This window comes from Marinobacterium lacunae, assembly GCF_000705555.1.
Classification (GTDB): Bacteria; Pseudomonadota; Gammaproteobacteria; order Pseudomonadales; family Balneatricaceae; genus Marinobacterium_D; species Marinobacterium_D lacunae.
Genome location: NZ_JMQN01000015.1, coordinates 1 through 53896 on the forward strand (window position 1 = coordinate 1; position 53896 = coordinate 53896).

The following is a 53896-nucleotide window of genomic DNA, read 5'->3' on the forward strand; positions in this document are numbered from 1 at the left end:
TCAACCCGATCGCGATGGAAGAAGGTCTGCGCTTCGCTATCCGTGAAGGTGGTCGTACCGTTGGTGCGGGCGTTGTTTCCAAAATCATCGCCTAATCACTGATCATATGATCTGAAAAGGCCCTCTTCGGAGGGCCTTTTTCGTGTCTGCGCGTAAATCTCTAATTAAGCTTCTGCTGTTAGGGCGTAATTGGTTAAAATTTGTACCTTTCTGGTTGACGCTATCCTGTCCGCTGAGTAAAATTTGCGTCCCCTTTTATCCAAGGGGAGGTCGGCTTTTGCCGTAATGCAACTTACAGGAAATGCGTGATCAGAATGCAGAACCAAAAAATCAGAATTCGTCTGAAGGCTTTTGATCATCGCCTGATCGACTCATCCGCTCAGGAAATCGTTGAGACTGCCAAGCGGACAGGTGCTCAGGTGTGTGGTCCGATCCCACTTCCTACCCGCAAAGAGCGTTACACCGTCCTGATCTCTCCGCACGTCAACAAAGACGCGCGTGATCAGTACGAAATTCGCACGCACAAGCGTGTCCTGGACATCGTTGAGCCGACTGAAAAAACAGTCGACGCACTGATGAAGCTGGATCTCGCTGCGGGTGTCGAAGTGCAGATCAGCCTCGGCTAATCAGCACCGCGCGAAATTATTAACTTAATGAAGCGCTATTTGTGGAATGCGCCTGAAAAGGGCAGCCATAGTGGGTGACAGCCCCGTACACAACTGGCAAGAGGTAACAAAATGTCTGTAGGACTTATCGGACGTAAAGCGGGTATGACTCGCATCTTCACAGATGAGGGCGTGTCCGTGCCAGTCACCGTCATCGAGGTGGAACCGAACCGTGTAACCAGCGTAAAGACCGTTGAAACTGACGGCTACGCTGCTGTGCAGGTGACTACCGGTGGGAAGAAGGCTAATCGCCTGTCCAAGCCGGAAGCTGGTCACTTTGCCAAGGCTGGTGTTGAAGCCGGTCGCGGTTTGTGGGAGTTCCGCGTGAATGGTGATGAGGGAATCAACGTCGGCGATGCGCTGACTGTTGAGCGCTTCGAAGCAGGTCAGAAGGTTGACGTAACAGGTCAGTCTAAAGGTAAGGGTTTCCAGGGTGGCGTTAAGCGCTGGAACTTCCGTACTCAGGATATGACTCACGGTAACTCGCTTTCTCACCGTGCTCCGGGTTCCATTGGTCAGTGCCAAACCCCGGGTCGTGTATTCAAAGGTAAAAAGATGGCCGGTCACATGGGTGCCGAGCGCTGCACAGTCCAGACTCTGGAAATCGTGCGCATCGACGCCGAGCGTAATCTGCTGATCGTCAAGGGTGCCGTTCCTGGCGCTATGGGCGGCGATGTCATCGTTAAACCTGCTGTTAAAGCACGCGCCTAAGGGAGGTCTCCATGAATCTGAATCTGACTGGAGCCAACGGTTCGGTTGAAGTATCCGAACTGGCTTTTGGTAAAGAGTTCAATGAGGCGCTGGTACACCAGGTTGTAACTGCTTATATGGCAGCCGGCCGTCAGGGTACCAAAGCGCAGAAAAGCCGCTCCGACGTTTCCGGTGGCGGTGCTAAACCCTTTCGTCAGAAGGGTACCGGTCGTGCTCGTCAGGGTACTACCCGTTCGCCGATCTGGCGCACCGGTGGTGTGACCTTCGCTGCACAGCCGCGTGACTATGCTCAGAAAGTGAACAAGAAGATGTACCGCGCTGCTATGCGCTGCATTCTGTCTGAGCTGGTACGTCAGGATCGTCTCGTAGTGGTTGAGCAGTTCGCCCTTGAGACCCCCAAGACCAAGCAGTTTGTTGCCAAGCTCAAAGAACTGAGCCTGGACAACGCGTTGCTGATTACCGAAGACGTAGAGCAGAACCTGTACCTGGCTGCGCGCAACGTTCCGCACATCGGTGTGCGTGATGCGGCAGGTATCGATCCGGTCTCCCTGATCGGTTACGAGAAGGTGCTGATTACTGTTCCTGCTCTGAAGAAGATCGAGGAGGTGTACGCATGAACCCGGAACGCATCTACAAAGTGCTGCTCGGGCCGCACATCTCCGAGAAGGCCACTATCGTTGCTGAAGGTACCCAGCAGGTAGTGTTCCGCGTAGCTTCAGACGCAACCAAGCCGGAAATCAAGAAGGCTGTCGAAGAGCTGTTCAACGTTAAAGTTGAAGGCGTTAACGTTCTGAACATCAAGGGCAAGACCAAGCGCACTGCACGTGGCTTGGGTAAGCGCAGTGATGTTCGCAAGGCGTATGTTCGACTGGCCGATGGTTCCGAGATCGATTTCCTGGCTGGCGAATAAGAGAGGTTTAAATAATGGCACTTGTTAAGACTAAGCCGACCTCTGCTGGACGTCGTCACCTCGTCAAGGTAGTCAACGCTGACCTGCACAAGGGTAAGCCTTTCGCTGCACTGGTCGAGAAGAAATCGAAGTCTGGTGGTCGCAACAACAACGGTCGTATCACGACTCGTCACATCGGTGGCGGTCACAAGCAGAATTACCGCGTAATCGATTTCCGTCGTAACAAAGACGGTATCAATGCGGTTGTTGAGCGCGTTGAATACGATCCTAATCGTTCTGCTCACATTGCACTGCTGAAGTACGCTGACGGCGAGCGTCGCTACATCATCGCTCCTAAAGGAGTGCTGGCTGGCGCATCTGTTCAGTCTGGTGAAGTGGTTGATATTAAGCCGGGCAACACTATGCCGCTGCGCAATATCCCGCTGGGTAGCAACATTCACTGCATCGAGCTGAAGCCGGGTAAAGGCGCTCAGCTGGCACGTTCTGCCGGCGCTTCTGCGCAGCTGGTAGCACGTGAAGGCGCGTACGCGACTCTGCGTCTGCGTTCGGGCGAGATGCGTAAAGTCCTGGCCGAGTGTCGTGCGACTCTGGGTGAAGTTAGCAACTCCGAGCACAGCCTGCGTCAGCTGGGTAAAGCTGGTGCTAAGCGCTGGCGTGGTGTTCGTCCGACCGTTCGTGGTGTGGTAATGAACCCGGTTGATCACCCGCACGGTGGTGGTGAAGGTCGTACCTCTGGTGGTCGTCACCCGGTTACTCCGTGGGGCATCCCGACCAAGGGTTACAAGACTCGCTCGAACAAGCGTACCGATAAACTGATCGTACGCCGTCGTCAGGCTAAATAAGAGGAATCAGCTGTGCCACGTTCACTGAAGAAAGGTCCATTTATTGACCTTCACCTGCTGAAAAAGGTAGAGGCTGCAATCGAAGCTAACGAACGTCGTCCGATCAAAACTTGGTCGCGTCGTTCTACTGTCTTCCCGAACTTTGTCGGGCTGACGATTGCAGTACATAACGGCCGTCAGCATGTCCCGGTGTTCATCACCGAAGACATGGTCGGTCACAAACTAGGTGAGTTCGCTGCAACACGTACATTCCGCGGTCATGCAGCCGACAAGAAGGCCAAGAAGAAGTAAGGGGTAGATGATGGAAGTTATCGCCAAGCATAAAGGCGCCCGCATCTCCGCTCAGAAGGCCCGTCTGGTCGCAGATCAGATCCGTGGTAAGTCTGTGGGCGAAGCTCTGAATATCCTGGCGTTCAGCAACAAGAAAGGTGCTGATCTCGTCAAGAAGGTGCTGGAGTCTGCTATTGCAAACGCAGAGCATAACGAAGGTGCTGATGTTGATGAGCTGCGTGTTTCTGCGGTGTTCGTCGATGAAGGTATGACTATGAAGCGTATCATGCCGCGTGCCAAAGGCCGCGCTGATCGCATCCTGAAGCGTACCTCACACATCACCGTCAAGGTCGCTGACTAAGAGCTGAGTGCTAGGAGAGTTTGATATGGGTCAGAAAGTAAACCCGACCGGCATCCGGCTTGGTGTTATCAAGGATCACACGTCTGTGTGGTACGCCGATAAAGCCGACTATGCCAACAAGCTGCTGAACGACCTCAAGGTACGTAGCTACCTGGAAGATCAGCTGAAGAATGCGTCTGTTAGCCGTATCGAGATCGAACGTCCGGCTCAGAACGCTAAGATCACCATCTATACTGCCCGTCCCGGTATCGTTATCGGTAAGAAGGGTGAGGATGTTGAAAAGCTGCGTGCTGCTGTTTCCGAGATGATGGGTGTGCCTGTTCACATCAACATCGAAGAAGTACGTAAGCCGGATCTGGATGCCAAGCTGGTCGCCCAGGGCGTAGCCAGTCAGCTCGAGCGCCGTGTGATGTTCCGTCGCGCCATGAAGCGTGCGGTACAGAACGCTATGCGTATCGGTGCCAAGGGTATCAAGATTCAGGTAAGTGGTCGTCTCGGCGGTGCCGAGATCGCGCGTACCGAATGGTACCGTGAAGGTCGCGTGCCGCTGCACACTCTGCGTGCCGACATCGACTACGCTACGCACGAAGCGCACACCACCTACGGTGTGATCGGCGTCAAAGTATGGATCTTCAAGGGCGAGATCCTCGGTGGCCTGGAACAGGTTCGTGCCGAGAAGAAAGCGCCCGCGAAGAAAGCTAAGTGAGGTAGACGTCAATGCTGCAACCGAAACGTCTTAAATTCCGCAAGGTCATGAAAGGTCGTAACCGCGGCCTGGCTCAGCGCGGCAGCAAGGTCAGCTTCGGCGAATTCGCACTGAAAGCGACCGAACGCGGTCGTATCACTGCGCGTCAGATCGAAGCGGCTCGTCGTACCATGACTCGTCATGTCAAGCGTGGTGGCAAGATCTGGATCCGTGTATTCCCGGACAAGCCTATCACTACCAAGCCGCTTGAAGTTCGTATGGGTAAAGGTAAGGGTAACGTTGAGTACTGGATCGCTCAGATCCAGCCGGGCAAGGTGCTGTTCGAAATGAGCGGTGTTCCGGAAGAGCTCGCGGCTGAAGCCTTTGCGCTGGCAGCGGCCAAGCTGCCGGTTCCTACCACTATTGTTAAGCGGACGGTGATGTGATGAAAGCACAAGAACTGCGTGGCAAGTCCGTAGAAGAGCTCCAGCAGTCGCTGCTGGGCCTTCTGAAGGATCAGTTCAACCTGCGTATGCAGAAGGCCACTGGCCAGCTGGCACAGACCCATCTGCTGGGTCAGGTTCGTCGCGACATTGCTCGCGTTAAGACAGTACTCAACGAAAAGCAGGTGACTAAATGAGCGCGGAAAAACGTACTCGTACTGTGACCGGCAAGGTCGTCAGTGACAAGATGGATAAAACCATCACAGTTCTGGTTGAGCGTAAAGAGAAGCATCCGATCTACGGTAAGTACATCAAGCGCTCTACCAAACTGCACGCTCACGATGAGAAAAATGAGTGTCAGATGGGTGATCTGGTGACCATCGCCGAGACCCGCCCTCTGTCCAAGACCAAAACTTGGTCTCTGATTCGCATTGAAGAGCGCGCAGCTAAGGTGTAATATAATGCGCCTTTGCTGCTCCAGTTGCCGGTTCGCCTGCTAGAGAGGCAGGCGAGAAGGATTTAAAGTTTTGGAGTAGACCATGATTCAGACTGAAACGATGCTTGATGTGGCTGATAACAGCGGCGCCAAGCGCGTGATGTGTATTAAGGTCCTGGGTGGTTCTCACCGCCGCTATGCTTCTGTTGGTGACGTAATCAAAGTCACCGTAAAAGAAGCGATTCCGCGCGGTAAGGTGAAAAAAGGTCAGGTTCTTAAGGCTGTCGTAGTGCGTACCCGTAAAGGTGTTCGTCGTCCTGATGGTTCGCTGATCCGCTTTGATACAAACTCTGCGGTTCTGCTGAACAACAACGACGCGCCGATCGGTACTCGTATTTTCGGGCCAGTGACGCGTGAACTTCGCTCTGAGAAGTTCATGAAAATCATTTCCCTGGCGCCTGAAGTGCTATAAGACCCCTGCTTTTTGAGAGGGTTCTTGCGAAAACGCCAATCCCGCGAGGGCTTGGCGTTTTTGAGCATGAGGAAGGTAGCAGGAAAAGATAAGGTAATTTAAATGCGTAAGATTCGTCGCGACGATGAAGTCATCGTGATCGCAGGAAAAGACAAGGGTAAGCGCGGCAAGGTTATGCGCGTGCTCGAAAACGATCGTCTGATCGTGTCTGGCATCAACATGATCAAGAAGCACCAGAAGCCGAACCCGATGCTGCAGCAGCAGGGTGGTATCGTTGAGAAGGAAGCAGCGATTGCGACCTCCAACGTTGCTATCTTCAACGCTCAGACCGGCAAGGGCGATCGTGTTGGCTTCAAGCTGCTTGAAGACGGCACCAAAGTACGTTTCTTCAAGTCCACCGGCGAGCTCATCGCCGGAGATAAGTAAGAGGGGTTGGTGCACATGTCCAGATTGAAAGCGCTTTACGAAAACGAAGTTAAGCAGCAGCTGAAAGAGGAGCTTCAGTCTCCTAACGTTATGGCGGTTCCCCGCATCACCAAGATCACCCTGAATATGGGTGTTGGTGAAGCACTGGGTGACAAGAAGCAGCTTGAAAATGCGATGGCTGACATGACTGCAATCGCAGGTCAGAAGCCGATCGTGACCAAGGCGCGCAAGTCAATTGCGGGCTTCAAGGTGCGTGAAGGTTGGCCGATCGGCTGCAAAGTAACGCTGCGTGGCGAGCGTATGTGGGAATTCCTCGACCGTCTGGTCGATATTTCCATTCCGCGTATCCGCGACTTCCGTGGTCTCAATGCCAAGTCTTTCGACGGCCGCGGTAACTACAGCATGGGTGTGAAAGAGCAGATCATCTTCCCGGAAATCGACTACGACAAAGTCGATAAATTGCGTGGTCTCGACATCACTATTACCACTACGGCGAAGACCAACGACGAAGGTCGTGCTCTTCTGGCTGCGCTGCAGTTCCCGTTCAAGAAATAAGACAGGGATTGAACCATGGCTAAAGTTTCTATGATCAATCGTGAGCTCAAGCGTGAGAAGCTGGCGGACAAATACGCTGCTAAACGCGCTGCGCTCAAAGCAATTGTTGTAAGCCCGAACAGCTCTGAAGATGAAGTTTGGGATGCACAGATCGCGCTGCAGAAATTGCCGCGTGACGCCAGCCCGGTACGCAAGCAGCGTCGCTGTCAGGTTACCGGCCGTCCGCACGGTGTATACCGTAAGTTTGGACTGTGCCGTAACAAACTGCGCGAAGCTGCAATGCGTGGCGATGTCCCGGGCCTGAAGAAGGCGAGCTGGTAACAGCACGCCAAACGGTAAGCACGGCGGTCAGGGCGAAGCCTGAGAAGGCTTCGCTACCGCGTCGCGCTGCACTAAGAGGATGTTAAAAGCATGAGTATGCAAGACACGCTCGCGGATATGTTTACCCGTATCCGTAACGGGCACATGGCTGAAAAACAGGCTGTGTCCCTGCCGTCCTCCAAGCAGAAGCTGGCAGTTGCCAAGGTTCTGAAAGAGGAAGGTTACATTGCCGACTACAGCGTAGAGGGTGATGTTAAGCCGGTACTGACCATCGAACTGAAGTATTTCGAAGGTAAGCCGGTTATTGAAGAGATTAAGCGCGTAAGTCGCCCCAGTCTGCGTATCTACAAGAACGCTGGCGAGCTGCCGAAGGTTGCTGATGGCCTGGGTATCGCGATCATCTCTACCAGTAAAGGTGTCATGACTGACCGCGCCGCTCGCCAAGCGGGTGTCGGTGGTGAAGTAGTCTGCACGGTATTCTAAGAGGATTTCTCATGTCACGAGTTGCTAAGAAACCCGTAGTAGTACCGTCAGGTGTTGAAGTCAAGCTTGATGGCCAGGGTCTCGCTGTTAAAGGCAAGAACGGTCAGCTGAGCCTGGATGTTCACCCGTCTGTTGCTGTAGAGCAGGCTGACGGTCAGTTGAAATTTGCACCGCGCGACGGTTCCAAGCAGGCAAATGCCCTGGCTGGTACTACCCGTGCGCTGGTCGGCAATATGGTGGTCGGTGTAAGCGAAGGCTTCAGCAAGACCCTGAATCTTCAGGGTGTTGGTTACCGCGCAGCAGCCAAGGGTAAGGTTCTGAACCTGACGCTGGGCTTCTCTCATCCGATCGATTACGAACTGCCTGAAGGTGTTTCTGCTGAAACGCCGAACCCGACAACTATCGTGCTCAGCGGTGCTGACAAGCAGGTAGTAGGTCAGGTGGCTGCAGAAGTTCGTGCGTTCCGTCCGCCAGAGCCTTACAAGGGCAAGGGTGTTCGTTACGCCGACGAGTATGTACGCCGCAAAGAGGCTAAGAAGAAGTAAGGCAGGGTCATGAACGTTAAGAAAGAAGCTCGTATCCGTCGTGCGCGCCGCTCTCGCGCGAAAATGCGCGAACTGGGTAGCGTACGTCTCTGCGTTAACCGCACCCCGCGCCATATCTACGCTCAGGTCATTTCTGCCGATGGCAGCACCGTACTGGCTAGCGCCTCTACTGTGGAAAAGGATCTGCGTGAAGGCGCAACCGGTAACGTTGAAGCGGCCAAGAAGGTCGGTTCTCTGATCGCAGCGCGTGCTAAAGAAGCAGGCGTTACAGAAGTCGCATTTGACCGTTCCGGTTTCAAATACCACGGTCGCGTAGCGGCTCTCGCTGATGCTGCTCGCGAAGGCGGCCTGGAATTCTAAAGGTTTCGAATATGGCAAATCACGAACAGAAAGACGGTGAACTGCAAGAGAAGCTGGTTCAGGTAAACCGCGTCGCCAAAGTGGTTAAAGGTGGTCGTATCTTCGGCTTTACCGCGCTGACAGTTGTCGGTGACGGTAACGGTCGTGTCGGTTTCGGACGTGGCAAGGCGCGTGAAGTGCCGGTCGCTATCCAGAAAGCGATGGAGCAGGCCCGCCGCAACATGGTGAACGTACACCTGAACGGCCACACTCTGCAGTACCCGGTCAAGGCAAACCACGGCTCTGCCAAGGTTTACATGCAGCCGGCTTCCGAAGGTACCGGTGTTATCGCCGGTGGTGCTATGCGTGCCGTTCTCGAACTGGCAGGTGTTCACAACGTACTGGCCAAGTGCTATGGCTCAACCAACCCGGTTAACGTCGTTCGCGCGACTGTTAAAGGTCTGGCTTCCATGCATGCACCGGAAGACATTGCTGCCAAGCGCGGCAAGTCTGTAGACGAGATCCTGGGGAGCTAACAATGGCTGACAAGATCAAGGTAACTCTGGTTCGCAGCCCGATCGGCAAACTGCCGAAGCACAAAGAGTGCGTCAAAGGTCTGGGCCTGCGCCGTATCGGTCACGTCGTTGAAGTGGAAGACACTCCAGCGGTTCGTGGCATGATCAACAAGGTCTACTACATGGTTAAGGTAGTAGGCGAGTAAGAGGAGTGACCCAATGCGTTTGAATTCTCTGCGCCCGGGCGCCGGCTCTAAACAGGCACCGAAGCGTGTCGGTCGTGGTATCGGCTCCGGTCTGGGTAAAACTTGTGGCCGTGGTCACAAGGGTTTGAAATCCCGCTCTGGCGGTAGTGTAAACCCGGGTTTTGAAGGCGGTCAGATGCCGATTCAGCGTCGTCTGCCGAAATTTGGCTTCAACTCCCGTAAAGCGCGTTACGTTGCTGAGATCCGTCTGAGCGAGCTGGTTGCAGCTGGCGTCGACGTGGTCGATCTGGATGCGCTGAAACAGGCAGATATCATCAAGCAGGAGATCAAGTCTGCTCGCGTGATTCTGTCTGGCGAGATCAACAAGGCAGTCACCGTTAAAGGTCTTAAAGTGACCAAGGGTGCTCAGGCTGCGATCGAAGCTGCTGGCGGTAAAGTCGAGGCGTAAATGGCTAAGAAAGGACAAATACCAGCGGGTATGCAGAGTGGCTTGGGCGAGCTTTGGTCTCGCCTGCGCTTCGTGCTGATCGCGGTCATCGTTTACCGTATCGGGGCTCATATCCCGGTTCCCGGTATCAACCCCGACCGTCTCGCTGCGCTGTTTGATCAGAATCAGGGCACAATCCTGAGCCTGTTCAACATGTTCTCGGGTGGTGCGTTGGAACGCATGTCGATTCTGGCGCTGGGTATCATGCCGTACATCTCTGCATCGATTATCATGCAGTTGATGACGATTGTGAGTCCGACTCTCGAGCAGTTGAAAAAAGAGGGTGAGGCGGGGCGCCGCAAGATCAACCAATATACCCGTTACGGGACGGTGGTTCTGGCTACTGTTCAGTCATTTGGTATGGCGGTTGGTCTGGCTAACCAGGGTGTCGCGTTCGTCGCCGATATCAGCTTTTACTTTGTCGCTGTAGTAACCCTCGTTTCAGGTGCAGTCTTCCTGATGTGGCTGGGCGAACAGGTGACCGAGAAGGGTATTGGTAACGGTATCTCGATTCTGATCTTCGCAGGTATTGTGGCCGGTCTGCCCAGTGCAATCGGCCAGTCCTTTGAAGCTGCGCGTCAGGGTGACTTGAACATCCTCGCGTTGCTGGCTATCGCCGTGATGGCGGTGGCAACTGTTGGCTTTGTCGTGTTTATGGAACGTGGTCAGCGCCGCATTACCATCAACTACGCAAAGCGTCAGCAGGGCCGCCGCGTTTACGCTGCCCAGTCCAGCCACCTGCCGCTGAAAGTGAACATGGCCGGCGTTATCCCGCCGATCTTCGCTTCCAGCATTCTGCTGTTCCCGGCATCTGTCGGTCAGTGGTTCGGTCAGGGTGAAGGTATGGGCTGGCTGCAGGATGTGGCTCTGGCTCTTGGGCCGGGACAGCCGCTGTACATTCTGCTGTTTGCTATTGCGATCGTGTTCTTCTGCTACTTCTATACCGCGATTGTCTTCAATCCGCGTGATGTCGCAGACAACCTGAAAAAATCGGGTGCCTTTATCCCGGGGATCCGTCCTGGTGAACAGTCCGCTCGCTATATCGATACTGTGCTAAGCCGCCTGACTCTGTTCGGCGCGCTCTATATCACAGCCGTATCGCTGATGCCGCAGTTCCTTGTCGTCGCGTGGAACGTACCCTTCTATTTCGGAGGTACGTCACTGTTGATCGTCGTGGTGGTGGTAATGGACTTTATGGCTCAGGTGCAGTCGCATCTGATGTCTCATCAGTACGAGTCGCTGATGAAGAAATCGAATCTTAAGGGCGGCGCGGGTCTCCTGCGCTAAGCCTAATGAGGTGGATCATGAAAGTACGCGCATCTGTTAAAAAGATTTGCCGCAACTGCAAGATCGTACGTCGCAACGGTTCCGTGCGCGTGATCTGCAAAGTGGAACCCCGGCACAAGCAGCGCCAGGGCTAATCCACAAAGGCTGGTTGTTGGGAGGTCAGCGCTGCTTGCCTTGATTTAATTTTGATCAAGGTGTAGTATTGCGCGCCTTCCACGAACTATTTGATTAAACGGTTCCCGTATCAGTCATTCGGGAACAGAAATATGGAGTACATTGAATGGCCCGTATAGCTGGCGTCAATATTCCTGACAATAAGCATGCGGTAATTTCTCTGACTTACATTTACGGTATTGGCCGCACGACTGCTCAGCAGATCTGCGCAGCCACCGGCATCGAGCCGAGCACCAAAGTTGGTGATCTGTCTGAAGAGCAGCTCGATAATGTTCGTGGTGAAATTGCCAAGTTGACTGTTGAAGGCGACCTGCGTCGTGAAGTCAACATGAACATTAAGCGTCTTATGGACTTGGGTTGCTTCCGTGGCCTGCGTCATCGTCGCAACCTGCCGGTTCGCGGTCAGCGCAGCAAGACCAATGCTCGCACCCGCAAGGGCCCGCGCAAGCCGATCCGTAAGTAAGCGATAGGAATTTCCGAATATGGCAAAGCCAGGTAATCGCACACGTAAAAAGGTTAAAAAGCAGGTAGCGGATGGCCTCGCGCACATCCACGCCTCTTTTAACAACACCATTATCACCATCACCGATCGCCAGGGTAACGCACTGTCTTGGGCTACCTCCGGTGGTTCAGGTTTCCGTGGTTCTCGTAAGAGCACTCCGTTCGCTGCGCAGGTTGCTGCAGAGCGCGCCGGTAATGCTGCTCTGGAGTACGGACTGAAAAACCTGGACGTGTTTGTGAAGGGCCCGGGACCGGGTCGTGAATCTGCAGTTCGCGCGCTGAATGCGTGTGGCTACAAGATCACAAACATCACGGACGTAACCCCGATTCCGCACAACGGCTGTCGTCCGCCGAAGAAGCGTCGCGTTTAATCTGGAGACGGTAATATGGCTCGTTATCTTGGACCTAAGTGCAAGCTGTCCCGTCGCGAAGGCACCGATCTCTTCCTGAAGAGCGGTGTGCGCGCACTCGACAGCAAGTGCAAAGCTGAAACAGTACCGGGTGTACACGGTGCCCGTCGCGGACGTCTGTCCGACTACGGTCTTCAGCTGCGTGAAAAACAGAAAGTACGTCGTACCTACGGTGTTCTGGAACGCCAGTTCCGTAGCTACTACAAAGAAGCGGCTCGTCAGAAGGGTGCTACAGGTGAAGTCCTGCTGCAGCTTCTCGAAAGCCGTCTGGACAACGTCGTTTACCGCATGGGTTACGGTTCTACCCGCGCGGAAGCTCGTCAGATCGTCTCTCACCGTCAGATCACCGTTAACGGTCAGTCTGTGAATGTACCCTCTTACCAGGTGCAGGAAGGTGATGTGGTCGCTGTACGTGAAAAAGCCAAGAACCAGCTGCGTATCAAACACGCTCTGGAACTTGCTGCACAGCGTGCACCGGTCGAGTGGATCGAGGTAGATGCTGCCAAGATGGAAGGTGTTTTCAAAGCACGTCCGGAACGTAGCGATCTGTCTGCCGATATCAACGAGCACCTGATCGTTGAGCTCTACTCGAAGTAATTCTTGAACTCTTGACTGGTGGAACTATGCAGCGTTCAGTAAACGAGTTTCTTAGCCCACGTCATATTGACGTACAGGAGATCAGCAAGACACGCGCCAAGGTTACTCTTGAGCCCCTGGAGCGTGGATTCGGTCATACCCTGGGCAACGCGCTGCGCCGTATTCTGCTCTCTTCCATGCCTGGCTGCGCCATCACGGAAGTAGAGATCGATGGTGTGCTGCACGAATACAGCAGCATCGAAGGGGTACAGGAGGATGTCATTGAGATCCTGCTGAACCTCAAGGGTGTTGCTATCGCGCTGCACACTTCCGATGAAGCGGTGCTGACGCTTAGCAAGTCTGAGCCCGGTCCTGTTACAGCTGGTGATATCCAACTGAATCAGGATGTTGAAATTGCCAATCCCGATCACGTGATTGCGCATCTCAACAGTGGCGCAAACCTGAATATGCACCTGACGGTTACGCGCGGTCGCGGCTATGTGCCTGCAGATGCCCGTATCAGCGAGGATGATGAAACTCGTGCTATTGGCCGTCTGCAGCTGGATGCCAGCTACAGCCCGGTATTGCGTGTCTCCTACGCTGTAGAGAGTGCACGTGTCGAGCAGCGTACCGACCTGGATAAACTCGTTATCGATATCGAGTCCAACGGTACTATCGACCCGGAAGAGTGCATCCGTCGCGCGGCAACTATCCTGCAGCAACAGCTTGCAGTGTTCGTTGACCTCGAAGACGCCAGTGAACAGACTCGGTCGGAGCCGGCAGAGCCGGAGATCGATCCGGTCCTGCTGCGTCCGGTCGATGATCTTGAGCTGACTGTACGTTCCGCTAACTGTCTGAAAGCAGAGCAGATCTACTACATCGGTGATCTGATCCAGCGCACTGAAGTAGAACTGCTGAAGACTCCTAACCTGGGTAAGAAGTCGCTGACTGAGATCAAGGACGTGCTGGCGTCCAAAGGTCTGTCGCTCGGCATGCGTCTTGAGAACTGGCCCCCGGCTAGCCTCAAGGGCGACGACAAGGCCGCGTCCTAAGTCTCGGCTTCTATCCCTGAGTTGTTAAGGATTTAGAAAATGCGTCATCGTAAATCTGGTCGTCACTTTAATCGTACAAGTGCGCACCGCAAAGCGATGTTCAAAAACATGGCGGTGTCTCTGTTCGAACACGAACTGATCAAGACCACACTGCCTAAAGCTAAAGAACTGCGCCGCTTTGCAGAGCCGCTGATTACTCTGGCCAAAACTGACTCGGTTGCTAACCGTCGTCTGGCATTCTCACGTACCCGCAGCAACGAAGCTGTAGGTAAACTGTTCAACGAACTGGGCCCGCGTTACGCGAACCGTCCGGGTGGTTATATCCGCATTCTGAAATGCGGTTACCGCGCCGGCGACAACGCGCCGATGGCTTATGTTGAGCTGGTTGATCGTGCCGCTGGCCAGGCTGTTGTCGTTGAAGAGTCTGCAGAAGACTAAGTAAACGTTTCAGCCAAATTGAAAAACCCGATCCCCGGATCGGGTTTTTTATTGCCTGGTTACCAGGTCGGTCATACTGCATAAAAAGCCCCGCGTTTTTCGACGCGGGGCTTTTTAGTGTTAAAGCATGGTTTTGAGGAAGCGACCGGTGTGGGAGGCCGGGTTATGGGCGACCTCTTCGGGCGTTCCTGTTGCGATGATTTCGCCCCCGCCGCTGCCGCCTTCGGGGCCCAGGTCGATGATCCAGTCGGCCGTCTTGATCACGTCCAGATTGTGTTCGATAACAACGATGGTGTTGCCATGGTCACGCAATCGGTCGAGAACGGTCAGCAACTGCTGAATATCATAGAAGTGCAGTCCGGTCGTCGGCTCGTCGAGAATATACAGGGTTTTACCGGTATCGCGTTTTGAAAGCTCTCTGGCGAGCTTAACGCGCTGGGCCTCACCACCTGAAAGCGTGGTGGCGGCCTGGCCTAAGCGTATGTAGCTCAGGCCTACATCGATGAGTGTCTGCAGACGTCGTGCCAGTGCGGGGATAGCGTCGAAAAACTCGCGCGCGTCTTCGACAGTTAGGTCCAATACCTCATGGATGCTCTTGCCCTTGTATTTTACTTCCAGTGTTTCGCGGTTATATCGCTTGCCCTTGCAGACATCGCAGGGAACGTAGATGTCCGGCAGGAAGTGCATTTCGACCTTGATTACGCCGTCGCCCTGGCAGGCTTCGCAGCGTCCGCCCTTGACGTTGAAGCTGAAACGCCCGGGCTTATAACCACGTGAGCGCGCTTCTTGTGTACCGGAGAACAGCTCTCGGATCTGGGTAAATATGCCTGTATAGGTCGCGGGGTTTGAGCGGGGTGTGCGACCGATTGGACTCTGGTCGATATCGATGACCTTGTCGAAGTGTTCCAGTCCATCGATTTTCGTATAGGGAGCGGCCTCAAGTGTCGTGGCGTGATTGAGGGCAGTGGCCGCGACCGGGAACAGGGTGTTGTTGATCAGCGTTGATTTCCCCGACCCCGATACCCCGGTCACGCAGGTGAGCAGTCCTACCGGCACTTCAAGGCTTACGTTCTGGAGGTTATTGCCACTGGCACCATGCAATTTGAGCATTCTTTCCGGATCACAGGGGTGGCGTGTGGAGGGTACCTCAATCTTGCGCTCACCACACAAATACTGGCCTGTAACGGATTCCTTGCATGCCATGACCTCTTCCGGCCGGCCATCGGCGATAACGCGACCGCCGTGCACGCCTGCGCCGGGGCCGATGTCGATTACCCAGTCGGCCAGTCGGATGGCGTCTTCGTCATGCTCGACAACGATAACGGTATTGCCCAGGTCGCGAAGGTGCTCGAGGGTTTTCAGCAGGCGCTCGTTGTCCCTCTGGTGAAGGCCAATGGATGGCTCATCAAGGATATACATCACGCCTACGAGGCCTGCGCCGATCTGACTTGCAAGGCGTATCCGCTGTGCTTCGCCGCCCGAAAGTGTCTCTGCACTGCGTTCCAGCGACAGGTAATCCAATCCCACATTGACCAGGAAGGACAGTCGCTCGCGTATCTCCTTGAGAATTTTTTCTGCGATCTCGCCTTGCTTGCCGCTGAGTTTCAGCGCTTCGAAGTAGTCGTGGGCAGCGCCAATCGGCAGGCGAACCAGTTCAGGCAGCGTGCGTTCGTCAATGAAGACGTGGCGGGCATCGCGACGCAAGCGAGTGCCTGAGCAGCTTGGGCAGGGCTGCATGTTGAGGTATTTGGACAGGTCCTCCCGAACCATTTCCGATTCGGTTTCGCGATAACGCCGTTCCAGATTGTTGAGGACACCCTCAAAGGGGTGGGACTTGGTGACCACGGTACCGCGGTCGTTTACGTACTGGAAAGGTACTTCGACCTTGCCGCTGCCCTGGAGGATCACTTTCTGATGCTGGCTGTCGAGCTGCTGGAAGGGCGTGTCCATATCGAAGCCGAAGTGCTGTGCGACGGACTTCAATTGCTGGTAGTAATAGAGCGTACGCCGGTCCCATCCTCGTATGGCCCCTTCGGACAGTGTCAGACTTGGGTCATGAACCACTTTGATGGGGTCGAAGTACTGCCTTACGCCCAGGCCGTCACAGCTTGGGCAGGCACCGTGAGGGTTGTTGAACGAGAAAAGTCTGGGCTCAAGTTCCTGAATGCTGTGGCCGCAGGTCGGGCAGGCGAAACGTGATGAGAACACCAGTTCATCCCGCACCTCGTCCATCCAGGCGACGCGTGCGACGCCGTCGGTAAGTGTCAGGGCGGTTTCGAACGATTCGGCCAGACGGGTCTGAAGATCCTCACGGACCTTGAAGCGATCAACCACGACCTCAATGTTGTGCTTGCGATTCTTGTCGAGCGCCGGCGCCTCGTCCAGATCAACCACGATGCCGTCGATACGGGCGCGCACGAATCCCTGCGCGCGCAGGTCAGCCAGTGTATGCAGGTGCTCACCTTTACGGTCTTGTACCACCGGGGCCAGTAGCATCAGCTTGCTGCCTTCAGGGAGTGCCAGTACCTGATCGACCATCTGACTGATGGTTTGTGCGGACAGCGGCAGGTCGTGATCGGGGCATCGCGGCTCACCGGCGCGTGCGAACAGCAGACGCAGGTAGTCGTATATTTCCGTGATGGTACCGACGGTGGATCGCGGATTGTGCGAGGTGGATTTCTGCTCAATGGAAATGGCCGGAGACAGCCCTTCGATGTGGTCCACATCGGGCTTCTCCATCATTGACAGAAACTGTCGGGCGTACGTCGACAGGGACTCGACATAACGGCGTTGTCCCTCGGCGTAGAGCGTATCGAACGCCAGGGAGGATTTGCCTGAGCCAGATAGGCCGGTAATAACGATCAGCTTGTCACGCGGAATATCCAGATCGATATTCTTGAGGTTGTGAGTACGGGCGCCGCGTACCAGAATCTTGTCCATGAACTCTCCGGTCAGTCTGGGCAAAAGGTCTATTATAGGCTGTGCGCAAGGGGACCTAAAACCGCCTTGCTGTGTTATTCTCGCAGTTGAAGAAAAAGACGGGCACAGGAGGTGCCTGGGCAGTAGAAAGCAATGAACCCTAAGTGGAGATTGAGATGGCGCGTGGCATCAACAAAGTGATTCTGATCGGTAATCTGGGGGGCGACCCTGAAGTACGTTACATGCCCTCGGGTAATGCGGTCACCAACGTAACTCTGGCGACCAGCGAGTCCTGGAAGGACAAGCAGTCAGGTCAGCAGCAGGAGCGTACGGAATGGCACCGCGTGGTATTTTTCAATCGTCTGGCCGAGATCGCCGGTGAATATTTGCGCAAGGGCTCCAAAGTTTACGTAGAGGGGTCTCTGCGTACTCGCAAATGGCAGGGCCAGGACGGTCAGGACCGCTATACCACCGAAATCGTGGCCAGCGAGCTGCAGATGCTGGACGGTCGTGGCGGTGAAAGTGGTGGTTATGCACAGCCTGATCCGATGGGATACGGCCAACCGCAGCAGCCGGCGCCCCAGCGTACGCAGCAGCGTCCTGCACCGCAGTCTCAGCCTGCGCAGCAGCCGGCGGCACCGGCTCCGGATATGGACCCATTCGATGATGATATCCCCTTCTAATCGATGAGCGCGAATCCCTTCGCAGAACCAAGCCGCATTCTGATAACCGGTGCTCAAGGCCAGATTGGTCGGGCACTGGTGTCGCTGCTCGAGCGGGACCCCGATTTTATCGTCACCGCGTGTTCTCGGCGTCAGCTGGACATCACTAACAAAAAACAGCTTGCGGATGTGCTGGCTGAGGTGTTGCCGGATTACGTGGTGAACTGCGCAGGTTTTAACCGGGTTGATCCTGCCGAGCAGGACCCCCAGCGAGCCTATGCGGTGAACGCGGAGGGTGTGGCAGGGCTCGCTGCCATGTGTGGCGAGATGTCGATACCGTTATTGCACCTGTCGTCGGATTACGTATTCGACGGGCACTACGCCAGTGGATACAAAGAGTCGGATGAAGCCGCGCCCTTGGGTATCTACGGTGACAGCAAGTGGCAGGGCGAAGAGCATATCCGGCGTTTGCTGCCGCGGCATATCATTCTGCGTGTGAGTTGGATATTCAGCGCCTGTGGTACCAACTTCCTGCTTCGGACCCTTGAACAGGCCCGTCACGAGCCCTGTATTCAAGCGGTGGATGACCGTCGCGGTTGTCCAACCTCGTCCCAGGATGTGGCGCGGGTTCTTTCGGCTATCCTCAAACAGTTGGCCAACGGAGCCGAGGCTTGGGGAACCTACCACTATTGTGGGGCGGAGATCACCACACGCTATGGCTTTAGCGAGGCAATTCTCGCCGCTGCGCGCCAGTATGAGGAGCTTGCCGTAGAGGAGCTTCTGCCTGTCTCTTCACGGGATATGCCGGAGGCGGCGGAACGTCCTGCCTCATCGGTACTCAAATGCAATAAGTTGCTTAATACTTTCGGTATACGTCAGCGGCCCTGGCGTTCGGAACTGCAGCGCCTGGTCCGCGAACTATACGGTGAGCGGGCGTTAGAAGAGCCCCAGAGCAGGCGAATGGGTGCGGGCGACAGCGATCAGGTAGCCCAGGCTCAGTAGTGCACCGAACATTGCTAGGACACGTGTCCGTTTGGTCCGACCGCGTTTCAGGGCAATGGTACCGAGCAGGATGTAGATCAGGACCCCCATTACTTTTGCGGTCAGCCAATGGTTGACCAGTGGGTATTGATGGATCACCAGCATCAGGCCGATGGCGCTTACAAGTAAGATTGAGTCGACAATGTGCGGGACAATACGTAGCCAGCGCCAGTTGAGCGCCTTGGGGTGCCAGAGCATCAGTGCCGAGCGCAACAGGAAGAGGGTGATCGTGAGGGCTACGGTTGTCAGGTGAATATGTTTAAGCGCTGTGTACAGCATCATTGTCTCTCTGAGGCTGGGTTGCGGTGGAGTGGTTGCAGACAATGCGTGATCACTTTCTTCGAGTCAAATAAGAATGGCGCATTACTTTGAGTAGTGGAGTGTGCAGTATGAGTCAGCCAGCATCCCCTCAATTGATCGACGGTTTCGGCCGCCGTATCGATTACGTGCGGATTTCGGTGACGGACCGCTGCGATTTCCGCTGTGTCTACTGCATGTCGGAAAATATGGAGTTTTTGCCCCGCTCGGAAGTGCTGTCGCTTGAGGAGTTGTACGACGTGGCGGCCGCGTTTGCGCGTTTGGGCGTGCGCAAAATACGCCTGACCGGTGGCGAGCCACTGGTGCGGCGTGACGTGTTAAGCCTGATTGAGCGTTTGGGCAAGTTGCCGGTCGAGCTGGTGCTGACTACCAACGGATCTCAACTGACCCGAATGGCGGACGACCTCGCAAGGGCGAGGGTTCAGCGTCTGAATATCAGTCTGGATTCACTGCGTCCTGAGAGGTTCAGGGAGCTGACTCGAACAGGCAGGCTCGAGCAGGTGCTTGCCGGTATCGAGGCGGCCCGTCGAGCCGGATTCAAGCGCATTAAACTGAATGCAGTCGTGCTCAAGGGGCGCAACGAGGACGAAGTACTGGACCTGGTCGAGTTTGCCCGCGACTCAGGGCTCGATATCAGCTTCATTGAAGAGATGCCGCTTGGGCAGATCACCGAGCACGGACGTGAAGAGGCCTATTGCTCCAGTGATGAACTCCGAGAGCTGATCAACAGCCGTTACCCGCTCAAGGACAGTTCTGAAAGTACCGGTGGGCCGTCGCATTATTTCCTGATGGATGATTCCCCGTCACGTATCGGTTTTATATCGCCCCATAGCCATAACTTCTGTGGTGACTGCAACAGGGTTCGCGTCACTGTCGAGGGACGCCTGCTGCTTTGTCTGGGCAACGAGCACTCTGTCGATCTGCGTGAGGTGATGCGCCAGTACCCCGGTGATGCCGGTAGACTTGAGCAGGCGCTGATAGACGCGATGGCCATCAAGCCCGAGAAGCATGAGTTCCGCCTCGATGACGAGCCCAAAATCCTGCGTTTTATGAATATGACGGGCGGCTAGGTCCGGGCATTTATCCTTCGCGCAATTGATAATTTCTTATTCCTGTTAGGAGTGATCATGGCACATCAAGCCGAAAAGGCCTTTATCCCCCTCGATATTGCCGTGCTGACGGTGTCCGATACACGTACCGCTGAAAACGATACATCGGGCGATCTACTGGTGGAGCGTCTGCAGTCCGCCGGCCACCGATTGGCTGATCGTGCATTGGTGGCCGATGATATCTACCGTTTGCGCGCCAGAGTATCTCAGTGGATCGCTGACCCTGAGGTTCAGGTTGTGCTGCTGACCGGGGGCACCGGCTTCTCGCACCGTGATTCCACGCCGGAGGCGATCGGTCCACTGCTGGATAAAGAGGTAGAAGGCTTTGGCGAACTGTTCCGCCATATCTCCTGGGAGGAGATCGGCAGCTCCACCATCCAGTCGAGAGCGATTGCCGGGCTGGCTAACGGTACTCTGATATTTTGCCTGCCGGGTTCCACCGGCGCATGTCGTACCGGTTGGGACAAGGTTATTTCAGAGCAGCTTGATAGTCGCCACCGGCCGTGCAACTTTGTGGATACATTGATCCGTGCGCGTGACCAGCGCCGGGCGCTGTCATGAGCCTGCGCGGCTGCGACCAGCCGGGGCTGATGCCGCTGGAAGAGGCGCGGGCGCATCTGCTGGCCCAGGCGGTGTGCCAAGTGGGCACTGAACGTTGCCCAATAGACAAGGCTGTGGGGCGGGTGCTGGCCAGGGATGTGCACTCGCTGGTCGATGTGCCTCCTGCCGACAACAGCGCTATGGATGGGTATGCCGTCCGTCTGTCTGATCTTGCTGCCGACAGGGATACATGGTTGCCGGTGGGGCCGCGTATCCCGGCCGGTGTTGAAGCGGGAGCCCTGCCTGCAGGAACCGCCGCCCGTATTTTTACCGGTGCCGAGATACCAGAGGGCGCTGATGCAGTCGTCATGCAGGAGAAGGTGACGACGTCCGAGGGTGGGGTGTTGATTCCGGCAGGGGTGTCAGCCCAGCAGAATATCAGACCCCGTGGGCAGGATATCGCCCGTGGCTCGCTTGTTCTGCCGGCCGGTAGCCGGGTGTCGGCGGTGGCGCTAGGTGTGCTGGCGTCGGCCGGTCTTGCCGAAGTCGAGGTATTTCGCCCGTTACGCGTCGCCGTGCTTTCGACCGGCGATGAGCTGGTCGAACCGGGCCGACCGCTGGCGCGCGGACAGATCTACAACTCCAACCGCTATCTGGTCGAGGCGTTGCTGCACTCCATGGGGATGCAGGTGGTCACGTCGGGCATTGTGGCCGATACGCAAAGTGCGACTGAGTCAGCCTTGTGTCAGGCCGCAGAGAATGCCGATGTGATACTGACCACCGGTGGCGTGTCGGTTGGCGAGGAGGACCATGTCAAAGCCGTGATCGAGCGGCTAGGGCGTCTGGATATCTGGAAAATCAATATCAAGCCGGGTAAGCCCTTTGCGGCGGGATTCGTCAACGATGTCCCGCTCTATGCGTTGCCGGGAAATCCGGGCTCGGCGCTGATTACCTTTGCGCTGTTGGCCCAGCCTTGTTTGTTGAAAGCGCAGGGGATGCGCGTCCCGACACCTTTCTGCCTGCCGGTGAAAGCGGGGTTTAGCCGCACTAAAGCACAGGGGCGGGATGAGTTTTTACGTGTCGCATGCAGTACCGACGGTTTTGTAAAACCGTCGGGAAACCAGAGCTCCGGGACACTCAGCTCTTTGCTTCAGACCGATGGACTGGTGCGTATACCCGGAGGTGAGATAGTACAAGAGGGACAACAATTGATGTTCTACCCGCTGTCGGCGTTGTTGCAGCAATAGTGCTTTCAAAGTGAAAAACTTCGAATACTTGGCTAAAATATGCGCCTTTTTGACGCGATGCTCGAGGTTGCTTGCTACGCATGAGTGAACAAGATCTGGTGAATGACCCCTATCAGGCTATCAGGCCCTATCGGGATGATGAGGTTGGCGATGTCCTCAATGGTCTGATACACAGCGATGAGTTTATTCGCGCCATTACCCACTACCAGTTCCCGCGGATGTCTGAATGGGCGGGTTGGCTGCTGCGTCCGGTTGTGCGCATTCTGCTGGCGGCGCGCATTGGTGATGTCGAGGATATCCATGGTTTTCAGACCATGGTGGCCGATTACATGGCCAAGATGATAGCGCGCACGACGACACGCTTGAGCTGTTCGGGGCTGGAGCGCCTCGATGACGATGAAGCCTACCTGTTTGTATCCAATCACCGTGATATCGCCATGGATCCCGCGTTCGTCAACTGGGTGCGTTACCAGTACGGCATGAGTACGGTGCGCATCGCCATCGGTGACAACCTGTTGCGTAAGCCCTATGTGTCGGATTTGATGCGTCTGAACAAGAGCTTTATCGTCAATCGGTCGGCACGTGGCAGGGAGATGATGACAGCGCTGAATCAGCTGTCGGGTTACATTGACCACAGTATACAGAACGGCCACTCCATCTGGATTGCGCAGCGTGAGGGGCGGGCCAAGGATGGTAATGATCGTACCGATCCTGCGTTGCTGAAAATGTTCTACATGTCCCAGCGCAAGGAGCGCAGCTTTAGCGAAGCGGTTGAGCGTCTGAATATCGTGCCGGTGTCGATCTCCTACGAGTATGATCCGTGCGATGCCAGCAAGGCCAACGAGCTTGCAGCCAAGGCCAGCTCCGGAGTGTACGAGAAGTCAGAGTTCGAGGATATCGACAGCATCGTCAAAGGTATTACCGGCAACAAGGGGCATGTGCATGTTGCCTTCGGTGAGCCGATTCGGGGGCAGTTCGATACGCCTGAGCAGCTGGCACAGGAGATTGATCGTCAGATCTACATCAACTATTACCTTCACCCGTCGAATTTGGCAGCGGCCGGTGAGCAGGTCGATGCGCAGGCGAAGAGCCTGTTCGATGCTCATCTGGCCCAAGTCGAGGGGCCGGCCCGTGAGATCATGAAGCAGATGTATGCTAACCCTGTGTTTAACCACAAGCGCGCGGAGGCGGGGGTATGAGCCGTCTGACGCATCTCGATGAGCAAGGGCGTGCCTCGATGGTCGATGTGTCCGAAAAGGCCGTCACCAGTCGGGAGGCGGTTGCCAGTGCGCGGGTGCGCATGCAGCCTGAAACCCTGAAACTGATCGCTGAAGGCGGCCATAAAAAAGGTGATGTGCTGGCGGTCGCGCGTATTGCTGGCATACAGGCTGCCAAGCGCACTCACGAGTTGATTCCTCTGTGTCATCCGCTGCTGTTAACCGGCATACGCGTCGAGCTGAGCGTGAATGAGGATGAGTGCTGCATCGATATCGAAGCCGGTTGCCGGGTGAGCGGTCAGACAGGCGTGGAGATGGAAGCACTGACGGCGGCCTCCGTTGCGGCACTGACGCTGTACGATATGTGCAAGGCGGTAGACCGGGGAATGGTCATCGAGTCTGTCCAGCTGCTTGAAAAGCAGGGTGGCAAGAGCGGCCATTGGCGCCGTGAGGAGCAAGAATGAAGCTGGTTTATTTCGCCAGTGTGCGCGAGCAGCTGGGGATAGAGGGCGAAACGCTGTCTCTCCCTCTCGGGGTGACAACCGTGGCGGGGCTTGTCGAGTGGTTGGCAGTCTCTCGCGGTGAGCCCTGGGCCGCTGTATTGCGTGATCAGCGGTTGTTGTGTGCCGTCAATCAAGAGATGTGTAGTCTTGAAGCAGCCGTCAGCGATAACGATGAAGTCGCGTTCTTCCCACCGGTTACAGGAGGCTGAGTTGGCTCAGCGATCGACATTTCTGCTCTGGCTTAGATCGGCCCTTTACTATCTTGGCTTTTATCCCGTCACTGTTTTGTATGCGCTTCTTTGCTTGCTAATTGGGCCGTTGCTGCCATTTAGGCCGCGATTTGCGGTACTTAGCAGTATCAACTACTTCTATATTTTTTGGTTGCGCGTGTGTTGCGGTGTCCGTGTCGAGGTCACCGGGCGGGAAAATATCCCGGCCAGTGGTGCGTTCGTAGTAGTCGCAAACCATCAAAGCGAATGGGAGACCCTGTACCTGCAGCTGCTGATTCGTCCACAGGTGGTGGTGCTGAAGCGGGAGCTGCTGAAGATTCCGTTTTTCGGCTGGGCACTGGCGCTGCTAAAGCCGATTGCGCTTGATCGGTCGGACAGGCGCGGCGCGTTGCGTCAACTGCTTGAACAGGGTACTGATCGTCTCAAAAATGGTCTTCCGGTGTTGATCTTTCCCCAGGGTACCCGGGTGCCGGCAGGCAAGATGGGACGTATGAACAAGGGCGGCGCAATGCTGGCGTCTCGTGCACAGGTTCCGATCGTGCCGCTGGTGCATAACGCGGGTCTGTTCTGGCCGGGTAAATCGTTCATCAAGTATCCCGGCACTGTGCAGGTTCGGGTTGGTGCGCCTATACAAGCCGATGGCCGAAGCATTGATGACCTGCATGGTGAAATGGCGTTGTGGATGGAGCAGGCGATGCGCGAGCTGGGTGCTATCGACTAAATCGGCTGGCCTTATCCACAAGCGAGCAGCAATAAAAAACCCGTCTTGCGACGGGTTTTTTATTGCTGGCGGGCCATCAGCCGTTGTACTTCTGGAACACCAGTGTTGAGTTGGTGCCGCCAAAACCGAAGCTATTCGACATGACGCGTTCCAGTTTTACATTGTCCTTGCGGGTCGTTACCACCGGCAGGCCTTCCGCTTCGGGATCCAGCTGCTCGATGTTGGCGGATGCGCAGATGAAGTCGTTCTGTTGCATCAGCAGGCAGTAGATCGCTTCTTGAGCCCCTGTAGCGCCCAGAGAGTGGCCGGTCAGTGACTTGGTTGAACTCACCGGCGGCATCTTGTCACCGAAGGTGGTTTTCATCGCCTTCAGTTCCTGAATATCACCTGCAGGCGTGGAGGTGCCGTGAGAGTTGATGTAATCGATCTCGCCATCGACGGTTGCCATTGCCTGCTGCATGCAGCGCACAGCGCCTTCACCCGAGGGCGCGACCATGTCGTATCCGTCTGAGGTGGCGCCGTAGCCAACCAGTTCGGCATAGATTTTTGCACCACGCGCCTTGGCGTGCTCGAGCTCTTCCAGTACCAACATGCCGGCACCGCCTGCGATGACGAAACCGTCACGGTTGGCGTCATAAGCGCGAGAAGCCTTTTCCGGCGTTTCGTTGTACTTGCTCGAGAGGGCGCCCATGGCGTCGAACATGACGGTCAGGGACCAGTGCAGCTCTTCGCCGCCGCCTGCAAAGACGACGTCCTGCTTGCCAAGCTGGATCTGTTCCATCGCGGCGCCGATGCAGTGCGCGCTGGTCGCGCAGGCGGAGGTGATGGAGTAGTTCACGCCCTTGATCTTGAAGGGGGTTGCCAGGCAGGCGGAAACGGTTGAACCCATGGTGCGGGTTACGCGGTACGGTCCTACACGACGAACACCCTTGTCACGCAGGATATCAGCCGTTTCGACGATATCGGCAGAGGATGCGCCGCCAGAGCCCGCAATCAGGCCGGTGCGGACGTTGGATACCTGGTCATCGCTCAGGCCGGAATCCTTGACCGCCTGATCCATTGCGATATACGCATAAGCCGCTGCGTTGCCCATGAAACGGCGCAGCTTGCGGTCAATCAGCTCATCAAGATCAAGGTCGATGCTGCCGGCTACCTGGCTACGAAAGCCGAGCTCGGCATATTCCGGCTGATACTTGATGCCGGAGCGGCCCTGTTTCAGAGAATCCAGAACCGTTTCCTTGTCGTTACCAAGGCAGGAAACGATCCCCATACCGGTCACTACGACACGTCGCATGTGTAGCCTCTCTTTTTTCGAACTTCTGTTTGTTGGATACGCCCTGCATGACCGGGTTCAATGTGCAAGGTGAAAATCGGTCATCCAGTGGAGTCGGTTAGTACGTCAGAAATTATCGGTCTGGGTAAACAGTCCGACGCGCAGGTCCTTTGCGGTATAGATTTCACGGCCGTCAACCGACAGTGAACCGTCGGCGATGCCCATCACCAGTTTGCGCTCGATAACGCGCTTGAGGTTAATGTGATACGTGACTTTCTTGGCGCTCGGCAGCACCTGTCCGGTGAATTTGACCTCGCCGGAGCCCAGTGCGCGACCACGGCCTTTGTTGCCGCGCCAGCCCAGGAAGAAGCCCACCAGCTGCCACATGGCGTCCAGTCCCAGGCAGCCGGGCATGACCGGATCGCCGGGGAAGTGGCAATTGAAGAACCAGAGGTCCGGATGAATATCGAGCTCGGCGATGATCTCGCCTTTGCCGAATTCACCGCCTTCGGCGCTGATCCGGGTGATGCGATCCATCATCAGCATATTGTCGACTGGCAGCTGGGCATTGCCCGGGCCAAACATCTCGCCGTGACCGCACTTAAGGAGGTCTTCGCGTTCAAAGGAGGAAGGTCTGGTCATGAGAAAACTGTTTATCCACATCCGTTTTTATTCAGAATAGCGGGTTATTATACCGATTGAAGGTCTTCTAGGCACGGACTGCATCAGTTAATTTACGCTTTAGACTGTCGATTTAGGTGGGATTATGGAACATAACTTCTGGCATCAGCGTTGGCAGGAAGGTCGTATCGGCTTTCATCAGGCGGATATCAATCCTTGGCTGGAGCAGTACTGGTCGAAGCTGAGAGTTGAACCTGGCGCAAAGGTGCTGGTTCCGCTCTGTGGCAAGTCGCGAGACATGTTATGGCTGCGTGAGCAAGAGCACGAAGTGCTGGGGGTGGAGTTAAGTGACATCGCCACGCGGGATTTCTTTCATGAGCAGGGCGTCGAGGTTGAAGCGGTTACCATCGACAATTATCACCGCCGTGAGCGGGACGGTATCGTGCTACTGACAGGCGATATGCTAGAACTGCCCTGGGAGGCGTTTCGCGGCATTGGTGCGGTGTATGACCGGGCCGCACTAATCGCGCTGCCGCCGGCCATGCGCCGACGTTACGCCGAGCGTTTGTGTCAGCGAATCGAGCCGGGTGTTGAAATGTTGCTGGTGACGCTTGAGTTGGTTGGTGATGATCGCTCCCAATTCCCGGTGACCGAAGCCGATGGGCCTCCGTTCTCAGTGTTTGAAAGCGAAGTACGGGAGCTGTTTGAGCCCGCGTTTACGGTGATTGCTTTGGCGGCGGGAGAGAAGGTCGAGACGCCTCGGGGCATCGAGCGCGAGATGGTCTACCTGCTACACCGTCAATAGGCGGTGCAGCAGCCTGAGTCAGCGTGTACGCTCAACCGCCATATTGGCGATGGTGTGCAGGGTGTCGCGGAAGCTGTTGTACGGGAGAGTATCGATTGCGGCGATTGCGCTGTCGACCTGGGCGCGTGCTTGCGCTTTGGTGTAATCGATGGCGCCGGTGCGGTGCACGATCTGCAGTATCGGTTCAAGGTCGTCCAGACCGCCCCTGCGAATCGCTTCGCGTACCAGTGATCGCTCACTCTCGGAGCCTTCACGCATCGCATGGATCAGGGGCAGTGTGGCCTTGCCCTCGGCCAGGTCGTCGCCCACGTTCTTGCCCATCTCTTCACTGCTGGAGAGGTAGTCCATGACGTCGTCCACCAGCTGGAACGCGATACCCAGATGGCGGCCATACAGGCGCAACGCCTCGCGGTGAGTCGGGTTGGCCTTGGCAAGAATGGCGCCGCATTCGGTGGCCGCTTCGAATAGCATGGCGGTCTTGCCGAGAATCACGTTCATGTACGATTCTTCTGTGGTGTCCGGGTTGCGCTGATTGAGAAGTTGCAACACCTCCCCTTCGGCAATCACGGTCGTCGCGTTGGATATGACCTCCATGATGCCCATTTCACCGATCTCGACCATGATCTGAAATGACCGCGAGTAGAGAAAATCACCGACCAGTACGCTGGGGGCATTGCCCCATTTGGCGTTGGCGGTTGCATTGCCTCGTCTGAGCTCGGAGTTGTCGACGACGTCGTCGTGCAGCAGCGTGGCGGTGTGAATAAACTCAATCACCGCAGCAAGCGGGATGTGCTGTGCGCCCTGGTAGCCGCAGGCGTTTGCCGCAAGCAGAACCAGCAGGGGGCGCAGGCGCTTGCCTCCGCTTTCAACGATATAGTGGCCGATGTTCTCAACCAGCGGGACATTGGAACCCAGGTGGTTAAGGATGTAATCGGTAACCGCGTCGAACTGCGGTTCAATCAGCGGGTTGATCTGGTGTGGCTGCATAGCGCTTATACGGCTGTCGACAGATTGGTTCGCCGCATGCTAGGGACAAGGCTCGAGGGTGTCAAGAAAAGCCCGGTTCTCGCTCGCTTTAAGCAGTTATATTGCTTGAGTTGCATTAGGTGTTTGTGTAAAATTGCGCGCCCTGAGCCTGTCCATCTTTGCTCCCTACCATAGGGTGTCAGTGCTGAAGCGGGGCGATTCCGGTCTTCCGGGTCTACTCGATAATTTGGCAGGGCCCTTAGAAGTAGGCTTCTAATCAATAGTAGCCGGGCAGGCATAACACTGGAGAAAAACATGTTTGCAGTTATTGTGAGCGGCGGTAAGCAGTACCGCGTTCAGGAAGGCCAGACGCTGAAGCTGGAAAAGCTGGCAGCTGAAGCTGGTTCCAACGTTGAGTTCGATCGTGTGCTGCTGGTCGGTAACGGTGACGACGTTAAAGTCGGCGCGCCGGTTGTTGACGGTGCCAAGGTTGCTGCTGAAGTCGTGTCTCACGGCCGTGGCGAGAAAGTGAGCATCATCAAGTTCCGTCGTCGTAAGCACCACATGAAGCGTCAGGGCCACCGTCAGTGGTTCACTGAGGTTAAAATCACTGGTATCAGTGGCTAATCAGACAGGAGATTGAACAATGGCTCATAAGAAGGCTGGTGGTTCTACGCGCAACGGTCGCGACTCGCAGTCCAAGCGTCTGGGTGTAAAGCGTTTTGGTGGTCAGGCAGTGATCGCTGGCAACATCCTGATTCGTCAGCGTGGTACCAAAGTGCACGCCGGTGAAAACGTAGGTCTGGGCAAAGACCACACTCTGTTCGCCAAGGCGGATGGCGTCGTGAAGTTCGAAGTCAAAGGCCCGAAAAACCGTCAATACGTCAGTGTAGTTCCTGCCTGAGCGGCTCACTGAAGTAGAAAAAGCTCCGCCAAGGCGGGGCTTTTTTTGTTAAAGGGCGGGCTAAACTAAACCCGCTACGAGTGCCCTCAAGTGACAGGGCGGTACCTGATCTTTCGGGAGGAAACAGATGAAATTTGTCGATGAGGCGATCATTACGGTTGAGGCCGGCAAGGGCGGCAACGGTTGTATGAGCTTTCGGCGCGAGAAGTTTATCCCGAAAGGGGGGCCTGATGGCGGTGATGGTGGTGATGGCGGCTCTATATTCGTTGAGGCGGATGAGGGGCTCAATACGCTGATCGACTATCGATACACTCGTCGTTACAACGCGCGCAACGGTGAGGGTGGTCGGGGCGGTAATTGCACCGGCGCCAAGGGCGAGGATCTGGTGCTGAAGCTGCCGGTCGGTACCACGGTGGTGGATATCGATACCGATGAGGTGCTTGCGGACCTGACCAAGGTCGGCCAGATCGAAAAGATCGCCCAGGGCGGGTTTCACGGTCTTGGTAACACCCGTTACAAGAGTAGTGTAAACCGCGCGCCGCGGCAGACGACCAATGGTACGCCCGGTGAGCTGCGTAATGTGCGTCTGGAGCTTAAGGTTATTGCCGATGTCGGCTTGTTGGGGTTGCCCAATGCCGGTAAGTCGACCCTGATCCGCTCTATTTCGGCAGCCCGACCGAAGGTGGCTGACTACCCCTTCACGACACTGGTGCCCAATCTGGGTGTCGTGCGCACGGAGGCGCATCGTAGCTTCGTTGTTGCCGATATTCCGGGGATCATCGAGGGTGCTGCCGAGGGTGCTGGCCTGGGGATTCGTTTTCTTAAGCATCTGGCGCGTAACCGGGTACTGCTGCATCTGGTTGATATGGCGCCCTGGAGCGAAACCACGCCTGCTGAGGCGGCTGTGACGGCGGTTGCTGAATTGAACAAGTTTAGTCCTACGCTGGCTGAACAGCCTCGCTGGCTGGTGTTGAATAAGCTCGATATGATCGCGGCTGAAGAGCAAGATACGGCCTGTCAGGCGGTGATTGATGCGCTTGAGTGGCAAGGGCCTGTGTATCGCGTGTCGGCGCTGAACAAGCAGGGCTTGCAGGTCTTAGTGCATGATCTTCAGGATTTTCTTGATGCGCGCGCGGCGGCCGTGGCTGAAGATCCGGCGTTGCTGGAGCAGGAGCGCGAGACGCGTGCCACGATCGATGCGGAGGCGCGTGAAAACCTCGAGCGCCTTAAAGCGGAAGCGCGGGCGCGTCGTCAGGCTGCGGCGGACGGTCTGGACGACGATGATTTTGATGAAGACGACTACGATGTCGATGTCGAGTGGGTGCGTTAACGGCGCCGTTTAGAAGAGAGGTCAGGGTGGTAGCGGGTCGCGAAGGTTTGGCGCAGGGTGGGCGCTGGGTAGTCAAGATCGGGAGTGCGTTGCTGACCAATGATGGTCGTGGATTGGACTTGGCGGCGATTGGTCACTGGGTCGATCAGGTGGCGCAGTTGCGTGCTCGTGGCGTTGAGGTGGTTCTCGTCTCCTCGGGCTCGATTGCCGAGGGTATGAAGCGGTTGGGTTGGCGGGAGCGTCCGAAGGAGGTTCATCGCCAGCAGGCGGCTGCGGCAGTGGGGCAGATGGGGCTTGTTCAGGCATATGAATCCAGTTTTGCACGCCACGGTTTGCATACGGCCCAGGTGCTGCTGACTCACGACGACCTCTCCAATCGCAAGCGCTATCTGAATGCGCGATCGACATTGTGCACGTTGATCGATCTGGGTGTCATTGCGGTGATCAACGAGAATGACACGGTTGTTACCAGTGAAATCCGCTTTGGCGACAATGATACGCTCGGTGCGCTGGTAGCGAACGCCATCGAGGCGGATTCTCTGATTCTGTTGACCGATCAGCAGGGTCTGTACGAGGCGGATCCGCGTTCCAATCCCGATGCCCGGTTTGTGCATCAGGCGCGTGCCGAGGATGATCGTCTGATCGCCATGGCCGGCGGTGGTGGCAAGCTGGGTCGCGGTGGTATGGCAACCAAGGTCAGGGCGGCGCGTCTGGCTGCACGCTCCGGTGCGCAGACTGTCATTGCCAGTGGCCGCGAATCCGATGTGTTGATGCGGTTGTTTGCCGGTGAAGATATAGGCACGCTGCTGGTGCCTGAGAAGGAGCCGGTGGCTGCGCGCAAGCAGTGGATTGCAGGTCATCTGCAGGCGCGAGGCACGCTGACTTTGGATGCGGGGGCTGTGCGGGCGCTGGTTTCCGGTGGTAAAAGTTTGCTCCCGGCTGGGGTTAAGGCGGTCTCGGGTGACTTTTCCCGTGGTGAAATGGTGTTGATGCTCGATGAGGCGGGGGCGATAGTGGCGCGTGGCCTGGTAAATTACGGTGTCGAGGATGCGCGGCGTATTATCGGTTTTGCCAGTAGTGAAATAGTTGATCGTCTCGGCTTTGTTGGGGAGCCTGAGTTGGTGCACCGGGATAATCTGGTGTTGGCCTGATTATTATTTCTCTGATGATCTGGTTGATCGATTAAGCCGGCCTGTGTGTCGGCTTTTTTGTTGTGGTGTCTGTGGTGTCAAAAAGGCACAAAAAAACCGGCTTGTGGCCGGTTTTTTTGGAGCTCTGATCGGCATGGCTTATGCGGCCATTGCCTTGATCTTAGCGTTCAGGCGGCTCTTGGTGCGGGCTACCTTGTTCTTTTTGAAGATGCCCTTGGTCACTGCACTATCGAGCAGAGGCTGAGCAACTTTGAAAGCTTCCTGGGCGGCAGACTGGTCACCGCTGGCAATGGCTTTCAGAACTTTTTTGAAATAAGTGCGCACCATGGAGCGCAGGCTAGCGTTGTGCTGACGACGCTGTTCGGCCTGGCGAGCGCGTTTACGAGATCCTGCGGAATTCGCCACGATCTGGCTCCTCAAAATTTAGTAGTGAATCAGAAACGACGTATGAGCGTCGAAAATTAGACGCGAGATTATTCATGTTAAGGGAGGGGGTGTCAAGCCTGTGTGTGTTTTTTAACGGCTGTTTCGTTGCATGCTCAAGGCGCTGTATGATCTGCCTGCCACTCTAACCTCAGCATGGGAATTGCCGTGTCCGCACAGGAATCGCGTTCGGTCGGTTTGCTTCGTTCAAGCAGTATAGTCGGGTTAATGACGATGCTTTCACGCGTTCTGGGGCTTGTCCGGGACGTTGTCATCGCCGGTTATTTCGGTGCCAGCGGCAGCGCCGATGCGTTTTTTGTCGCGTTCAAAATTCCGAACTTCCTGCGACGTCTGTTTGCTGAAGGCGCTTTTTCCCAGGCGTTTGTTCCCGTGCTCTCGGAATATCGCAGCCAGCGAGACCTGGCGGCGGTTCAGCAACTGGTGCACAGGGTGGCTGGCACCTTGGGCTCTGTGCTGATTCTGGTAACCCTGTTGTGTGTGTTGGGTGCCCCGCTGTTGGCCGCAATGTTTGCGCCCGGTTTCTACATTGCCGGCGGTGAAAAGTTCGAGCTTGCTGCGCAGATGCTGCGTATCACCTTTCCCTATCTGATGTTGATATCCTTGACCGCGTTCTGTGGCGCGATCCTGAACGCCTATGGGCGATTTGCGGTGCCGGCTTTTACACCGGTATTGCTGAATCTCTCACTGATCGCCTCTGCGGTTCTGCTCAGTCCGTTGTTTGATCCTCCCGTGCTGGCGCTGGCCTGGGGGGTGTTTATGGCTGGTGCGCTGCAACTAGTCTTTCAGCTGCCATTTCTTGCGCGGTTGAAACTGATGCCTGTTCCGCAGCGGGGCTGGAACGACGAGGGCGTGAAACGGATTCTCAGGCTGATGCTGCCGGCCCTGTTTGGCGTCTCGGTGGCCCAGATCAACCTGTTGCTCGATACCGTGCTGGCGTCCTTTCTCCAGACCGGGAGTGTTTCCTGGTTGTACTATTCTGATCGCCTGTCAGAGCTGCCGCTGGGTGTGTTCGGCATCGCCATCGCCACCGTGATTCTGCCGAGTTTGTCGAGACGTCATGCCGAACAATCCTCTGAGCACTTCAAGCAGACGCTGGACTGGGGTGTACGCATGGTGCTGCTGATCGGGGTGCCTGCGGCGCTAGCGCTGGTTGTGTTGGCCGAGCCGTTGCTCACGACGCTGTTTCATTACGGCGAAATGAGCGCGCTGGATATCGAGATGTCGGCTCGAAGTCTACGTGCCTACGGATTGGGGCTGGTCGCGTTTATGTTGATCAAGGTGCTGGCCACTGGGTTCTTCTCCCGACAGGATACAAAAACGCCGGTCAAGATCGCCATGCAGGCGATGGTGGCGAACATGGTGCTCAACCTGATCCTGATTTGGCCGTTGGCACATGCGGGGCTGGCGTTGGCCACCACACTATCGGCCTACATGAACGCTGCATTCCTGTTGCGTGGGTTGATTCAGGGCGGCGTTTTTGCCGGTCAGCCCGGCTGGCGTACGTTTGCGCTGCGTATGGTGCTGGCCAATGCGGCTTTGTGTGCCTTGCTGCTGTGGTTTAACGTGCCCACTGAACAGTGGCTCGCTGCCGGGCTGTGGCAGCGCGCACAATGGATGTCGGTATTGGTGTTTGGTGGTGTGGGTATCTACGTGCTTGTGCTGGTCGGTTGTGGGCTTAGGCTGCGCCACTTGCGAGGCTGAGGTGGTTTGCCGGTGTTCAGGACTTAATCAACACTGGTGATGTGCGCTATACTCCTGCGTTCGCATTTAATGGACGCGGCATTCGCAGCGGCATTTCTCGGATAACAGATCTTGAGTTTTAGGGGATTACGATCAGATCGCGTATGGAATTGATCCGCGGTTTACACAATCTGCGTGAGCGTCATCAGGGCTGTGTGGCCACCATCGGTAATTTTGACGGTGTTCACATTGGTCATCAGCGTGTGATCCAGCAGGTGCAGACGAAGGCGGCAGAGCTGGGGTTGCCCAGCGTCGTGATTATTTTCGAGCCCCAGCCGAGAGAGTTTTTTTCGCCTGAACAGGCTCCGCCACGACTGACGCGGTTTGGAGAAAAAGTACGTTTTCTTGAGTTTCAGGGCGTAGAACGCGTGCTTTGCCTGATGTTCAACGCGCGCCTGCGCGGCATGTCCGCCGATCAGTTCGTTGAGCAGCTGTTGGTTCAGAAACTCGGTGTCCGCCATTTTGTGGTGGGCGATGACTTCCGTTTCGGTTGTGACCGGCGGGGTGATTTTGCCCTGCTTGAGCGTGCCGGAAAGCAGTATGGTTTCTCTGTCGAGGAAACAGCGACCTGTGAAGTTGACGGTGAGCGAGTCAGCAGTACCCGTGTCCGCGCCGCGTTGCAGGCGCATGAGTTTGCCCAGGCCGCCCGCCTTCTGGGTCGTCCCTACCGTGTTGTGGGTCGGGTGATGCATGGACAGAAACTCGGACGGCAGCTGGGGTCTCCGACCGCCAATGTCCGCATGCACCGGTTCGCCTGCCCTTTGCGCGGCGTTTACGTTGTGAATGCTCTCGTACAGGGCAAACGTTACCAGGGTGTCTGCAACGTGGGATTGCGACCCACCGTTCATGGGCGTCAGCCGGTTCTGGAAGTGCACCTGCTGGATTTTAAGGGCGACCTGTACGGCGAGTTGATGCAGGTAGAGTTTTTACATTTCTTGCGCGACGAGCGTCGATTCGACGGACTCGACGCGCTCAAAGCACAGATTAAAGCGGATATCGGGGCTGCCAGAGGTTGGCTGACTTCGGCATCGTCGCAAAGTTGAAGCTGGGAATTATCCACCATGACCGATTACAAACCGACACTGAACCTGCCTGAAACGGCTTTCCCGATGCGCGGGAATCTGCCTGGTCGCGAACCTGCGCGGCTGGAGCGTTGGGCGCAGATCGATCTCTACGCCAAACTGCGCGAAGAGGGCAAGGGACGTGAGCAGTTCATCCTGCATGATGGCCCTCCGTACGCCAACGGCAACATCCATATCGGTCATGCGGTCAACAAGGTGATCAAGGATATGATCATCAAGTCGAAGACCCTGAGTGGTTTCGATGCGCCCTATGTGCCCGGCTGGGACTGCCACGGTCTTCCGATCGAGCACAAGGTGGAAACTATGATCGGCAAGGCGGGAGACAAGGTGCCTTACCGCGAGTTTCGTCAGAAATGCCGCGAGTATGCCCGTGAGCAGGTGGAAGGTCAGAAGGCTGATTTTATCCGTCTTGGCGTGCTGGGCGACTGGGATAATCCCTACCTGACCATGGACTTTGGCACTGAAGCCAATATCGTGCGTGCGCTCGGTAAAATCATCGAGAACGGCCATCTGGTGAAAGGGTATAAGCCTGTCTACTGGAGTGTGGTGGGGCAGTCGGCGCTGGCTGAGGCCGAGGTGGAGTATCAGAACAAAACCTCTACCGCCATCGATGTCCGCTTCACCGTCGTCGATCAGGACAAGGTGCTGAAGCTGTTCGGTACTGAAGCAGGCGCGGGGGCCGTTTCGGTTGTCATCTGGACTACTACACCCTGGACCATTCCGGCCAACCAAGCCGTTTCCCTGAACGGTACGCTCGACTATGCGCTGGTCGAGGCACACATCAATCAGGGTGCCGAGCGTCTGGTGCTGGCGGCCGACATGGTTGATGACATCATGGCGCGTTGGGGCGTGCAGCAGTATCAGGTGCTGGCGACCTGTAACGGCAGTGCGCTTGAGCTGCTCACGCTCAAACACCCGATCTACGACCGCCAGGTTCCGGTTATTCTCGGTGACCACGTTACGACCGATGCCGGTACCGGTGCCGTCCATACCGCGCCGGATCACGGTATGGAAGACTTTGTTGTCGGTCAGCAGTATGGCCTGGGGACCCTGAATCTGGTGCAGGCCAACGGAACATATACCGACGAGGCCGGTGAGTTCGCGGGTGTCCACGTCTACAAGGCGGACGAGCCTGTGTGTGATGCGCTGGAGCGTGAGGGCAAACTGGTTCACATGAAGCGCTTCGAGCACAGCTATCCGCACTGCTGGCGTACCAAAACCCCGCTGATCTACCGTGCGACACCTCAGTGGTTTGTCTCTATGGAGGAGAAGAAGCTCAAGGCGCATGCGCTGGACGCGATCAAGGGCGTTCAATGGTTCCCCGAGTGGGGGCAGAACCGTATCGAGGCGATGGTTGAACAGAGTCCTGATTGGTGTGTATCCCGTCAGCGTACCTGGGGGGTACCGATTACCCTGTTTACCCACAAGCAGAGTGGTGAATTGCACCCGCGTACTCAGGAGCTGATCGAGCAGGTCGCACTGCGTATCGAGCAGGGCGGTATCGATGCCTGGTTCGAGCTGGATGCAGCTGAGTTGCTCGGCGATGAAGCGGGCGATTATGACAAGGTGACCGACACACTTGATGTCTGGTTCGACTCCGGTGTGACCCACTACTCTGTACTGGAGCAGCGTGATGGTCTGCGCTTCCCGGCCGACATGTACCTTGAAGGCTCGGACCAGCATCGAGGCTGGTTCCAGTCGTCGCTGAAAACCTCGATCGCGATCAATGATTGCGCACCCTACAAGCAGGTGCTGACACACGGCTTCACCGTCGACGAGAAGGGCTACAAGATGTCCAAGTCGCTCGGCAACGTGATCGCGCCCCAGGAAGTGACCGATACCCTGGGTGCTGACATCCTGCGCTTGTGGGTTGCGTCCACTGATTATTCCGGCGAGATGGCGGTGTCCACGCAGATTCTGCAGCGTACAGCCGACTCCTATCGCCGTATCCGAAATACTGCGCGCTTCCTGCTGGCGAACCTGAACGGTTTTGATCCGGCGACCGATATGGTGAAACCTGCCGAGATGCTGGCGCTGGATCGCTGGGCGGTCGGTGCAACGGCCGCGCTGCAGAAAAAGGTGATCGACGCTTACGACAGCTACCGGTTCCTCGATGTTTATCAGCAGGTGCATAACTTCTGTGTACGCGAACTCGGTGGTTTCTACCTCGATATCATCAAGGATCGCCAATACACCACTAAGCCGGACAGCCTGGCGCGTCGCTCCTGTCAGAGTGCACTGTTCCACATCGCGGAGGCACTGACGCGCTGGATCGCACCGATTCTGAGTTTCACCGCCGAGGAGATCTACGAGGTGTTGCCGGGTGAGCGCCGCGACAGCGTGCTGCTGACCACCTGGTATGAGGGGCTTGATGTCTCCGCCGATAGCGGTGAGTTCGATGCCGGTTTCTGGCAGCGGGTCATGGCGGTTAAGGATGCGGTCAACAAGTGCCTCGAAGATGCTCGTACCGAGAAGCTGGTCAAGGCTTCGCTTGCAGCTGAAGTGACACTCTATGTGGACGAAAAGGTCGAGAGCGACCTGGCCCGTCTCGGTGATGAGCTGCGTTTTGTGTTGATCACGTCGGTCGCTCGCCTGAAGCCCCTGGCAGAGGGCGGTGATGCTCGTGATACCGAGGTGTCGGGACTCAAGGTGGCGGTCAAGGCCTCCGAGCACGCCAAGTGCGCTCGTTGCTGGCATCATCGCGAGGATGTTGGTCAGCACGCGGAAGATCCCGAGCTCTGCGGTCGTTGTATCGACAACGTCAGTGGCGAAGGTGAACAGCGCCAGTACGCCTGATGAGTATTGCAGCTAAAGAAGCCAGCGCGTTGCGCTGGCTGTGGGTATCCCTGCTTGTCATCCTGCTGGATCTGGGCAGCAAGTATCTTGCGCAGAATATGCTTGAGTACGCCAATCCGGTTCCCATTCTGCCGGTCTTTGACCTGACACTGCTCTATAACAAGGGGGCCGCCTTCAGCTTCCTGTCGGGTGCAGGTGGATGGCAGCGTTGGCTGTTTATCCTAATTGCGCTGGGTGTCAGTGCGATGCTGTTGATCTGGATGCGAAAGACACCGTTAAAGCCCTGGTGGTTAGGCGTTGGGCTGGCACTCTTGCTCGGCGGCGCTTTGGGCAACCTCTATGACCGCATCGTGCTCGGCCATGTGGTTGACTTCATTTCCGTACATTACGCCGGCTGGTACTTCCCGGCGTTTAACCTGGCTGACAGTGCGATAACGCTGGGAGCGGGTCTACTTATTTTCGATATGCTGTTTGGCGGTTCGGGTTCCGCCGGAGAGGAAAAACAATGAGTGAGCAGGCGGTAGGGCCGGGTAAATCGATCAGTCTTAACTTTGCGATCAAGTTGCAGGACGGTCAGGTCGTTGATTCAAACTTTGATCGAGATCCGGTCAGCTTTACTTTTGGTGACGGCAATATACCGGAAGGTTTCGAGCAGGCGATGCTGGGCCTCAAGGCCGGTGAGCATGTCGAGCTTACCATCGCCCCAGAGAGAGGGTTCGGTCAGCATAATCCGAGCAACATTCAGGTGATGTCGCGCAGTGATTTCGACGATATGGAGCTTGAACCGGGGTTGGTCATTGCGTTCAAGGAGCCCGGCGGCGAAATCCCGGGTGTTATCACGGAGTTTAACGAAGAGCGGGTAATGGTGGACTTTAACCATCCGCTCGCCGGTAAGACGCTGTTGTTCGAGGTCAGGATCACGGCAGTCGATTAAGCTCGACAACCTATGAACCATTAATCTTTCCAGCAGCCAGCGGGCGTTTTTGTGTTGCTCTGGTTAACGGTCAGCGTAGCCCCTCCGCAGTCATTCACCTGATCTGAACCAGCAACCGGGGCTGCGTTAATCGTGTAGGTTGATGACGTGATATTGGTCACGGTGAAAGTATAGTAATCAGCGCTGTTCAAGCCTAAGCTTTCAGCTGTAAGTTGGGCCGCTGTTGCATAGGCGTTATTGTAGGCACGGTAGCGTTCCTGCTTGATCTGGCCATCGAGAAGAACCGCCTGAGCCTCGGCTCGCCGAGCCTCTCTGACGTAGCTCTTGTACGATGGATAGGCGATTGCAGCGATGATACCGATAATAACTACCACTATCATGAGCTCGATTAATGTAAAACCGCGGGATGAGTGGTTCACTGTAGTTCCCTTATGCTGCTATGCTTGGTTAACCCAATCTTAACATCCTGACGAAAGGATTTGATCCGGTGATGGCTCTTTTTCCACGGAAAGACACACGGAGAACCTTCGAGGATCTCTATGATAGAGAGACAGGCTTCACGCTCATAGAGCTTGTGGTCACGCTTGTCGTCGTCGCCATACTGGCCACCGTAGCCGCCCCCGCCTTCCGCGACTTCTTCGAGAATAGACGTCTTACCGGCGCTGCACAAACCCTGTATGCAGATCTTCAGCTGGCACGTGCAGAATCTATCAAGCGGAATCAGGTTATCTTCGTCAAGTTCGATGACACACCATCGAACGACTGGTGTTATGGATTGGAGGAGGCGTCGAGCGCCACATCCTGTGACTGCTCGGATTCGGGCAATGCGTTTTGCACCATAGATGGCGTACGCAGAGTGACGGATGTCGATGACTTCCCGGGCGTTACCATGAGTGCAGCCTCGGTGGCCGGTTCCGTCATTACCTTCGATCCCAAGCGTGGCACGCTCTCACCGGCTGGGTCAATCTACTTTACCGGAGACAGCGGCACACAGATGCGTCTTGTCATGAGCCTGTTGGGCCGTGTCAGATTATGTACGCCAGCAGGCTCCAACGTCCCGGGGTATGAGTCATGCTGAAGATGCGCCGGGAAACAGGCTTTACACTGATCGAGATGATGATCGCCCTGTTGCTGGGTCTGATAGTGACCGGAATCGCCATCTCGATGTATGTCTCCACATTGGGTATTACCAAGCAAACTGTCACCTCCGTTCGCCTGAGCCAGGAGTTGCGAACAGTCATGGACATGATGGTACGGGATATTCGAAGGGCGGGGTATTGGGCTGGCGGAACGCTGACAGGTAACCCCCATGGTGTAGTTTCCGGAGGCTTGCCAGTCAATGTGTTTACCTCGCCAAAGTCATCTGACAGCAACTCATGTGTGGTTCTTTCTTACGATTACGATGCAGATGGTTCTGCAACCATTGAACATCTGATGGGGTATCGACTGGATGATGCACAGAATGCCGTCGAAGTGCTGTGGACGTCTTCATCGACATTAACTGGTGGTGTGGACTGCTCGGTATTGCCTGGCAATTGGGAAAACCTGACCGATGACAGTACAACCGTCATCACCGAATTGTTGTTCGAACGGCTTCCATCGGCGGCGTCGTTCGCCTCTGCCGCTGCGCGTTCGATCCGTATTACCTTGCGGGGTGAGTCGGCTTCGGATGATCGGTTGGTTAAGGAGCTAATCGAGGAAGTGAGGGTGAGAAATGATCTCTAGTCACCGCTTCATACATTTGCGGAGTCACAGTTATCAATCGCAGCGCGGCGCAGCGACGCTGATAGTTGCTGTGGTGCTGCTGGCGCTGCTCACAATAACGGTTTTAACTGTTAGTCGTGTCACCACGTTAGAGTTGAAAACCGGGGCTAATACAAACCGAGCCAAAGAGGCATTCCATGTCGCGCAGGGAGGCTTGGATTATGGTGCGATGAAGTATGTCGAGGATGGCTCGGCCTGGACACCTAGCGGTACGACCTCTGTCGCTATACCGTCTGGCAGTGAAACCGACGCTCAAGTTTCGATAGTGGTATCAGGGGGCTTTGCCACGATTACCTCGGTAGGTGAGTCGCCGGATCAGACAGGCTCGGCGACCATTGAGGAAAAGTATGGAATTGTTCCGCTGCTCGCGACAGGTGAGCTTCCACCTTTGATGGCTAACGGTAATGCTGCAATTAAGGGCACCTTTTCCATCGTAACCAACCCTAATGGGGGCGGGGATGGTGTACCTGTGTCTGTGTGGGCTGAGTCAGCACAGACACAGGGCACAGGTGCTTGGGAAACTTGCAACCTGGACGAATTCCTGTATGCGGGAGGAAACGCCAGTGAGGTTAAGGGTGGAGATGCTGAATGGGTCTGCGATGACTGCAGTTGCGACAATGCTGTGCCAGCCAACCAAAAATTGTGTGATTCTAAAGTGGTGGCAGATCCAGAAGATTGCGCAGATATAGTAGCGGATCCATGTGTACCTGATACATTTGAAAACTTATTTGGACCAAATGTTTACGCGGACTCCGCTGCCTGTGGTGGTGATTCAGGTGTAACGCCGTCAGCTTGGCAGGCCTATCGAGAACTAGGAATGCAATATGGTGTGACCTGTGATGACTTGGGTGAGAATACTGGAGAAATTTTTTACTCTGGCGGTGCGTATGACGGTGAGCTTCCTCTGATTTGGATAGAAGGCGACTGTAAGTTGCCCACCAGGGTGGGGAGTGAAAACGCTCCCTTCATATTGGTAGTTCACGGTGATATCACTGCGAATGCAAAGACTATCATTTATGGTATTTTGTTTGCGTTTAGCGATATTTATACTGCTTCGGAGGAGTTTAGTGCTTCATTCACAGGCGGTGCGACGATTTATGGGGCAATATTAGTGAATAGTGGGCCGGATCATCTCAATGGTAATTTTACTCTAGTATATGCGAATGACTTACTCGATAAATTATCCAATGATGGTGAAGGATACGATTCGTTAGCGAGATTCCCTGGATCTTGGACGGATATGAACTAGAGGTTATGACTATGAGTTATAAAAATGGAATTGGGTATTCTAGCAGGTCTTTAGGATTTACCCTCATTGAAGTTTTGGTGGCTCTAGTCGTAGTAATGGTAGGGTTGGCGGCATTACTTCAGCTACAAACAAGTTTTATTCGTGGGGCCTCTGACTCGGAAAAACGCGCTGTGGGTATGGCTTTGGCAGAGAAAAAACTTGAAGAATTTCGAGATTATCAGTCAATTGTCGATTACGATGAAATTGGATCTACCGCTTTACCGACGAGCGAGATTGAATCAGTGTCGGTGGGAAACTCATCAGTTAATTACACCCTAGATTGGGTGGGTATTAATACGGTTTCGTCCGCAGTTAATACATCAGAGTACAAAGAAATTACGGTTCGTGTTAATTGGGATGGCGGAAGTTTGGCGCTGTCTACACTTTTGGCACGGATTGACCCAAACGTTGCTCCATTGCTGGGAATTACAGGTTTTGGAGGAGGAAGTCCGATTGTTAGTCATGCTGCGGGCAACGTTCCGGATGTCATACCTATAGATCTCGGTAATGGCGATATCAAAGAAACCTCTACACCGCTTCCAGAGGTTACTAAAAAGAAAAATCAAGATAATGAGAGCACCGAAGTTAAATTCGTAACTACAACCTATTCTAAGAATAGTATTAAGCAGGTTCAGGAAGAGTTTCTCACTGTCAATTGCTTCTGTGAGTTGCAGTCAGGTAGTGGTCAATCCCTGCAGACACCGTATCACTACAAGTATGAAAATGGTGAGTTGGTTGTTAAAAAAGGCATCTCTTATACAGGTGAAGCCGGGGACAAAACGGGGGTGCCAGATAGTGATTTTGATCAATCGGCCTATTGTGACCGATGCTGCTCAGGTCATCATGACTCAACCGATACGGGCGTTACGGGTATATATAAATCAAACGAAGTTCCTGGTTTTAAGGACCCAAGCCCAAGCAATGCTCATCCACATTATGCCGTAGATACAGCAACAGGATTATTAACTGGAGCTGAAGCTATCATTGGAAATACTTACCCGGAAGCATGTCGCTTCCGAAGGGTTGATGGAGTATTCAGACTATTTCCAGACTGGAAAATGGTTGATCTGAATGTTATGCCCTATGACTTTATCGCCAGTACAGCCAGTTCAGCGCTCAGTGATTATCAAAGCTTTATTGTCGATACAATACAGCATCAAGTCTTTCCTACTTCATCGGCGGCTATGCCGGGTGGGCGTGACTTTACAGCAAATAATGGCGAGATTACGCAATTGCTCTCAAGAGGTATCTACTATGATGATCTCTCCTATGATAGTGCTTGGAAAAGCGAGATCGCATCGATTGCATCGGCTGGCATGATTGCCTCCCAAGCTTGGTTGCCGATTACGCCTTTCTTTGAGATCAATACAACACTGTTGACGACTTGGGGTTCTAACCCAGATGCTGTGGCAACAGTTAGCAGTGATGTTATTGATACGATTGAAGATTCGGACGCGGATTACTATGGTGTATACAGTCGTGGGGCTGTAACGATGGCAGTCAGTGGAACAGGTTCTGCGGCCATTACTGCGTACTCCAAGAGTGATAATACAGGCTTGCTAGGTAATAACTATGATTCAGCAAGTAGCTTTCCACTGAAGGACAATAAAATCATTCCTTCGCCCACCATACTTTCTGATACGATTATCGCTACTATTGGGTCTGTAGCCGGTGGTCCGGTAATAATATCTGGAACTATTAATGGTCTAAATGGTGCGGCTCTTAATAAAGTGACGTTATCTACCAGCCTAGGTGATTATTGTACGCTTGAAAAGGCTGTAGGCACCACGCGAGCCTATAACTGTGAGCTGCCGGCTGGTACGGCAGGTGTTACCGTGACTGTCACCCCTAACACCTCAGATAAAGATGATTATTTCGATCCAACATCTTATCCTGTCGCGATTGATTCCGTTGGTACACCAGTAACAGGAGTGGATTTCAACGCTATTCAACCCTAACTGAAGGAAGAGAGTTGGCTGCTGTTTATAAGGGTAAAAGTTGCTTAGTATTTTAGTCATAGGCGCGGGCGTCATCGGTCTGATGACGGCCCGCGAGCTGGCGCGTTCTGGCGCTAAGGTGACTCTTCTTGAGCGTGGTGTCTGTGCCCACGAAGCCTCCTGGGCTGGCGGCGGTATCGTCTCCCCTCTTTATCCCTGGCGTCACGGTGACGCTGTTACCCGTCTCGCGCTATGGTCTCAGAGCAGCTACACCCTGTTGGCTCAGGAGCTGCTGGCCGAAACTGGCTGTGATCCTGAGTTGCGCCAGAAGGGTATTCTGATGGTGGATGTGCAGGACGAAGCTGAGGCGCTGCGCTGGGGACATGACCACTACCGGCCGTTGACCAAAGTTGACGGTGCGTTCATCCATGAGAAAGAACCGCGCATCAATCCTGAGTTTACCTCGGCGATGTGGATGCCGGAGGTGGCCAGTATTCGCAACCCGCGTTTGGGTCGTGCGCTGCGTATCAGTGTTGAACAAAATCCCAATATTACGTTAATCGAGCAGTGCGAGGTGCAGCGCTTTGTCGTTCAAGGTGAGCGCATCGAAGGCGTGCAGTCCAGTCAGGGCGAGTTTCGGGCCGACAGCACTATTGTTGCCGGCGGAGCCTGGAGCGCTGAACTGTTGAGCTCCCTGAATATGCGCCTGCCGGTTGAGCCGGTCCGTGGTCAGATGATGGTGTTCAAGGCGCCGGTCGGGTTGATCGATCGAGTCATCATGCTTGATGGCCGTTACCTGATCCCGCGCGCCGACGGTCGTATATTGGTTGGCAGTACACTTGAGCGCGTCGGGTTCAACAAGGACACCACAGAAGAGGCGCGCCAGTCGCTGTATCAAACGGCGCTGAAAATTCTGCCGGATCTGGCACAATATCCCGTCGAACATCATTGGGCCGGTTTGCGTCCCGGATCACCCGAGGGTATCCCGTTTATTGGGGCGGTGCCGGGCTGGTCGGGTTTGTACCTCAACTGTGGTCATTACCGTAACGGGTTGGTGCTGGCACCAGCCTCTACTCGCCTGCTCAGTGATCTGTTACTGGAGCGCCCGCCGATTATCGATTCGGCACCCTATGCTGTTGCAGGGCGTATTGAACAAGTCTGACAGGTATTCAGAGTAGAAATGAGTAACGCTATCCGGGTCGCGATGGCCCAGTTGAACCTGCTTGTGGGTGACATACCGGGTAATACCGACCGTATCATCGAAACGGCTATCCGGGCTCGCGATGAGCTGGCTGCCGATCTGGTGCTCTTTCCCGAGCTGGCGCTCAGTGGCTATCCCCCGGAAGACCTGCTGTTGCGGCCAAGTCTTGAACTGCGGATCGATCAGGCACTCAAGGCGCTCAAGGAGCAGGTGTCGGGTATTACGCTGGTGGTGGGTTATCCCCGTTATCGTAACGGTGCGCTGTACAACATGCTCGGTGTTATCCGTGACGGCAAAGTGCTGACTGAATACGCCAAGCAGTGTCTGCCAAACTATCAGGTTTTCGATGAAAAGCGCTACTTCGTGCCGGGCGACACACCGGGTGTTGTCGAGCTGTATGGGCACAAGATTGGTCTTAGCGTGTGCGAAGATATCTGGCACTCGGCACCGGTTGAACAGCTTAAGGCTGAAGGTGTCAGCCTGATATTGAATATCAACGCATCGCCCTTCCATGGCGGTAAACCGGCTGTCCGGACGGAAGTCATCGGTCAGCAAGCGCGTATCGCGGGCTGTCCTGTTCTGTACGTGAATCAGGTTGGCGGTCAGGACGAGCTGGTATTCGATGGCGGCTCACAGGCCGTTGATGCCCAGGGAGCCCCGGTCTTTGCCGGTGCTTTCTTTGAAGAGGCGCTGTATGCACTGACGGTCGATCTGGACAGTGGTCAGGTTAAGAGCGAGCAACCCTCATGCGAGCTGCCCGGGTTTGAGAAGTCCGTGTATGACGCGTTGGTACTGGGCGTGCGCGACTATGTGCGCAAGAACGGTTTCAAAGGAGTCGTGCTAGGTTTGTCTGGCGGGATCGATTCGGCGGTGACCGTCGCGGTGGCGGTCGATGCGCTGGGCGCAGATGCCGTTGAGGCGGTGATGATGCCGTTTCGTTATACCTCGAATATCAGCATTGAAGATGCGGCGGAAGAGGCGAAGCTGCTGGGTATTCGCCACAGCGTCATCTCGATTGAACCGATGTACGAAAGCTTCATGGCGGCGCTGTCTGAAGAGTTTGCCGGTACCGATATGGATACCACCGAAGAGAACCTGCAAGCGCGTTGCCGTGGTGTGTTGCTGATGGCGATCTCCAACAAGAAGGGGTATCTGGTCCTGACGACGGGTAACAAGTCGGAGATGGCGGTTGGCTATTCGACGCTATATGGCGATATGGCGGGTGGGTTCGATGTCCTCAAGGATGTGCCGAAAACGCTGGTGTATCGTCTGGCAGAATACCGCAACTCATTGTCTGCGGTGATTCCTCAGCGCGTGATTACCCGTCCTCCGTCTGCCGAGTTGCGACCGGATCAGACCGATCAGGACAGCCTGCCCGATTACGATGTGCTGGACCGTATACTGGAGCTCTATGTCGAGCGCGACTACAGTGCCAAAGCGATTATTGCCAAAGGGTTCGAGGCGGCCGATGTAAACCGTGTCGTGCGGCTGGTGGATATCAACGAATACAAGCGTCGTCAGGCGCCGGTTGGGCCGCGTATCAGCGAGCGAGCATTTGGACGCGACAGACGCTACCCCATCACATCCGGCTGGAAGCCGGGAGAGTGAGAGATCGGCAGCGGCGTTTTCTAACGCCGCCGGTTGCTGGCCCCCAAACGTAAAAAGGGCCTGCACACTTCCGTGTTGCAAGCCCTATTTTTTGCATCCCTGCCAAGCTCACTCATCCGTGGGTGAGAGAGGTGTCAGCATCCGTCTGACCTGTGTTCCTATCCTGTTCCCTGACCACGGCTTCCAGCCGTGCGGCGCTCCTGCGAACCTCTTGGTGTTAATGATGGTCGCTTTGCCCAGGCTTGCCTATAGGAATTTTTCCTAATTTTTCCCGATCTGCTCATTTTTTTTCAGTGGGCGGTTGAGGTTTAGATCGAACGCATCATCGATATCAACCCTCACACTTGGTAGCTGCGCCAAGGCCCGCATAAGCCGGGTCTCGCCTGTGTCTGCCACCAGTGCAGTCAGTTCGGGAATCAGGCTGGCGGGCAGAATGGCGTGCAGGGGGTGATCGCGTCCCGCAGCCGCTGCATATATCCAATGACCGGGCTGGCTGCGACTGCCGTCGATCAGCTGTTGGATATGCTCGCTACGAACACCTGGGGTATCGCACGGCAGGGTAATCAGATCTTTATCGGGAAGATGTGGCAGCAGCTGCGCCAGTGCGCGCAGAGGGCCAGGATGGCTGTCGTCGGGATCGCTGAGCAGGGGCAGCCCATATCGGGCGTAACGATCCTGATTGCGGTTGCAGTTGATGAACAGCGGATCACAGAAGGGCTGCAGCGCCTGAATCGAAAACTCGACCAACGCCCGACCTTGATACTCCAACAGCCCCTTGTCTTCACCGCCGGCGCGGGTACCGCGGCCGCCGGCCAGAATCAGCCCTGCGTAATGTTTTTTACCTGCTGTCACAACCAACCATTTTATCAGCGATGCGGGTTTATATTGTCACGCCGCGTGCACTGTTTGGGCAAGGAGTGTGGCGGTTTGCCTTGCGCTGCGCGTAACCTGCCCGACAATGATCAGACTCGGCGTTTTGAAGCGGGCCTCCTGCGCCTGTTCGACCACGCTATCCAGCGTTGAAAGCAGGTTGCGCTGAGTGTCCCGCGTGCCATTTTCAACCAGCAGTATGGGCCAGTCATCGGGCAATCCGTGGGCCCTCAGCGACGCACTGATAGCGGTCAGCGACTCCAGCCCCATATAGAACACCAGTGTCTGGTCGGGCCTCGCCAGCGCTGCCCAGTCGTGCTGGAGGTGGTCGGCATGGTGGGTGGCCGTGATAAAGCGTACTTGATGTGCGCTGTTGCGGTCCGTAAGCGGTATACCGGCAGCCGCGGCACAGCCCGAAGCGGCCGTGATGCCGGGGACGATATGCCATTGGATACCGGCGTTATTGAGTGCCTCGATCTCCTCGGCCATGCGGGCAAAGATGGCCGGGTCGCCGCCCTTGAGACGCAGCACTGTGTTTCCTTGCAGGGCTTGTTCAACCATCAACTCACCGATGCGGGCCTGCGATACGCTGTGGTGACCGGGTGCCTTGCCGACATAGTAACGCTGAGCCGAGTGTGGGATCAGCGCCAGAATATCCTCGCCGACGAGCCGGTCGTAGATCACCACCTCCGCGCGTTCGATCAGTCGCAGTGCACGTACGGTCAGCAGATCCATGGCGCCGGGACCACAGCCGATCAGATGCACCTGTCCCGGTGTTCGGGCGTTTCGCATCGTCTGGCGGTTGTGGCCCGTATCACGCGCACCGTTGCCGATGCCAAGACCTGCGACCTTGCTCATCAGCTGACCAAACAGGGGGTAGGCGTTACTCCAGAGCATGTTCAACCTCCTCGGTTGTATCGGATATCAGCGCTTTCAACTCCGGAATACAGGAGCCGCAATTGGTGCCGCACTTGAGCTGTGCACCGAGTCGCTCCGCGCTGTTGGCGCCTGCCAGAACGGCAGCGCGAATCTCGGGTTCGCGAACCTGAAAGCAGCTGCAGACGACAGCGCCGCAGGGTTGATTGCCCGGGGCGGTGGCCGCCAGCAGTTGGCGCCGTTGATCGGTATCGAGCGTGCTAGCTGCGAATTGCTGGTCAAGCCAGTCCAGATCCGGCAGAGCGTCGTCGCGCTCGACAAGCAGAAGCCAGTTGAGCTTGCCATCGCGCAGACCGCAGGCCCGGTAGCGGCCATCATGTCCGTCGTGCAGGCGCATCGACGGCGCCTCGCCCAAGTAGCGATGACACCAGTTATCCCAGTTATCGACGGTGTGCGTGTCGGCGAGCCGGTAGCTGGTGCAGTGCTCAAGCGGCACGCGGGTCCAGTAAGTCACGGGGAGTTCAAGCGCCTGGCGTACCAGTAGGCGTGCGCGCCATCGGGTGTCTACCGCACGCAGCCCGGCGCGTCCCTGCTTGGACTCGGGTTGGCCGGATACCGGATCGGTTTCGGATGCGATAAGTGACCCGCTGATCGCATCGCCTGAAAACTGTCGGCTCCAGTGCATCGGGATAAACAGTTCACCCGGGCGCTGGTGTGTTGTGATCACAACCGGTGCACGGTAGTGCCCCAGATCGTTAAAGAGTTCGGCAAGGGCACCGTCTTTTAGCTGAAAGCGCTCGGCATCCTGCGGATGGATCTCGATGAACGGCTCGGGCCGATGTTGCAGGAGACGTGCAGCGCGGCCTGTGCGTGTCATGGTGTGCCATTGATCCCGGATGCGCCCTGTATTGAGCCGCAACGGGTAGTCCGCATCGGTCTGCTGAGCAGGTTGGCGCGGCGTGATGGTAAGGAATCGTGCGCGCTGCGAAGGGGTAAAAAAACGGCCATCGCTGAAAAGCCGCTCGGTGCCCTGAGGTGCATCGGCCGTGATCGGCCACTGTATCGGTTTCAGGTGGTCATACTCCTGCGCACCGATGGTGCTCATGGCACTGATGTCGAAGCCGCGTGAACCTGCGTTCTCAAAGCCCGATAGAGCGGCGTGTTCACGGAAAATCTCCACAGGTGCGCGGTAGTCGAAGGCCTGTGTATAACCCAGTCGTTTGGCGACCTCGCAGATAGCCCACCAGTCATGGCGTGCCTCGCCCGGCGCGGAAATCAGACCGCGTTGACGGGAGATTCGGCGTTCGGAGTTAGTTACGGTGCCGTTCTTCTCACCCCAAGTGGTGGCCGGGAGCGCGATATGGGCCAGATCCAGCGTGTCTGTTCGGGACATGCATTCGGACACGATAACCAGCTCACAACGCTCAAGCGCTTTGCGCACGCGGTTGGCATCCGGCAAGCTGACCACCGGGTTGGTCGCCATAATCCATACCGCTTTGATCTCGCCACGTTCGATAGCATCGAACAGATCCACCGCCTTGTAACCCTCGGCGCGTGCCATATTGGGTGCCTGCCAGAAACGCTCGACGCGCTCGATACTGGCTGCGCTGGAGAAATCCATATGTGCCGCCAGCTGGTTGGCCAGTCCGCCCACCTCGCGACCGCCCATGGCATTGGGCTGTCCTGTCAGGGAGAAGGGGCCCATGCCGGGCTTGCCCAGTCGTCCGGTCGCCAGATGACAGTTGATGATGGCGTTAACCTTATCGGTGCCGCTGCTGGACTGGTTGATCCCTTGGGAAAAGAACGTCAGCGTCTTCTCGGTGTTGCAGAACCAGTCCACAAGGCTCGACAGATCCTGTTCGGAAACGTCGCAGTCGAGCGCGACCGATGCGATATCGGGCGCGCTTTCCTGTGCGGCGGACAGCGCAGCTTCAAAACCTTCGGTGTGTGCCGAAATGTAGGCCTCATTCAGTTGCCCTCTACGTGCAAGTTCGACCAGCAGCAGGTTGAAAATCTGTGCGTCGCTCCCGGGTTTTAGCGAGAGCTGAAGATCGGCAAGATCGGAGGTGGCAGTCCGGCGCGGATCGAGCACCACAACACGCAGCGCCGGGTTAGCGCGCTTGGCCGCAACCATGCGCTGGTAGAGGATGGGGTGATTCCACGCCGCGTTGGAGCCGACCAGAATCATCAGCTCGGCATGGTCGATGTCATCATAGCTGCAGGGCATCAGGTCGCCGCCGAAGGCGCGCTTGTAACCGGCAACGGTAGACGACATACACAGCCGCGAGTTGGTGTCCACGTGGCTCGAGCCGATGAAGCCTTTCATCAGCTTGTTGGCCACATAGTAGTCTTCCGTCAGTAACTGTCCGGACAGATACATGGCGACAGCGCCTGGGCCGTCACGGTCGATAATCGCCTGCAAACGCTCGGCAACGTTGTCCAGCGCCGTATCCCATGACACCTCCACACCTGCTACACGGGGCGACAGCAGTCGATTACTGGCGGATGTGGTTTCGTGCAGGGCGCTGCCTTTGACACAGAGGCGGCCGGCATTGGCCGGGTGTTCCCGGTCGCCGGATACTGCGATGATACTCTGGTCCTGGACTTGGGCTTTTACGCCACAGCCGACGCCGCAGTACGGGCAGGTGGTGGTGTCGTTCATCAGCGAGCTCTCAATAAAAAAGGCGCCTGATCATCGTATCTCCCGTGGGACACGATGATCAGGCGCCTTTGCCTTGGACCGATGCGGGCGTACCCGCACGGACCTCAATTCTGTTTGGTTGCTGGGTTAGAGCAAAAGCGGTGCCACTCTCGATAAGTTACCTTTAATCAAGGCATTAGTAGGGCGCGTGAGGTGTGCGGCAGGTCGGTTTGTGCGCGATCGGGGGGCGTTTTGGTTATGTGAATGCCCTATTTAGGTGCATATTGCTGGGATTGTGTCGCTACAGGCTGAAAAAAACGGCGCTGTTATTTGGAATATCTATTGCTAAGCGCTATTCCTCTTTAATAGAGGTTTAACGATCCATCCATCGCAGAAACAGGAGCGCGCCCAGCGTGGGAAACGACGGTTTATCGGTCATGCTCGTCGACGACGAGACCGAACGTGCGGCCATGGTCGAGCAGGAGTTGCAGGCCCAGGGGTACACCGTGGTCTGCAGACTGACGACCACGGCGGCCCTTCGCCATCATGTCGAGCGGGTGCAGCCCGATATCGTGATTATCGATATGGATTCGCCGGACAGGGATACGCTGGAGCATATGTCTGTGGTGAATCAGCAGAATCCAAGACCGATCGTGTTTTTTGCCGACAAGGATGACAACCCCAACAATATCCGCGCCGCCATCAAGGCCGGTGTCAGTGCCTATATTGTCGATGGCTTGAAGCCTAATCGCGTAAAGCCGATTCTCGATGTTGCCATCGCACGTTTCGAGGAGTTCCAGAATCTGCGCTCGGAGCTTTTGCAGACGCGCACCGAACTTGAGGATCGCAAGCTGATCGAGAAGGCCAAAGGGATGCTGATGAAGCATCAGGGGTGTGACGAAGAGCAGGCATTCAGGACGCTGCGTAAGCTGGCGATGGACCGATCGCAGAAGCTGGTGGACGTGGCGCGCAGCGTGATTCAGGTTTTGGAGGTGTTATGAGCGGCACAGGCTTTGATATGGATCGGCTGGTGCCGGAAAAAGAGCGCCTCACACTGGGGTTTGTGGCGCTGCTCGACAGTGCGCCCCTGGTTGTGGCGCGCGAGCAGGGTTTCTTTACCGAACAGGGGCTGGATGTGCGTCTTCAGCGCGAGAACTCCTGGGCCAGCGTGCGCGACAAGGTTGCCTATGGGTTGCTCGACGGTGCCCAGATGATTGCCCCCATGCCGTTGGCATCATCTCTCGGATTGGGCGCGCCGCCCGTGGCGATGGAAACGGCGCTGGTCATGAGTCGAAACGGCAACGCCATCACGCTGGCGGCAGGGCTGGCGGATGCGGCCGGTATCGAACCCGGCGAGGAGGGCGCCGATCCACTGCTCAGCGGGCGACTGCTGCGCGCGCACCTGACGGGACTTGAGCGGCCATTGAAACTGGCGACAGTTTATCCCTACTCCTGCCACCACTATCAGTTGCGTTATTGGCTGAACGTGTCCGGGATCTCCCCGCGACAGGTGGAGTTCATTGGCGCACCGCCAAAACAGATGGTGGACCTTCTGGCTTCAGGGCAGATCGACGGCTGTTGCGTGGGTGAGCCCTGGAATTCGCTGGCCGAGATCGGCGGAGTAGGGCGCATCGTTGCAACCGGGCATCAGGTCTGGAGCAACATGATGGAGAAGGTGTTTGGCGTCACTCGACAGTGGGCTGACGAACATCCACAAACCTATCGTGCGGTACTGATGGCACTGCTCAAGGCGTGCCGCTGGCTGGAATCGCATCAGCACAGCGAATCCTTGTATCAGTGTTTGTCGCTGCCGCCCTATCTGGATCTCGAGATCGAACCTCTGCACGACAGGGGGCTGTTTGCACCTCAATTGGAGCAGCGCTTTTACGGCGCTGACACCAACTTCCCCTGGCGCTCTCAAGGTGCCTGGCTGCTCGGACAGATGCGTGAAGCCGGGCAGTGGCAGGGCCCTGTGGACAATCCCGTGCTGGATGAAGTGTTCAATACCGACCTGTACCGGGAAGTTGCCGAGGCTATGGGACTGAATGCGCCGGTCGCGGATTACCGAATCGAGGGCCGTGACGGGGCTCAAAGCGAGCTCTCCGGTACCCGTGGCGTGCTGGTGCCAAATACGAACGACTTTATCGATGGCATCTGTTTCGGATTGCGCCATTTTTGAACAGTCACGGTGCAATATGCCTGTTGCTGGTGCGCAAAATTTGTTCAATAGCCTTGGCTGATTGAAATACTTTTACTCTAATTGCTTGATATGTAATTGAAAATAAATTGTTGGCACAGCGCCTGCTAAATACACGTCAATCAGGATCACAGTCTGTCAATGGCGGCAGACACCGATCCGGAAAGTGTTAAAGGGGCCGACGAGGCCTTTACAAGCAGACGATTACGGCAAGGGCGCCGTTCCGGTGACTGGAGTTTGAAGACCAGTCACCGGAGCGGCGCCCTTTTTTGTGTTTCAAGAGGACTGAATATGAAAGCAACTCTGAATCGACGCTCGCTGTGCAAAAAAATGCTGCTGGCCGCTTCCATCAGCCTGGCCACGTTGACCGCTTCCAACTCCGTGTTGGCCGAGGTGGGCTATCCGGAAAAGGAGGAGCTCAAGTTCGGTTTCATCAAGCTGACCGATATGGCGCCGCTGGCTATCGCCTACGAGAAACACTACTTCGAGGACGAGGGCCTGTACGTCACGCTGGAGGCGCAGGCGAACTGGAAAGTGCTGCTTGACCGTGTCATCGACGGCCAGCTCGACGGCGCGCACATGCTGGCCGGTCAGCCGCTGGGTGCGACCATCGGTTTCGGTACCAAGGCCGATATCATCACCGCGTTCAGCATGGACCTGAACGGCAACGGCATCACCGTTTCCAATGAGATCTGGGAGCAGATGAAGCCGAACATTCCGGTCGGTCCGGATGGCAAGCCGGTGCATCCGATCAAGGCGGACTACCTCAAGCCGGTTGTGGATAAATACCGCGCCGAGGGCAAGCCGTTCAACATGGGCATGGTGTTCCCGGTCTCTACCCACAACTATGA

67 protein-coding genes (1 of these 67 cut by a window edge) are annotated in these 53896 nt (G+C 55.9%); 57 read left to right on the forward strand and 10 right to left on the reverse strand.

Going from position 1 to position 53896, the window contains the following annotated elements:
- The 29 genes from ADIMK_RS21650 to rplQ form a co-directional block, all read left to right on the forward strand.
- Positions 1-95 (forward strand): EF-Tu C-terminal domain-related protein (locus ADIMK_RS21650; protein ID WP_497006505.1); only part of this gene is annotated, 95 nt, incomplete at its 5' end.
- A 219-nt stretch (positions 96-314) separates the two neighbouring features.
- Positions 315-626, forward strand: coding sequence for a 30S ribosomal protein S10 (gene rpsJ / locus ADIMK_RS04600; protein ID WP_036184292.1), 312 nt, complete (start codon positions 315-317; stop codon positions 624-626).
- 111 nt (positions 627-737) lie between these two features.
- Positions 738-1376 carry a 50S ribosomal protein L3 gene (gene rplC, locus ADIMK_RS04605; RefSeq protein ID WP_036184294.1) on the forward strand — a complete coding sequence of 213 codons (639 nt, stop codon included), beginning with the start codon at positions 738-740 and terminating at the stop codon, positions 1374-1376.
- Between the two features lie 11 nt (positions 1377-1387).
- Positions 1388-1993: a 50S ribosomal protein L4 gene (rplD, locus tag ADIMK_RS04610; protein ID WP_036184299.1), complete on the forward strand. Its 606-nt coding sequence runs from the start codon at positions 1388-1390 to the stop codon at positions 1991-1993.
- Positions 1990-2286 carry a 50S ribosomal protein L23 gene (rplW, locus tag ADIMK_RS04615; protein WP_036184301.1) on the forward strand — a complete coding sequence of 99 codons (297 nt, stop codon included), beginning with the start codon at positions 1990-1992 and terminating at the stop codon, positions 2284-2286. Before rplD ends, rplW begins: the two co-directional genes overlap by 4 nt.
- Before the next feature lie 14 nt (positions 2287-2300).
- On the forward strand, positions 2301-3128 hold the full coding sequence (rplB, locus tag ADIMK_RS04620) for a 50S ribosomal protein L2 (RefSeq protein WP_036184303.1): 828 nt from the start codon (positions 2301-2303) through the stop codon (positions 3126-3128).
- Between the two features lie 12 nt (positions 3129-3140).
- A complete protein-coding gene (rpsS, locus tag ADIMK_RS04625) occupies positions 3141-3419 on the forward strand; it encodes a 30S ribosomal protein S19 (protein WP_036184305.1) in 279 nt (92 codons plus the stop codon).
- 7 nt (positions 3420-3426) lie between these two features.
- Positions 3427-3759, forward strand: coding sequence for a 50S ribosomal protein L22 (gene rplV / locus ADIMK_RS04630; RefSeq protein ID WP_425515648.1), 333 nt, complete (start codon positions 3427-3429; stop codon positions 3757-3759).
- Positions 3760-3784: 25 nt separating this feature from the next.
- Positions 3785-4465, forward strand: coding sequence for a 30S ribosomal protein S3 (rpsC, locus tag ADIMK_RS04635; protein ID WP_036184316.1), 681 nt, complete (start codon positions 3785-3787; stop codon positions 4463-4465).
- Positions 4466-4476: 11 nt separating this feature from the next.
- Positions 4477-4890 (forward strand): 50S ribosomal protein L16, encoded by a 414-nt coding sequence (gene rplP / locus ADIMK_RS04640; protein ID WP_036184318.1) that lies wholly within the window; start codon positions 4477-4479, stop codon positions 4888-4890.
- Complete coding sequence (gene rpmC / locus ADIMK_RS04645; RefSeq protein ID WP_036184319.1) at positions 4890-5084, forward strand: 50S ribosomal protein L29; 195 nt, start codon at positions 4890-4892, stop codon at positions 5082-5084. The genes rplP and rpmC overlap by 1 nt, the downstream gene beginning before the upstream one ends.
- Entirely contained in the window at positions 5081-5344 is a 264-nt protein-coding gene (gene rpsQ / locus ADIMK_RS04650; protein WP_036184321.1) for a 30S ribosomal protein S17, read from the forward strand. The genes rpmC and rpsQ overlap by 4 nt, the downstream gene beginning before the upstream one ends.
- A gap of 82 nt (positions 5345-5426) precedes the next feature.
- Positions 5427-5795, forward strand: coding sequence for a 50S ribosomal protein L14 (rplN, locus tag ADIMK_RS04655; protein ID WP_036184326.1), 369 nt, complete (start codon positions 5427-5429; stop codon positions 5793-5795).
- Positions 5796-5897: 102 nt separating this feature from the next.
- Positions 5898-6221, forward strand: a complete 324-nt coding sequence (gene rplX, locus ADIMK_RS04660) for a 50S ribosomal protein L24 (RefSeq protein ID WP_036184345.1) — start codon at positions 5898-5900, stop codon at positions 6219-6221.
- Positions 6222-6236: 15 nt separating this feature from the next.
- Positions 6237-6776: a 50S ribosomal protein L5 gene (gene rplE / locus ADIMK_RS04665; protein ID WP_036184347.1), complete on the forward strand. Its 540-nt coding sequence runs from the start codon at positions 6237-6239 to the stop codon at positions 6774-6776.
- Between the two features lie 15 nt (positions 6777-6791).
- Positions 6792-7097 (forward strand): 30S ribosomal protein S14, encoded by a 306-nt coding sequence (gene rpsN, locus ADIMK_RS04670; RefSeq protein WP_036184349.1) that lies wholly within the window; start codon positions 6792-6794, stop codon positions 7095-7097.
- Positions 7098-7187: 90 nt separating this feature from the next.
- Entirely contained in the window at positions 7188-7580 is a 393-nt protein-coding gene (rpsH, locus tag ADIMK_RS04675; RefSeq protein ID WP_036184351.1) for a 30S ribosomal protein S8, read from the forward strand.
- An 11-nt stretch (positions 7581-7591) separates the two neighbouring features.
- Positions 7592-8125, forward strand: a complete 534-nt coding sequence (rplF, locus tag ADIMK_RS04680) for a 50S ribosomal protein L6 (RefSeq protein WP_036184353.1) — start codon at positions 7592-7594, stop codon at positions 8123-8125.
- 9 nt (positions 8126-8134) lie between these two features.
- A complete protein-coding gene (rplR, locus tag ADIMK_RS04685) occupies positions 8135-8485 on the forward strand; it encodes a 50S ribosomal protein L18 (protein WP_036184355.1) in 351 nt (116 codons plus the stop codon).
- An 11-nt stretch (positions 8486-8496) separates the two neighbouring features.
- Positions 8497-9000 (forward strand): 30S ribosomal protein S5, encoded by a 504-nt coding sequence (gene rpsE / locus ADIMK_RS04690; protein WP_036184357.1) that lies wholly within the window; start codon positions 8497-8499, stop codon positions 8998-9000.
- 2 nt (positions 9001-9002) lie between these two features.
- Positions 9003-9185, forward strand: coding sequence for a 50S ribosomal protein L30 (rpmD, locus tag ADIMK_RS04695; protein WP_036184360.1), 183 nt, complete (start codon positions 9003-9005; stop codon positions 9183-9185).
- Between the two features lie 13 nt (positions 9186-9198).
- Positions 9199-9633 carry a 50S ribosomal protein L15 gene (rplO, locus tag ADIMK_RS04700; protein WP_036184363.1) on the forward strand — a complete coding sequence of 145 codons (435 nt, stop codon included), beginning with the start codon at positions 9199-9201 and terminating at the stop codon, positions 9631-9633.
- The gene (gene secY, locus ADIMK_RS04705) at positions 9634-10959 is read left to right on the forward strand and encodes a preprotein translocase subunit SecY (RefSeq protein WP_036184366.1); all 1326 of its coding nucleotides are present in this window, start codon (positions 9634-9636) and stop codon (positions 10957-10959) included.
- A gap of 17 nt (positions 10960-10976) precedes the next feature.
- Positions 10977-11093 (forward strand): 50S ribosomal protein L36, encoded by a 117-nt coding sequence (gene rpmJ, locus ADIMK_RS04710; protein ID WP_007021200.1) that lies wholly within the window; start codon positions 10977-10979, stop codon positions 11091-11093.
- A gap of 146 nt (positions 11094-11239) precedes the next feature.
- The gene (gene rpsM / locus ADIMK_RS04715; protein ID WP_036184374.1) at positions 11240-11596 is read left to right on the forward strand and encodes a 30S ribosomal protein S13; all 357 of its coding nucleotides are present in this window, start codon (positions 11240-11242) and stop codon (positions 11594-11596) included.
- Between the two features lie 19 nt (positions 11597-11615).
- Positions 11616-12005 carry a 30S ribosomal protein S11 gene (rpsK, locus tag ADIMK_RS04720; RefSeq protein WP_036184377.1) on the forward strand — a complete coding sequence of 130 codons (390 nt, stop codon included), beginning with the start codon at positions 11616-11618 and terminating at the stop codon, positions 12003-12005.
- A 15-nt stretch (positions 12006-12020) separates the two neighbouring features.
- Positions 12021-12641, forward strand: a complete 621-nt coding sequence (rpsD, locus tag ADIMK_RS04725) for a 30S ribosomal protein S4 (RefSeq protein WP_036184380.1) — start codon at positions 12021-12023, stop codon at positions 12639-12641.
- A 26-nt stretch (positions 12642-12667) separates the two neighbouring features.
- Entirely contained in the window at positions 12668-13672 is a 1005-nt protein-coding gene (locus ADIMK_RS04730; protein WP_036184383.1) for a DNA-directed RNA polymerase subunit alpha, read from the forward strand.
- 39 nt (positions 13673-13711) lie between these two features.
- Positions 13712-14110: a 50S ribosomal protein L17 gene (gene rplQ, locus ADIMK_RS04735; protein ID WP_036184386.1), complete on the forward strand. Its 399-nt coding sequence runs from the start codon at positions 13712-13714 to the stop codon at positions 14108-14110.
- A 120-nt stretch (positions 14111-14230) separates the two neighbouring features.
- On the opposite strand, the gene uvrA is transcribed toward rplQ, so the two are convergent.
- On the reverse strand, positions 14231-17050 hold the full coding sequence (uvrA, locus tag ADIMK_RS04740; protein WP_036184389.1) for an excinuclease ABC subunit UvrA: 2820 nt from the start codon (positions 17048-17050) through the stop codon (positions 14231-14233).
- A gap of 155 nt (positions 17051-17205) precedes the next feature.
- Here uvrA and ssb point away from each other — a divergent pair, with 155 nt between their 5' ends.
- Together ssb and rfbD are read left to right on the forward strand one after the other, a co-directional pair.
- Positions 17206-17712 carry a single-stranded DNA-binding protein gene (ssb, locus tag ADIMK_RS04745; RefSeq protein WP_036185200.1) on the forward strand — a complete coding sequence of 169 codons (507 nt, stop codon included), beginning with the start codon at positions 17206-17208 and terminating at the stop codon, positions 17710-17712.
- Between the two features lie 3 nt (positions 17713-17715).
- The gene (gene rfbD / locus ADIMK_RS04750) at positions 17716-18693 is read left to right on the forward strand and encodes a dTDP-4-dehydrorhamnose reductase (protein WP_081849664.1); all 978 of its coding nucleotides are present in this window, start codon (positions 17716-17718) and stop codon (positions 18691-18693) included.
- On the opposite strand, the gene ADIMK_RS04755 is transcribed toward rfbD, so the two are convergent.
- Positions 18628-19014, reverse strand: a complete 387-nt coding sequence (locus ADIMK_RS04755) for a SirB2 family protein (RefSeq protein ID WP_081849665.1) — start codon at positions 19012-19014, stop codon at positions 18628-18630. The two genes, rfbD and ADIMK_RS04755, sit on opposite strands and share 66 nt — an antisense overlap.
- A 107-nt stretch (positions 19015-19121) precedes the next feature.
- On the opposite strand from ADIMK_RS04755, the gene moaA reads away from it, so the two are divergent.
- From moaA to ADIMK_RS04790, 7 genes are all read left to right on the forward strand, one after another.
- Entirely contained in the window at positions 19122-20120 is a 999-nt protein-coding gene (gene moaA / locus ADIMK_RS04760) for a GTP 3',8-cyclase MoaA (protein WP_036184395.1), read from the forward strand.
- A 57-nt stretch (positions 20121-20177) separates the two neighbouring features.
- Positions 20178-20720, forward strand: a complete 543-nt coding sequence (gene moaB, locus ADIMK_RS04765; protein ID WP_036184399.1) for a molybdenum cofactor biosynthesis protein B — start codon at positions 20178-20180, stop codon at positions 20718-20720.
- The gene (locus ADIMK_RS04770; RefSeq protein ID WP_036184402.1) at positions 20717-21946 is read left to right on the forward strand and encodes a molybdopterin molybdotransferase MoeA; all 1230 of its coding nucleotides are present in this window, start codon (positions 20717-20719) and stop codon (positions 21944-21946) included. Before moaB ends, ADIMK_RS04770 begins: the two co-directional genes overlap by 4 nt.
- 80 nt (positions 21947-22026) lie before the next feature.
- Positions 22027-23145, forward strand: a complete 1119-nt coding sequence (locus ADIMK_RS04775) for a 1-acyl-sn-glycerol-3-phosphate acyltransferase (protein ID WP_036184404.1) — start codon at positions 22027-22029, stop codon at positions 23143-23145.
- A complete protein-coding gene (moaC, locus tag ADIMK_RS04780; protein ID WP_036184406.1) occupies positions 23142-23627 on the forward strand; it encodes a cyclic pyranopterin monophosphate synthase MoaC in 486 nt (161 codons plus the stop codon). The genes ADIMK_RS04775 and moaC overlap by 4 nt, the downstream gene beginning before the upstream one ends.
- Positions 23624-23875: a molybdopterin converting factor subunit 1 gene (gene moaD / locus ADIMK_RS04785; protein ID WP_036184408.1), complete on the forward strand. Its 252-nt coding sequence runs from the start codon at positions 23624-23626 to the stop codon at positions 23873-23875. Before moaC ends, moaD begins: the two co-directional genes overlap by 4 nt.
- Positions 23876-24053: 178 nt before the next feature.
- Complete coding sequence (locus ADIMK_RS04790) at positions 24054-24617, forward strand: lysophospholipid acyltransferase family protein (RefSeq protein ID WP_368085820.1); 564 nt, start codon at positions 24054-24056, stop codon at positions 24615-24617.
- Between the two features lie 76 nt (positions 24618-24693).
- On the opposite strand, the gene fabB is transcribed toward ADIMK_RS04790, so the two are convergent.
- Positions 24694-25911 (reverse strand): beta-ketoacyl-ACP synthase I, encoded by a 1218-nt coding sequence (gene fabB / locus ADIMK_RS04795; protein ID WP_036184423.1) that lies wholly within the window; start codon positions 25909-25911, stop codon positions 24694-24696.
- A gap of 105 nt (positions 25912-26016) precedes the next feature.
- Positions 26017-26532, reverse strand: coding sequence for a 3-hydroxyacyl-[acyl-carrier-protein] dehydratase FabA (gene fabA / locus ADIMK_RS04800; RefSeq protein ID WP_036184434.1), 516 nt, complete (start codon positions 26530-26532; stop codon positions 26017-26019).
- A 124-nt stretch (positions 26533-26656) separates the two neighbouring features.
- Between fabA and ADIMK_RS04805 the strand changes: the two genes are divergently transcribed.
- The gene (locus tag ADIMK_RS04805) at positions 26657-27316 is read left to right on the forward strand and encodes a thiopurine S-methyltransferase (protein ID WP_036184449.1); all 660 of its coding nucleotides are present in this window, start codon (positions 26657-26659) and stop codon (positions 27314-27316) included.
- 18 nt (positions 27317-27334) lie between these two features.
- Here the strand turns inward: ADIMK_RS04805 and ADIMK_RS04810 are convergent, their stop codons facing one another.
- Complete coding sequence (locus ADIMK_RS04810) at positions 27335-28303, reverse strand: polyprenyl synthetase family protein (protein WP_036184451.1); 969 nt, start codon at positions 28301-28303, stop codon at positions 27335-27337.
- A gap of 294 nt (positions 28304-28597) precedes the next feature.
- Between ADIMK_RS04810 and rplU the strand changes: the two genes are divergently transcribed.
- From rplU to proB, 4 genes are all read left to right on the forward strand, one after another.
- The gene (gene rplU / locus ADIMK_RS04815) at positions 28598-28909 is read left to right on the forward strand and encodes a 50S ribosomal protein L21 (RefSeq protein ID WP_036184453.1); all 312 of its coding nucleotides are present in this window, start codon (positions 28598-28600) and stop codon (positions 28907-28909) included.
- A 19-nt stretch (positions 28910-28928) separates the two neighbouring features.
- The gene (rpmA, locus tag ADIMK_RS04820) at positions 28929-29186 is read left to right on the forward strand and encodes a 50S ribosomal protein L27 (protein WP_036184456.1); all 258 of its coding nucleotides are present in this window, start codon (positions 28929-28931) and stop codon (positions 29184-29186) included.
- A 127-nt stretch (positions 29187-29313) separates the two neighbouring features.
- Complete coding sequence (gene cgtA / locus ADIMK_RS04825; protein ID WP_036184458.1) at positions 29314-30516, forward strand: Obg family GTPase CgtA; 1203 nt, start codon at positions 29314-29316, stop codon at positions 30514-30516.
- A gap of 26 nt (positions 30517-30542) precedes the next feature.
- Complete coding sequence (proB, locus tag ADIMK_RS04830; protein ID WP_036184460.1) at positions 30543-31667, forward strand: glutamate 5-kinase; 1125 nt, start codon at positions 30543-30545, stop codon at positions 31665-31667.
- Positions 31668-31805: 138 nt separating this feature from the next.
- On the opposite strand, the gene rpsT is transcribed toward proB, so the two are convergent.
- Positions 31806-32072: a 30S ribosomal protein S20 gene (gene rpsT / locus ADIMK_RS04835; protein ID WP_036184462.1), complete on the reverse strand. Its 267-nt coding sequence runs from the start codon at positions 32070-32072 to the stop codon at positions 31806-31808.
- Positions 32073-32324: 252 nt separating this feature from the next.
- Between rpsT and murJ the strand changes: the two genes are divergently transcribed.
- The 5 genes from murJ to ADIMK_RS04860 all read left to right on the forward strand — a co-directional run bounded on the left by murJ (position 32325) and on the right by ADIMK_RS04860 (position 38663).
- Entirely contained in the window at positions 32325-33812 is a 1488-nt protein-coding gene (murJ, locus tag ADIMK_RS04840) for a murein biosynthesis integral membrane protein MurJ (RefSeq protein ID WP_438267740.1), read from the forward strand.
- Positions 33813-33955: 143 nt separating this feature from the next.
- A complete protein-coding gene (gene ribF / locus ADIMK_RS04845; protein ID WP_036184466.1) occupies positions 33956-34894 on the forward strand; it encodes a bifunctional riboflavin kinase/FAD synthetase in 939 nt (312 codons plus the stop codon).
- Between the two features lie 18 nt (positions 34895-34912).
- A complete protein-coding gene (gene ileS / locus ADIMK_RS04850; RefSeq protein WP_036184469.1) occupies positions 34913-37729 on the forward strand; it encodes an isoleucine--tRNA ligase in 2817 nt (938 codons plus the stop codon).
- The gene (gene lspA, locus ADIMK_RS04855; protein ID WP_036184477.1) at positions 37729-38238 is read left to right on the forward strand and encodes a signal peptidase II; all 510 of its coding nucleotides are present in this window, start codon (positions 37729-37731) and stop codon (positions 38236-38238) included. Before ileS ends, lspA begins: the two co-directional genes overlap by 1 nt.
- Entirely contained in the window at positions 38235-38663 is a 429-nt protein-coding gene (locus tag ADIMK_RS04860) for an FKBP-type peptidyl-prolyl cis-trans isomerase (RefSeq protein ID WP_036184482.1), read from the forward strand. The genes lspA and ADIMK_RS04860 overlap by 4 nt, the downstream gene beginning before the upstream one ends.
- A 20-nt stretch (positions 38664-38683) precedes the next feature.
- Here the strand turns inward: ADIMK_RS04860 and ADIMK_RS04865 are convergent, their stop codons facing one another.
- A complete protein-coding gene (locus tag ADIMK_RS04865; RefSeq protein ID WP_036184484.1) occupies positions 38684-39082 on the reverse strand; it encodes a type IV pilin protein in 399 nt (132 codons plus the stop codon).
- Between the two features lie 71 nt (positions 39083-39153).
- Here ADIMK_RS04865 and ADIMK_RS04870 point away from each other — a divergent pair, with 71 nt between their 5' ends.
- Genes ADIMK_RS04870 through ADIMK_RS04900 form a run of 6 tightly spaced genes read left to right on the forward strand, consistent with a single transcriptional unit; the run spans position 39154 to position 46461 of the window.
- Positions 39154-39741, forward strand: a complete 588-nt coding sequence (locus tag ADIMK_RS04870; RefSeq protein ID WP_051692474.1) for a GspH/FimT family pseudopilin — start codon at positions 39154-39156, stop codon at positions 39739-39741.
- A complete protein-coding gene (locus tag ADIMK_RS04875) occupies positions 39735-40388 on the forward strand; it encodes a PilW family protein (protein ID WP_036184486.1) in 654 nt (217 codons plus the stop codon). The genes ADIMK_RS04870 and ADIMK_RS04875 overlap by 7 nt, the downstream gene beginning before the upstream one ends.
- The gene (locus tag ADIMK_RS04880; RefSeq protein ID WP_036184489.1) at positions 40378-41676 is read left to right on the forward strand and encodes a pilus assembly PilX family protein; all 1299 of its coding nucleotides are present in this window, start codon (positions 40378-40380) and stop codon (positions 41674-41676) included. The genes ADIMK_RS04875 and ADIMK_RS04880 overlap by 11 nt, the downstream gene beginning before the upstream one ends.
- Positions 41677-41687: 11 nt before the next feature.
- The gene (locus ADIMK_RS21655) at positions 41688-43673 is read left to right on the forward strand and encodes a prepilin-type N-terminal cleavage/methylation domain-containing protein (protein ID WP_197027481.1); all 1986 of its coding nucleotides are present in this window, start codon (positions 41688-41690) and stop codon (positions 43671-43673) included.
- 40 nt (positions 43674-43713) lie between these two features.
- A complete protein-coding gene (thiO, locus tag ADIMK_RS04895) occupies positions 43714-44814 on the forward strand; it encodes a glycine oxidase ThiO (RefSeq protein ID WP_156042801.1) in 1101 nt (366 codons plus the stop codon).
- 18 nt (positions 44815-44832) lie between these two features.
- Positions 44833-46461 carry an NAD+ synthase gene (locus ADIMK_RS04900; protein ID WP_036184498.1) on the forward strand — a complete coding sequence of 543 codons (1629 nt, stop codon included), beginning with the start codon at positions 44833-44835 and terminating at the stop codon, positions 46459-46461.
- A 261-nt stretch (positions 46462-46722) separates the two neighbouring features.
- Here ADIMK_RS04900 and ADIMK_RS04905 read toward each other — a convergent pair whose 3' ends face one another.
- Genes ADIMK_RS04905 through ADIMK_RS04915 form a run of 3 tightly spaced genes read right to left on the reverse strand, consistent with a single transcriptional unit; the run spans position 46723 to position 50869 of the window.
- Complete coding sequence (locus ADIMK_RS04905) at positions 46723-47313, reverse strand: molybdenum cofactor guanylyltransferase (RefSeq protein ID WP_036184500.1); 591 nt, start codon at positions 47311-47313, stop codon at positions 46723-46725.
- A 36-nt stretch (positions 47314-47349) separates the two neighbouring features.
- Positions 47350-48228, reverse strand: coding sequence for a uroporphyrinogen-III C-methyltransferase (cobA, locus tag ADIMK_RS04910; RefSeq protein WP_156042803.1), 879 nt, complete (start codon positions 48226-48228; stop codon positions 47350-47352).
- Positions 48215-50869: a nitrate reductase gene (locus ADIMK_RS04915; protein ID WP_036184502.1), complete on the reverse strand. Its 2655-nt coding sequence runs from the start codon at positions 50867-50869 to the stop codon at positions 48215-48217. Before ADIMK_RS04915 ends, cobA begins: the two co-directional genes overlap by 14 nt.
- A 392-nt stretch (positions 50870-51261) precedes the next feature.
- Here ADIMK_RS04915 and ADIMK_RS04920 point away from each other — a divergent pair, with 392 nt between their 5' ends.
- The 3 genes from ADIMK_RS04920 to ADIMK_RS04930 all read left to right on the forward strand — a co-directional run.
- Positions 51262-51849: an ANTAR domain-containing response regulator gene (locus ADIMK_RS04920; RefSeq protein ID WP_368085821.1), complete on the forward strand. Its 588-nt coding sequence runs from the start codon at positions 51262-51264 to the stop codon at positions 51847-51849.
- On the forward strand, positions 51846-53027 hold the full coding sequence (locus ADIMK_RS04925) for a CmpA/NrtA family ABC transporter substrate-binding protein (protein ID WP_051692480.1): 1182 nt from the start codon (positions 51846-51848) through the stop codon (positions 53025-53027). Before ADIMK_RS04920 ends, ADIMK_RS04925 begins: the two co-directional genes overlap by 4 nt.
- A 309-nt stretch (positions 53028-53336) precedes the next feature.
- A protein-coding gene (locus ADIMK_RS04930; protein ID WP_036184505.1) for a CmpA/NrtA family ABC transporter substrate-binding protein crosses the window boundary here: on the forward strand, positions 53337-53896 show its beginning. The gene runs 832 nt beyond the window's last position; the window shows 560 of its 1392 coding nt (coding positions 1-560); its start codon is at positions 53337-53339; the stop codon falls past the right edge of the window.

Coding starts and splice junctions, on each gene's coding strand:
- rpsJ (WP_036184292.1), top strand. CDS start 315: ATGCAGAACCAAAAAATCAGAATTCGTCTGAAGGCTTTTGATCATCGC.
- rplC (WP_036184294.1), top strand. CDS start 738: ATGTCTGTAGGACTTATCGGACGTAAAGCGGGTATGACTCGCATCTTC.
- rplD (WP_036184299.1), top strand. CDS start 1,388: ATGAATCTGAATCTGACTGGAGCCAACGGTTCGGTTGAAGTATCCGAA.
- rplW (WP_036184301.1), top strand. CDS start 1,990: ATGAACCCGGAACGCATCTACAAAGTGCTGCTCGGGCCGCACATCTCC.
- rplB (WP_036184303.1), top strand. CDS start 2,301: ATGGCACTTGTTAAGACTAAGCCGACCTCTGCTGGACGTCGTCACCTC.
- rplV (WP_425515648.1), top strand. CDS start 3,427: ATGATGGAAGTTATCGCCAAGCATAAAGGCGCCCGCATCTCCGCTCAG.
- rpsC (WP_036184316.1), top strand. CDS start 3,785: ATGGGTCAGAAAGTAAACCCGACCGGCATCCGGCTTGGTGTTATCAAG.
- rplP (WP_036184318.1), top strand. CDS start 4,477: ATGCTGCAACCGAAACGTCTTAAATTCCGCAAGGTCATGAAAGGTCGT.
- rpmC (WP_036184319.1), top strand. CDS start 4,890: ATGAAAGCACAAGAACTGCGTGGCAAGTCCGTAGAAGAGCTCCAGCAG.
- rpsQ (WP_036184321.1), top strand. CDS start 5,081: ATGAGCGCGGAAAAACGTACTCGTACTGTGACCGGCAAGGTCGTCAGT.
- rplN (WP_036184326.1), top strand. CDS start 5,427: ATGATTCAGACTGAAACGATGCTTGATGTGGCTGATAACAGCGGCGCC.
- rplX (WP_036184345.1), top strand. CDS start 5,898: ATGCGTAAGATTCGTCGCGACGATGAAGTCATCGTGATCGCAGGAAAA.
- rplE (WP_036184347.1), top strand. CDS start 6,237: ATGTCCAGATTGAAAGCGCTTTACGAAAACGAAGTTAAGCAGCAGCTG.
- rpsN (WP_036184349.1), top strand. CDS start 6,792: ATGGCTAAAGTTTCTATGATCAATCGTGAGCTCAAGCGTGAGAAGCTG.
- rpsH (WP_036184351.1), top strand. CDS start 7,188: ATGAGTATGCAAGACACGCTCGCGGATATGTTTACCCGTATCCGTAAC.
- rplF (WP_036184353.1), top strand. CDS start 7,592: ATGTCACGAGTTGCTAAGAAACCCGTAGTAGTACCGTCAGGTGTTGAA.
- rplR (WP_036184355.1), top strand. CDS start 8,135: ATGAACGTTAAGAAAGAAGCTCGTATCCGTCGTGCGCGCCGCTCTCGC.
- rpsE (WP_036184357.1), top strand. CDS start 8,497: ATGGCAAATCACGAACAGAAAGACGGTGAACTGCAAGAGAAGCTGGTT.
- rpmD (WP_036184360.1), top strand. CDS start 9,003: ATGGCTGACAAGATCAAGGTAACTCTGGTTCGCAGCCCGATCGGCAAA.
- rplO (WP_036184363.1), top strand. CDS start 9,199: ATGCGTTTGAATTCTCTGCGCCCGGGCGCCGGCTCTAAACAGGCACCG.
- secY (WP_036184366.1), top strand. CDS start 9,634: ATGGCTAAGAAAGGACAAATACCAGCGGGTATGCAGAGTGGCTTGGGC.
- rpmJ (WP_007021200.1), top strand. CDS start 10,977: ATGAAAGTACGCGCATCTGTTAAAAAGATTTGCCGCAACTGCAAGATC.
- rpsM (WP_036184374.1), top strand. CDS start 11,240: ATGGCCCGTATAGCTGGCGTCAATATTCCTGACAATAAGCATGCGGTA.
- rpsK (WP_036184377.1), top strand. CDS start 11,616: ATGGCAAAGCCAGGTAATCGCACACGTAAAAAGGTTAAAAAGCAGGTA.
- rpsD (WP_036184380.1), top strand. CDS start 12,021: ATGGCTCGTTATCTTGGACCTAAGTGCAAGCTGTCCCGTCGCGAAGGC.
- ADIMK_RS04730 (WP_036184383.1), top strand. CDS start 12,668: ATGCAGCGTTCAGTAAACGAGTTTCTTAGCCCACGTCATATTGACGTA.
- rplQ (WP_036184386.1), top strand. CDS start 13,712: ATGCGTCATCGTAAATCTGGTCGTCACTTTAATCGTACAAGTGCGCAC.
- uvrA (WP_036184389.1), bottom strand. CDS start 17,050: ATGGACAAGATTCTGGTACGCGGCGCCCGTACTCACAACCTCAAGAAT.
- ssb (WP_036185200.1), top strand. CDS start 17,206: ATGGCGCGTGGCATCAACAAAGTGATTCTGATCGGTAATCTGGGGGGC.
- rfbD (WP_081849664.1), top strand. CDS start 17,716: ATGAGCGCGAATCCCTTCGCAGAACCAAGCCGCATTCTGATAACCGGT.
- ADIMK_RS04755 (WP_081849665.1), bottom strand. CDS start 19,014: ATGATGCTGTACACAGCGCTTAAACATATTCACCTGACAACCGTAGCC.
- moaA (WP_036184395.1), top strand. CDS start 19,122: ATGAGTCAGCCAGCATCCCCTCAATTGATCGACGGTTTCGGCCGCCGT.
- moaB (WP_036184399.1), top strand. CDS start 20,178: ATGGCACATCAAGCCGAAAAGGCCTTTATCCCCCTCGATATTGCCGTG.
- ADIMK_RS04770 (WP_036184402.1), top strand. CDS start 20,717: ATGAGCCTGCGCGGCTGCGACCAGCCGGGGCTGATGCCGCTGGAAGAG.
- ADIMK_RS04775 (WP_036184404.1), top strand. CDS start 22,027: ATGAGTGAACAAGATCTGGTGAATGACCCCTATCAGGCTATCAGGCCC.
- moaC (WP_036184406.1), top strand. CDS start 23,142: ATGAGCCGTCTGACGCATCTCGATGAGCAAGGGCGTGCCTCGATGGTC.
- moaD (WP_036184408.1), top strand. CDS start 23,624: ATGAAGCTGGTTTATTTCGCCAGTGTGCGCGAGCAGCTGGGGATAGAG.
- fabB (WP_036184423.1), bottom strand. CDS start 25,911: ATGCGACGTGTCGTAGTGACCGGTATGGGGATCGTTTCCTGCCTTGGT.
- fabA (WP_036184434.1), bottom strand. CDS start 26,532: ATGACCAGACCTTCCTCCTTTGAACGCGAAGACCTCCTTAAGTGCGGT.
- ADIMK_RS04805 (WP_036184449.1), top strand. CDS start 26,657: ATGGAACATAACTTCTGGCATCAGCGTTGGCAGGAAGGTCGTATCGGC.
- ADIMK_RS04810 (WP_036184451.1), bottom strand. CDS start 28,303: ATGCAGCCACACCAGATCAACCCGCTGATTGAACCGCAGTTCGACGCG.
- rplU (WP_036184453.1), top strand. CDS start 28,598: ATGTTTGCAGTTATTGTGAGCGGCGGTAAGCAGTACCGCGTTCAGGAA.
- rpmA (WP_036184456.1), top strand. CDS start 28,929: ATGGCTCATAAGAAGGCTGGTGGTTCTACGCGCAACGGTCGCGACTCG.
- cgtA (WP_036184458.1), top strand. CDS start 29,314: ATGAAATTTGTCGATGAGGCGATCATTACGGTTGAGGCCGGCAAGGGC.
- murJ (WP_438267740.1), top strand. CDS start 32,325: ATGCTTTCACGCGTTCTGGGGCTTGTCCGGGACGTTGTCATCGCCGGT.
- ribF (WP_036184466.1), top strand. CDS start 33,956: ATGGAATTGATCCGCGGTTTACACAATCTGCGTGAGCGTCATCAGGGC.
- ileS (WP_036184469.1), top strand. CDS start 34,913: ATGACCGATTACAAACCGACACTGAACCTGCCTGAAACGGCTTTCCCG.
- lspA (WP_036184477.1), top strand. CDS start 37,729: ATGAGTATTGCAGCTAAAGAAGCCAGCGCGTTGCGCTGGCTGTGGGTA.
- ADIMK_RS04860 (WP_036184482.1), top strand. CDS start 38,235: ATGAGTGAGCAGGCGGTAGGGCCGGGTAAATCGATCAGTCTTAACTTT.
- ADIMK_RS04870 (WP_051692474.1), top strand. CDS start 39,154: ATGGCTCTTTTTCCACGGAAAGACACACGGAGAACCTTCGAGGATCTC.
- ADIMK_RS04875 (WP_036184486.1), top strand. CDS start 39,735: ATGCTGAAGATGCGCCGGGAAACAGGCTTTACACTGATCGAGATGATG.
- ADIMK_RS04880 (WP_036184489.1), top strand. CDS start 40,378: ATGATCTCTAGTCACCGCTTCATACATTTGCGGAGTCACAGTTATCAA.
- ADIMK_RS21655 (WP_197027481.1), top strand. CDS start 41,688: ATGAGTTATAAAAATGGAATTGGGTATTCTAGCAGGTCTTTAGGATTT.
- ADIMK_RS04900 (WP_036184498.1), top strand. CDS start 44,833: ATGAGTAACGCTATCCGGGTCGCGATGGCCCAGTTGAACCTGCTTGTG.
- cobA (WP_156042803.1), bottom strand. CDS start 48,228: ATGCTCTGGAGTAACGCCTACCCCCTGTTTGGTCAGCTGATGAGCAAG.
- ADIMK_RS04915 (WP_036184502.1), bottom strand. CDS start 50,869: ATGAACGACACCACCACCTGCCCGTACTGCGGCGTCGGCTGTGGCGTA.
- ADIMK_RS04925 (WP_051692480.1), top strand. CDS start 51,846: ATGAGCGGCACAGGCTTTGATATGGATCGGCTGGTGCCGGAAAAAGAG.